This is a genomic window from Ruegeria sp. HKCCA5463 (assembly GCF_013034175.1).
GTDB lineage: Bacteria > Pseudomonadota > Alphaproteobacteria > Rhodobacterales > Rhodobacteraceae > Ruegeria.
Genome location: NZ_WQFL01000006.1, coordinates 288,358 through 343,365 on the forward strand (window position 1 = coordinate 288,358; position 55,008 = coordinate 343,365).

Annotated in this window: 50 protein-coding genes (1 of these 50 only partly in view); 42 read left to right on the plus strand and 8 right to left on the minus strand. The window is 59.3% G+C overall.

Going from position 1 to position 55,008, the window contains the following annotated elements; genetic code table 11:
- On the minus strand, nucleotides 1-159 hold the 5' portion of the coding sequence (locus GOW09_RS14610; protein ID WP_152460362.1) for a cytochrome c. Its footprint begins 291 nt before the window's first position; only the first 159 of its 450 coding nucleotides appear in the window; the start codon lies at nucleotides 157-159; its stop codon lies beyond the left edge, outside the window.
- A 267-nt stretch (nucleotides 160-426) separates the two neighbouring features.
- Here GOW09_RS14610 and GOW09_RS22660 point away from each other — a divergent pair, with 267 nt between their 5' ends.
- The gene (locus tag GOW09_RS22660) at nucleotides 427-1,539 is read left to right on the plus strand and encodes a Hint domain-containing protein (protein WP_253284264.1); all 1,113 of its coding nucleotides are present in this window, start codon (nucleotides 427-429) and stop codon (nucleotides 1,537-1,539) included.
- An 18-nt stretch (nucleotides 1,540-1,557) separates the two neighbouring features.
- Here the strand turns inward: GOW09_RS22660 and GOW09_RS14620 are convergent, their stop codons facing one another.
- A complete protein-coding gene (locus tag GOW09_RS14620; RefSeq protein ID WP_171119353.1) occupies nucleotides 1,558-2,754 on the minus strand; it encodes an NnrS family protein in 1,197 nt (398 codons plus the stop codon).
- A 245-nt stretch (nucleotides 2,755-2,999) separates the two neighbouring features.
- On the opposite strand from GOW09_RS14620, the gene GOW09_RS14625 reads away from it, so the two are divergent.
- From GOW09_RS14625 to GOW09_RS14760, 28 genes are all read left to right on the plus strand, one after another.
- Nucleotides 3,000-4,676, plus strand: coding sequence for a cytochrome D1 domain-containing protein (locus GOW09_RS14625; protein ID WP_171119354.1), 1,677 nt, complete (start codon nucleotides 3,000-3,002; stop codon nucleotides 4,674-4,676).
- 124 nt (nucleotides 4,677-4,800) lie between these two features.
- A complete protein-coding gene (locus GOW09_RS14630) occupies nucleotides 4,801-6,585 on the plus strand; it encodes a NapC/NirT family cytochrome c (RefSeq protein ID WP_171119355.1) in 1,785 nt (594 codons plus the stop codon).
- A 55-nt stretch (nucleotides 6,586-6,640) separates the two neighbouring features.
- Nucleotides 6,641-7,042 (plus strand): plastocyanin/azurin family copper-binding protein, encoded by a 402-nt coding sequence (locus GOW09_RS14635; protein WP_171119356.1) that lies wholly within the window; start codon nucleotides 6,641-6,643, stop codon nucleotides 7,040-7,042.
- 198 nt (nucleotides 7,043-7,240) lie between these two features.
- Complete coding sequence (gene cobA, locus GOW09_RS14640) at nucleotides 7,241-8,002, plus strand: uroporphyrinogen-III C-methyltransferase (protein ID WP_152460367.1); 762 nt, start codon at nucleotides 7,241-7,243, stop codon at nucleotides 8,000-8,002.
- Nucleotides 7,995-8,378, plus strand: a complete 384-nt coding sequence (locus GOW09_RS14645; RefSeq protein ID WP_171119357.1) for a cytochrome c — start codon at nucleotides 7,995-7,997, stop codon at nucleotides 8,376-8,378. Before cobA ends, GOW09_RS14645 begins: the two co-directional genes overlap by 8 nt.
- Nucleotides 8,375-9,520 (plus strand): cytochrome D1 domain-containing protein, encoded by a 1,146-nt coding sequence (locus tag GOW09_RS14650; RefSeq protein ID WP_171119358.1) that lies wholly within the window; start codon nucleotides 8,375-8,377, stop codon nucleotides 9,518-9,520. Before GOW09_RS14645 ends, GOW09_RS14650 begins: the two co-directional genes overlap by 4 nt.
- A 3-nt stretch (nucleotides 9,521-9,523) precedes the next feature.
- Nucleotides 9,524-10,513 (plus strand): AsnC family transcriptional regulator, encoded by a 990-nt coding sequence (locus GOW09_RS14655; RefSeq protein ID WP_171119359.1) that lies wholly within the window; start codon nucleotides 9,524-9,526, stop codon nucleotides 10,511-10,513.
- On the plus strand, nucleotides 10,510-10,959 hold the full coding sequence (locus GOW09_RS14660) for an Lrp/AsnC family transcriptional regulator (RefSeq protein ID WP_152460371.1): 450 nt from the start codon (nucleotides 10,510-10,512) through the stop codon (nucleotides 10,957-10,959). The genes GOW09_RS14655 and GOW09_RS14660 overlap by 4 nt, the downstream gene beginning before the upstream one ends.
- Nucleotides 10,956-11,438 carry an AsnC family transcriptional regulator gene (locus GOW09_RS14665; protein ID WP_152460372.1) on the plus strand — a complete coding sequence of 161 codons (483 nt, stop codon included), beginning with the start codon at nucleotides 10,956-10,958 and terminating at the stop codon, nucleotides 11,436-11,438. The genes GOW09_RS14660 and GOW09_RS14665 overlap by 4 nt, the downstream gene beginning before the upstream one ends.
- A 3-nt stretch (nucleotides 11,439-11,441) precedes the next feature.
- Entirely contained in the window at nucleotides 11,442-12,656 is a 1,215-nt protein-coding gene (gene nirJ / locus GOW09_RS14670) for a heme d1 biosynthesis radical SAM protein NirJ (protein WP_171119360.1), read from the plus strand.
- Entirely contained in the window at nucleotides 12,631-14,184 is a 1,554-nt protein-coding gene (locus GOW09_RS14675; RefSeq protein WP_171119361.1) for a nitrite reductase, read from the plus strand. Before nirJ ends, GOW09_RS14675 begins: the two co-directional genes overlap by 26 nt.
- Complete coding sequence (locus tag GOW09_RS14680) at nucleotides 14,141-14,404, plus strand: hypothetical protein (protein WP_171119362.1); 264 nt, start codon at nucleotides 14,141-14,143, stop codon at nucleotides 14,402-14,404. The genes GOW09_RS14675 and GOW09_RS14680 overlap by 44 nt, the downstream gene beginning before the upstream one ends.
- Nucleotides 14,405-14,493: 89 nt before the next feature.
- Complete coding sequence (locus GOW09_RS14685; RefSeq protein ID WP_174829424.1) at nucleotides 14,494-14,958, plus strand: DUF2946 family protein; 465 nt, start codon at nucleotides 14,494-14,496, stop codon at nucleotides 14,956-14,958.
- A gap of 44 nt (nucleotides 14,959-15,002) precedes the next feature.
- Complete coding sequence (locus tag GOW09_RS14690; RefSeq protein WP_174829433.1) at nucleotides 15,003-17,126, plus strand: NosR/NirI family protein; 2,124 nt, start codon at nucleotides 15,003-15,005, stop codon at nucleotides 17,124-17,126.
- A gap of 14 nt (nucleotides 17,127-17,140) precedes the next feature.
- Nucleotides 17,141-19,048, plus strand: a complete 1,908-nt coding sequence (gene nosZ, locus GOW09_RS14695) for a TAT-dependent nitrous-oxide reductase (RefSeq protein ID WP_152460377.1) — start codon at nucleotides 17,141-17,143, stop codon at nucleotides 19,046-19,048.
- A gap of 3 nt (nucleotides 19,049-19,051) precedes the next feature.
- A complete protein-coding gene (locus tag GOW09_RS14700; RefSeq protein WP_171119364.1) occupies nucleotides 19,052-20,308 on the plus strand; it encodes a nitrous oxide reductase family maturation protein NosD in 1,257 nt (418 codons plus the stop codon).
- On the plus strand, nucleotides 20,298-21,191 hold the full coding sequence (locus GOW09_RS14705; protein ID WP_171119366.1) for an ABC transporter ATP-binding protein: 894 nt from the start codon (nucleotides 20,298-20,300) through the stop codon (nucleotides 21,189-21,191). The genes GOW09_RS14700 and GOW09_RS14705 overlap by 11 nt, the downstream gene beginning before the upstream one ends.
- Nucleotides 21,188-22,009, plus strand: coding sequence for an ABC transporter permease (locus GOW09_RS14710; protein ID WP_171119368.1), 822 nt, complete (start codon nucleotides 21,188-21,190; stop codon nucleotides 22,007-22,009). Before GOW09_RS14705 ends, GOW09_RS14710 begins: the two co-directional genes overlap by 4 nt.
- On the plus strand, nucleotides 22,006-22,521 hold the full coding sequence (locus GOW09_RS14715) for a nitrous oxide reductase accessory protein NosL (RefSeq protein ID WP_171119369.1): 516 nt from the start codon (nucleotides 22,006-22,008) through the stop codon (nucleotides 22,519-22,521). Before GOW09_RS14710 ends, GOW09_RS14715 begins: the two co-directional genes overlap by 4 nt.
- Nucleotides 22,518-23,414 (plus strand): FAD:protein FMN transferase, encoded by an 897-nt coding sequence (locus GOW09_RS14720; protein WP_171119370.1) that lies wholly within the window; start codon nucleotides 22,518-22,520, stop codon nucleotides 23,412-23,414. Before GOW09_RS14715 ends, GOW09_RS14720 begins: the two co-directional genes overlap by 4 nt.
- A gap of 139 nt (nucleotides 23,415-23,553) precedes the next feature.
- Complete coding sequence (gene napF / locus GOW09_RS14725) at nucleotides 23,554-24,060, plus strand: ferredoxin-type protein NapF (protein ID WP_254442745.1); 507 nt, start codon at nucleotides 23,554-23,556, stop codon at nucleotides 24,058-24,060.
- On the plus strand, nucleotides 24,057-24,350 hold the full coding sequence (locus GOW09_RS14730; protein WP_152460384.1) for a chaperone NapD: 294 nt from the start codon (nucleotides 24,057-24,059) through the stop codon (nucleotides 24,348-24,350). Before napF ends, GOW09_RS14730 begins: the two co-directional genes overlap by 4 nt.
- Nucleotides 24,347-26,839, plus strand: coding sequence for a nitrate reductase catalytic subunit NapA (gene napA, locus GOW09_RS14735; RefSeq protein WP_171119372.1), 2,493 nt, complete (start codon nucleotides 24,347-24,349; stop codon nucleotides 26,837-26,839). The genes GOW09_RS14730 and napA overlap by 4 nt, the downstream gene beginning before the upstream one ends.
- Nucleotides 26,840-26,866: 27 nt before the next feature.
- Nucleotides 26,867-27,685 carry a ferredoxin-type protein NapG gene (gene napG, locus GOW09_RS14740; protein ID WP_152460386.1) on the plus strand — a complete coding sequence of 273 codons (819 nt, stop codon included), beginning with the start codon at nucleotides 26,867-26,869 and terminating at the stop codon, nucleotides 27,683-27,685.
- Nucleotides 27,682-28,599, plus strand: a complete 918-nt coding sequence (gene napH, locus GOW09_RS14745; RefSeq protein WP_171119373.1) for a quinol dehydrogenase ferredoxin subunit NapH — start codon at nucleotides 27,682-27,684, stop codon at nucleotides 28,597-28,599. Before napG ends, napH begins: the two co-directional genes overlap by 4 nt.
- A 12-nt stretch (nucleotides 28,600-28,611) precedes the next feature.
- Nucleotides 28,612-29,049: a nitrate reductase cytochrome c-type subunit gene (locus GOW09_RS14750; protein WP_152460388.1), complete on the plus strand. Its 438-nt coding sequence runs from the start codon at nucleotides 28,612-28,614 to the stop codon at nucleotides 29,047-29,049.
- 29 nt (nucleotides 29,050-29,078) lie between these two features.
- Nucleotides 29,079-29,768, plus strand: coding sequence for a NapC/NirT family cytochrome c (locus GOW09_RS14755; protein WP_171119375.1), 690 nt, complete (start codon nucleotides 29,079-29,081; stop codon nucleotides 29,766-29,768).
- Nucleotides 29,769-29,781: 13 nt separating this feature from the next.
- Nucleotides 29,782-30,039: a hypothetical protein gene (locus tag GOW09_RS14760; protein ID WP_171119377.1), complete on the plus strand. Its 258-nt coding sequence runs from the start codon at nucleotides 29,782-29,784 to the stop codon at nucleotides 30,037-30,039.
- 69 nt (nucleotides 30,040-30,108) lie between these two features.
- Here GOW09_RS14760 and GOW09_RS14765 read toward each other — a convergent pair whose 3' ends face one another.
- On the minus strand, nucleotides 30,109-30,891 hold the full coding sequence (locus GOW09_RS14765; protein ID WP_171119379.1) for a DeoR/GlpR family DNA-binding transcription regulator: 783 nt from the start codon (nucleotides 30,889-30,891) through the stop codon (nucleotides 30,109-30,111).
- 150 nt (nucleotides 30,892-31,041) lie between these two features.
- On the opposite strand from GOW09_RS14765, the gene GOW09_RS14770 reads away from it, so the two are divergent.
- From GOW09_RS14770 to GOW09_RS14800, 7 genes are all read left to right on the plus strand, one after another.
- Complete coding sequence (locus tag GOW09_RS14770) at nucleotides 31,042-33,465, plus strand: FAD-dependent oxidoreductase (RefSeq protein WP_171119407.1); 2,424 nt, start codon at nucleotides 31,042-31,044, stop codon at nucleotides 33,463-33,465.
- A gap of 11 nt (nucleotides 33,466-33,476) precedes the next feature.
- Nucleotides 33,477-34,409 (plus strand): choline/ethanolamine kinase family protein, encoded by a 933-nt coding sequence (locus tag GOW09_RS14775; RefSeq protein ID WP_171119380.1) that lies wholly within the window; start codon nucleotides 33,477-33,479, stop codon nucleotides 34,407-34,409.
- A gap of 539 nt (nucleotides 34,410-34,948) precedes the next feature.
- Nucleotides 34,949-38,149, plus strand: coding sequence for an adenylate/guanylate cyclase domain-containing protein (locus GOW09_RS14780; RefSeq protein WP_171119381.1), 3,201 nt, complete (start codon nucleotides 34,949-34,951; stop codon nucleotides 38,147-38,149).
- A gap of 52 nt (nucleotides 38,150-38,201) precedes the next feature.
- Nucleotides 38,202-39,083, plus strand: coding sequence for an encapsulin (locus GOW09_RS14785; RefSeq protein WP_171119382.1), 882 nt, complete (start codon nucleotides 38,202-38,204; stop codon nucleotides 39,081-39,083).
- Between the two features lie 14 nt (nucleotides 39,084-39,097).
- Nucleotides 39,098-39,922: a DUF3237 domain-containing protein gene (locus GOW09_RS14790; RefSeq protein ID WP_171119383.1), complete on the plus strand. Its 825-nt coding sequence runs from the start codon at nucleotides 39,098-39,100 to the stop codon at nucleotides 39,920-39,922.
- On the plus strand, nucleotides 39,915-42,038 hold the full coding sequence (locus GOW09_RS14795; protein WP_171119384.1) for an FAD-dependent oxidoreductase: 2,124 nt from the start codon (nucleotides 39,915-39,917) through the stop codon (nucleotides 42,036-42,038). Before GOW09_RS14790 ends, GOW09_RS14795 begins: the two co-directional genes overlap by 8 nt.
- Before the next feature lie 4 nt (nucleotides 42,039-42,042).
- Entirely contained in the window at nucleotides 42,043-43,113 is a 1,071-nt protein-coding gene (locus tag GOW09_RS14800; protein WP_216600330.1) for a polyprenyl synthetase family protein, read from the plus strand.
- On the opposite strand, the gene GOW09_RS14805 is transcribed toward GOW09_RS14800, so the two are convergent.
- The 4 genes from GOW09_RS14805 to GOW09_RS14820 form a co-directional block, all read right to left on the minus strand.
- Nucleotides 43,104-43,472, minus strand: a complete 369-nt coding sequence (locus GOW09_RS14805; RefSeq protein ID WP_217360280.1) for a hypothetical protein — start codon at nucleotides 43,470-43,472, stop codon at nucleotides 43,104-43,106. The two genes, GOW09_RS14800 and GOW09_RS14805, sit on opposite strands and share 10 nt — an antisense overlap.
- Nucleotides 43,473-43,636: 164 nt before the next feature.
- On the minus strand, nucleotides 43,637-44,416 hold the full coding sequence (locus GOW09_RS14810) for a carnitinyl-CoA dehydratase (RefSeq protein WP_170345511.1): 780 nt from the start codon (nucleotides 44,414-44,416) through the stop codon (nucleotides 43,637-43,639).
- A 3-nt stretch (nucleotides 44,417-44,419) separates the two neighbouring features.
- Nucleotides 44,420-46,435 carry an acetate--CoA ligase family protein gene (locus tag GOW09_RS14815; RefSeq protein ID WP_171119386.1) on the minus strand — a complete coding sequence of 672 codons (2,016 nt, stop codon included), beginning with the start codon at nucleotides 46,433-46,435 and terminating at the stop codon, nucleotides 44,420-44,422.
- 2 nt (nucleotides 46,436-46,437) lie between these two features.
- Nucleotides 46,438-47,598 (minus strand): acyl-CoA dehydrogenase family protein, encoded by a 1,161-nt coding sequence (locus GOW09_RS14820; protein WP_152460401.1) that lies wholly within the window; start codon nucleotides 47,596-47,598, stop codon nucleotides 46,438-46,440.
- Nucleotides 47,599-47,678: 80 nt separating this feature from the next.
- On the opposite strand from GOW09_RS14820, the gene GOW09_RS14825 reads away from it, so the two are divergent.
- Nucleotides 47,679-48,626, plus strand: coding sequence for a GlxA family transcriptional regulator (locus GOW09_RS14825; RefSeq protein WP_171119387.1), 948 nt, complete (start codon nucleotides 47,679-47,681; stop codon nucleotides 48,624-48,626).
- Nucleotides 48,627-48,680: 54 nt separating this feature from the next.
- On the opposite strand, the gene GOW09_RS14830 is transcribed toward GOW09_RS14825, so the two are convergent.
- Nucleotides 48,681-49,283: a helix-turn-helix domain-containing protein gene (locus GOW09_RS14830; protein WP_152460402.1), complete on the minus strand. Its 603-nt coding sequence runs from the start codon at nucleotides 49,281-49,283 to the stop codon at nucleotides 48,681-48,683.
- A 147-nt stretch (nucleotides 49,284-49,430) separates the two neighbouring features.
- Here GOW09_RS14830 and glyA point away from each other — a divergent pair, with 147 nt between their 5' ends.
- From glyA to GOW09_RS14855, 5 genes are all read left to right on the plus strand, one after another.
- Nucleotides 49,431-50,684: a serine hydroxymethyltransferase gene (glyA, locus tag GOW09_RS14835; RefSeq protein ID WP_171119388.1), complete on the plus strand. Its 1,254-nt coding sequence runs from the start codon at nucleotides 49,431-49,433 to the stop codon at nucleotides 50,682-50,684.
- An 11-nt stretch (nucleotides 50,685-50,695) separates the two neighbouring features.
- Nucleotides 50,696-52,078 (plus strand): dihydrolipoyl dehydrogenase, encoded by a 1,383-nt coding sequence (gene lpdA / locus GOW09_RS14840; RefSeq protein ID WP_171119389.1) that lies wholly within the window; start codon nucleotides 50,696-50,698, stop codon nucleotides 52,076-52,078.
- Between the two features lie 14 nt (nucleotides 52,079-52,092).
- Nucleotides 52,093-53,037, plus strand: coding sequence for a lipoyl synthase (lipA, locus tag GOW09_RS14845; RefSeq protein WP_171119390.1), 945 nt, complete (start codon nucleotides 52,093-52,095; stop codon nucleotides 53,035-53,037).
- Between the two features lie 25 nt (nucleotides 53,038-53,062).
- Nucleotides 53,063-54,436, plus strand: a complete 1,374-nt coding sequence (locus tag GOW09_RS14850) for a sodium:alanine symporter family protein (protein WP_171119391.1) — start codon at nucleotides 53,063-53,065, stop codon at nucleotides 54,434-54,436.
- Between the two features lie 78 nt (nucleotides 54,437-54,514).
- Entirely contained in the window at nucleotides 54,515-54,937 is a 423-nt protein-coding gene (locus GOW09_RS14855) for a universal stress protein (protein WP_171119392.1), read from the plus strand.
- Nucleotides 54,938-55,008: the final 71 nt, after the last annotated feature.

Genomic DNA, 55,008 nt, shown 5'->3' on the forward strand with positions numbered 1-55,008 from the left:
CTTGCCCCGGACCACACTGTCATCCAGCTTTGCGGCATTTTCGGAATTGACGATATACCAGTGGGAATGGGCCGAAAGGGCCAGAAAGATGAGAATGAAGAACAGAGACCCGCCATAAAAAATATTGCGGGCCATGCTCTTTGTCATGACGTCTCGCATTGCGCTCTCCTTTGCGCAGATTAGCTAGTGTCTGCAACATGACGGGCGGGACGCGGGAGTGCCTTAACGAAAGTCAAGACTTCTCAAGTATGCTCTGGAACGAGGTCGGATGCCTGACAAACAGCAAGAACCACGAAAAAGCCTGGGGTTCGCCTTGATATCTGAACCAATCGTGAGGAATGTCGCGTCGACATTTTAGTATAGCGGAGTTATCCAAGCGCTTGAGAGAACAAGTGTAAATTCCGTGTCAGAGAGTGATGGGTTAAAATGGCAAACTATTCCTATATCGGTTATACGCCCGGCGTAATCACGGTGAATACGATTGGGCCGGATACGGTTACATTGGATGTCAATTTTGATCCTGACACGGATCGTCGTTTGTTCAGCGTGACAGACGCAGCCGGTGGGTTTATTCAAAACGGCGGCGGACCACCCATTGTCGATACTGGCGATGTTTTCAACGGCGACCGCTTCGACAACGAAGACGGCGATGATCTGACGCAAACCGGCACCATCACCACCCTTGATGGCTCGACCACCTTTCTTAGTGGCCCAATTTACCTGGAAGAATCCTATATTCTGTCCAAACCAGGCGGGGGTACGATTACAGTTTATCGTGTGGAAGTTGACGGAACTTTGGGTGGTTACATTACCTCTGAACCCCTTGTGCCCGGCACGACATACTCGATGAACATCGTGAATGTTACGCCGACCAATGCTCCTGACACAACTGATCCGACCACTATCATTGACGTGCCGTGCTTCGTAGCCGGAACGTTGATAATGACTCCAAATGGTCCGAGGCCCATCGAGGATTTGAAGGTGGGTGACGCGGTCGTCACCGCCGACAACGGACCGCAACACATACGCTGGATCGGCACGCGACATCTGGACCAAGCGGCGCTTCGCGCCCGTCCCAGGCTGAAGCCCATCCGGATCGAGGCCGGTTCACTGGGCGATCACTTGCCCCAGCGTGATCTTTTCGTGTCACCGCAACACCGTATGCTGGTCCGGTCGCCGATTGCCGTCAGAATGTTCGACGCCGAAGAGGTTCTTGTTCCTGCTCACATTCTTGTCGGCGTGCCCGGCATTTCAATCGCTGATGACACCCGTGCTGTGACCTATGTCCATCTTTTGTTCGACCGTCACGAGATCATCTATGCGGAAGGCGCACCTTCCGAAAGCCTGCTCACCGGTGCGCAGGCCTTGTCCAGTGTTCACCCGAACGCACGGGCGGAAATTCTTGAACTGTTCCCTGAATTGGATCAGCGCAATTACGTTCCGCTGGCCGCACGACGGATACCGGAAAAAGGGAAACGCGCTCGTGCCTTGGTCCATCGGCATATCAAGAATGAGCGGCCTCTGATCGCTGAACGATAAGCGCCGCCCGAACAGGCGTCAGGTCTGTTGCACGGCGCGGGGGCCGGTCAGGGCAGGCCACATGGCAAACAGATACAGCCCCATTGCCGCGATCCAAAATCCATCCGCTGTCAGCATCGCCGTCATGTACCCTCCTGTCATGTCGGATCCCAGCCAACGCACAAGCGCTGCAACCGCCATCAAACCATAGGCAATCGCCATGGGCTTTGGCGCGACAAGGGGGCGACCGCTGTGGCCCAAGGCGGCGCGGCTCATTACGGCAAGGGTCATGCCACCAACGCAACCAATGCCCAGAACGTGGAGCGCGCCGATCTCATTTCCCATCCCGATGGCCGCCAACCCCCAGAGAATCAGACCCAGCGCCAGCATCCCGAGACCCAGATGCAGCGCGACCAGGATCGGTTGACGCAAGGCCCAGCCTGTTCTCCAACGCGCCATGCGCATCAGTTGAACACTGCCCATCACCAAAGCAACGGCCCCCGCAACAGGCCCGACATCAAGTGCAAGCACAAGCTGGGGCAGCAACAGCGCCAGAATCATCGTCGCCCTGTCCAGCCTGGCCACGGATACCGGCCACGATGCTTCGGGTTGACCCGCTCTTTTCATGGCATTGCGTGTAAAAGCCGGCGTAATCCGGCCACCCAGGATCGCGATCATCGAACACAAGGTCAAAAGCCCGGCCCGGATACCGGTGTTCAGCGTATCCACCGTGACCCCCATCCATTCCAAATGAACCATAACGTTCGAGGCCAACATCAGAACAAGAAGATACAGAAACACCATATTCTGGGGCTTGGGCCGACGAACCAGTTGACTGGCAATCTTCAGCGCCAGAATGGGAACAAAGCTCAGGTCCACGAGTGCGACGAACAGGGGTGGCAACACTCCGGAAAACCAGACCGCCAGACGCCCGGCCATCCAGATCAATGCGACAAGCGTGATAAAGCGGGCCCGCGCCTCGGGCGCACCGGTCCAGTTCGGCACGGCGGTCAGAAAAAACCCCCCCAAGGCGGCCGTTGCATACCCGAAAATCATCTCATGCGCGTGCCACATCACCGGCGGCATCGCGTAACTCTGTTCCATGTAGGGCATCAGCCCGTCGAGCGACGCCAACCATACGCCCCACGCGACTCCTGCAAACATACCGTAAAGACCCGCCGAAAGAAAAAAGACCCGGAACCCTTCACTGAAAACACGCGCGATTACAGCTGTCATGCCTGCTCTCCATAGCTTTTCCCGCCGTTGAACAATGTGTAGTGCCCGCATGACCCGGCGCCCTTAACCAAAATCAAGACTGGGCTTAAACATGTGTGAGAAACACAAGATTTATTGGCGGTTTTGATCTGTGTTTTCTTTCCAAAGTGCTTTGTCTGCACCCTTGCCGTTGACTTTGGTCAAGGATGACATCCACGTGATGTTTCACTCTCGACACCGCCTCACCACGCATATGGAGAGTGATCATGTCACTTGGAATCAGCTACAACAAACCCGGCCGCGCCTTCGGGGTCGGATTGGCAATGTTGTTGGGCAGCGTCGCTGCTCCGACTTTCGCCGAAGAGCCAACTTTGAGCGAAGAAGCCTTTGAATCGTCTAAACAGCTCTATTTCGAACAATGCGCAGGCTGCCACGGCGTATTGCGCAAAGGTGCCACGGGTAAAAACCTGGAACCGCATTGGAAGAAGACCGCAGCCGACGGCACTGTAACCGAAGGCGGCACCTTGCAACTGGGGCAGGAACGCCTTGAAAAGATTATCGCCTGGGGTACCGAAGGCGGCATGAACAACTTCTCGGACATCATGACCGAGCAGGAAATCAAGGATATGGCGACCTACATCATGATGGAGCCGCCAAAACCACCTGAAATGTCGCTGGAACAGATGATGGCGACGCGTAAGGTCTATGTCGAAGAAGAGGACTATCCGACCGAGCCGCTGCACGGCCGCAACTGGGAAAACTTCTTTGTCGTCATCGAACGTGACGTAGGCAAGGTGGCCGTGATCGACGGCGACACCAAAGAGGTGCTGACCCACATCCCCACCGGCTATGCCGTGCACGTTCTGAAAGCGTCCGAGCACCACAGCCTGACCGAGCCGGAACACCCCGGCCGCTTCTGGTACACAATGGGTCGCGACGGCAAGATGACCAAAATCGACCTTTGGCAGACGCCGGACAAGATGTTGGTATCCGAAGTCAAGATTGCATATGACGCCCGTGACGTCGCCGTTTCCGGCGATGGTAAATACGTCATCGGTGGTGGCTACTGGCCGCCGCACTTTGCTATCGTTGACGCGAAGACCATGGAACCGGTGAAGGTCGTATCGACCCGCGGCGTGAACGTCGACGGTGAGTATGTGGAAGAAGCCCGTGTGGCAGCCATCTACACCACTCCGAATGAACCCACCTGGATCGTTGCCGTGAAAGAGCTGGGACAGTTGTGGCAGGTCGATTACACCGATCTGGACAACCTTCGGATCGACAAGATCGACAGCGCCAAGTTCCTGCATGACGGATTCTTCGATCCGACAGGCCGGTATTTCCAGATCGCCGCAAACGCGTCGAACAAGATGGTGGTTGTCGATACCGAAACCCACAAGCTTGAGGCGATGATCGACACAGCCGCGCTGCCGCACCCTGGTCCGGGCGCCAACTGGGTCGACCCGAACTGTGGCCCTGTGGCGGGCACAACCCACCTTGGTGTCGGTACCGTGACCGTTTGGGGCAACGATCCTGAAAACCGTCCGGATGACGCCTGGAAAGTCTGCTACGAAGTGGAAACCGATGGCCCCGGCCTGTTCGTCCGCACCCACCCGAACTCGGATTACATCTGGGCTGACCAGACCAAGCATCCGGAACCGGAAGTGCAGCAATCCGTGCAGGTCATTTCGAAAGAAACCGGCGAAATCGTGAAGACGATCCAGATCACTGAAGACGAAGGCAGCGCCGCTGTTCACTTCGAATTCAACGCTGACGGTACCGAGGTATGGGTTTCCAAGTGGAACCTGTCGGACTCGAAGGAACCCAATGGTCAGATCGTGATCTTCGACGCCAAAACGCTGGAAGAAATCGGCCGCATCGATGGGCTTTATGCCCCGACCGGCAAGTTCAACGTCTACAACCGGTCGAACCACGTCACCTGACGAGGTCAGGACGACCACAGGAAAGGGCGGGCCCCTCGCCCGCCCTTTCCTTGTTTGAGTCATCAGCCAAACTCACCGGCCTGCCACCAAGGGCCAGACAATACAGCCAAAACGGAGCCCGGATATGACCTCCGAACCGGAAAAGAAAAAACCGATCTGGCGCCGGTATTTCCTATGGGGAATGCCTGTGGCCGGTATCGCCGCGGCCTTTGCCGCCGGCATCATCTTCTGGGGCGGGTTCAACACCGCAATGGAAGCCACGAACACCAAAGAATTCTGCATCTCATGTCACGAGATGCGAGATTTTGTTTACGAAGAATATACCGGCACGATCCATGACGTGAACCGGTCGGGTGTGGGGGCTGTTTGTTCCGACTGCCATGTTCCCAAAGACTGGACACATAAGATGATCCGTAAGATCAAGGCGTCCAAAGAGCTGTATGGCAAGATGGTCGGTACCATCAACACCCGTGAAAAGTTCGAGGCCAAACGTGTACATCTGGCCATGAACGAATGGGAGCGGATGAAGGCCACAGACTCGCGCGAATGCCGCAACTGTCACGATTTCGAATCGATGATGCCCGAATTCCAGAAACCACGCGCCCGTCAGCAGCACCTCAATGCGATGACTGTCGGACAGACCTGTATCGACTGCCACAAGGGGATTGCACACTCGGATGCACGCGACCGGGCGGACGAAGAGTATCTGGAAAAGCTTGAAGCACCGAATCCGGACTTCATCCGGCCCATCCCCCCGGAATATCTGGCCAGTCTCGAAAAGATTGAAGCCAAAGAGGCCGCTGAAGCAGAAGCAGAAAAAGCCGCCAAAAAGGCTCAGCAAGAGGCCGTTCAGGCCCAGATCGCAGCGGCTGTTGACGCTGCTTTGGATGAAGAACGCGCAAAAACCTCCGGTGAAGACGCCGCGGCGCCCTCTGGCGGAGCAAGCGACGTTGGGTCCAACATCGACTGGAACGCAGTGGCCGCGGCGGATCTGAAACTGTTTTACCCTGGTCAGGCCTCGTTTGAATGGGTCCAGAACGGCAAGTTCCATGGTGGCGCGCGCCCCCTGACCAAAGGCGGGGATCAGTGCACCACCTGTCACGCCAAGGAACTGGACACCATCGGCAACAAGATCGTTGCGGGTGGAGATCTGGAACCGACCCCGATTCCGGGCAAACGCGGTGTCATCGACGCAACCGTTCAGGCGGCGCATGACGACGAAAACCTGTACATTCGCCTGCAATGGCCGGACGCGGGTCACAACCCTGCCCCGTTCGTCGATGGCGGCAAGATGGACCCGGACAACCAGATCAAGGTTGCCATGATGATTACCGGCACTGGTATCGAGCTTGGAGATCAGGTGGGATGCTGGGCTTCGTGCCACGCCGACAACACCTATATGCCTTTTGCGCCCGAAGCGGATGCGATCGCGGCAAATGCGGATGTTGCCGGTCGCCTCAATGCCACGGACACCGTTACCAAATACATCAGCGAAAGCCGCACGGATGTTGAGGTCAAGGGTCGCCGTGGCAAGGCCCTGGGAGGCTGGGACAAACTGAAGGCCGAGGAACAGATCGAGCAGTATCTGGCCGACGGCACCTATCTTGACCTGATGCGTGTCTACGCCGACGGAAGCGCCACCAATGGCTATCTGTTGGAGCAGCGCGTGGTCAATGATGGTGAAATCGCCGCATCGGCCGAGCTGTCCGGTGGCATGTGGACCGTGGTGTTTACGCGCGCCCTGAATTCGGGCGCGCCCGGTGATGTGCCATTGGAGGCGGGCAAGACCTATACCGTTGGCTTTGCCATCCACGACGATTTTACCGCCGCACGGTTCCACCACGTGACGCTGAATACCAGCCTGGCGCTGGATGATGACAGCGCGTTCATCAACGTGGTCAAACAATGACGGATCGGGGCCGGGTCAACCGGCCCCGGCCACTTTTGGAAAGGAGACATGGACCATGAAACCCCAACGCCTTCTTCCCGCGCTGCTGCTTCTGGCCGCGCCCGCCTGGGCGGACGAAACCGCCGAAATCTGCGCCGAGGCCGAAGAGCGCTATGTCGAGTTGTTCGGTCAGCCTTCGTCGGCCGTCGAAGACGCCGAAGTGGTGCTGATGTACAAATACAATTTTTGCCCATCCGAATTGACCGTGAAGGCAGGTACAACTGTCCGATGGGTGAATGTCGACAAACGCACCAGCCATTCCGTCCTGTTGAAGGATGGCAGCCAACCTGAAAGTGATCGCCTGTTCCCCGAGGAATCTGTTGAACTGACCTTTCTCACGCCCGGCTCACAGGACTATCTGTGCGGCCCGCATTGGGAGACACAGAACATGATCGGAATGATCACCGTCGAACCCTGAAACAAGGCACAATACAGGCAAGATGAAGGAGCGCGGGCGCAAATCCCGCGCTCCTTAACTTATGTCAAGGAGGTTGGTTTTCGATTGGGCCAATCTTCCCCCATGACACGCCCGGCTCACCCAGCAACGTCTTGCAAACGCAACGGATCTGCATGGGATACCGGGTCTCGAAGACTTTCAGACCAAGCGAGTTTGCACATGAGCGGTAAGGTTTTTCTGATTGGCGCAGGCCCCGGCGACCCCGAGCTGATGACCCTGCGCGCACTGCGGATGCTGCAAGAAGCGGATGTCGTGGTTTATGACCGGCTGGTGTCCGCCGACATTCTGAACTTGCACGCGGAAAGCGCCAGGCTGATCCCTGTCGGCAAGGCCCCCAAATGCCACACCGTTCCGCAGGACCGCATCAACGAAATACTGCTTGAAGAAGCCAGCGCAGGTCACACGGTCGCCCGGCTGAAAGGCGGCGACCCCATGATCTTTGGTCGCGGTTCGGAAGAGGCTGCCTATCTGATGGCCCGCGGTGTCGCTGTCGAATACGCACCGGGCATCACGGCGGCCCAGGGGGCGTCTTGTTCGACGGGTGTGCCGCTGACCCATCGCGGGCTGGCGACCTCGGTTCAATATGTCACCGGACATCGGCAGGCCGACAAAGTGCTGGATCTGGACTGGAAACGTCTTGCCGATCCGGACTCGACACTGGTGGTCTATATGGGCGTCGCCAATATCGGTCAGATCGCCATGGGGTTGATGACCGAGAACCTGCCAGGCTCGACACCGGTTCTGGCGGTGGGCAAGGCCACGACACCTGATGAGCGTCGTCTAGTGTCACGACTTGACCAGTTGGCCACGGATGTGCGTGCAGCCGACCTGAAGGCGCCGACGCTGTTTATCATTGGCAAGGTGGTTTCGCTTTATGCCGAACGGCCTGTAGCCGAGCTTCTGGAGCAGGCCCATGGCTAAGCTGGGAAGACGAGATCAGGGGATTGTCCCAACATGCACCGACAGATCGCCGGGTCGCTCGGGATGGGCGGCGCGAACCTGTCTGACCATTGCGGTTCTGGCCGCGACCTCTGCTTTCGCGGCGGATGTCATCGATCCCGATACCCTGAAAAGACTTGTGCATCAGGATTGCGGTTCCTGTCACGGCCTGTCCCTGAAGGGTGGTCTTGGACCCGATCTGCGCAGTGAGACACTTGAACACTACGACGCGGATGTTTTGACCAGCGTTATCCTTGACGGCATCCCCGACACCGCGATGCCCCCATGGCGGCCCCTGATCAGTGAAGAAGAGGCCGAATGGATCGCCCGTTACCTGCTGGAACAGGAGGCACAATGAAACACTTCATTCTTGGCCTTGCAGCCACATTGATGATGACTACAGCGCAGGCTGAACCGACCGCGACAGGCGACCTTGGCCTGGTCATCGAACGCGCCAAGGGCTCGGTGCTACTTGTGGATCAATCCGACCGTGCAGCTCTGGCCCGGATCGAGGGATTGGGTGATCTGTCGCATGCGTCTTTGGTCTATTCGCCCGATGAACGGTATGCCTATGTGTTTGGCCGCGACGGCGGGCTGACCAAGATCGACATCGTGACCCGCCAGATCGTGAACCGCGTCGTGCAGGCCGGCAACGCCATCGGCGGGGCGATTTCGGACGATGGCAAGCTTGTCGCGGTGTCGAATTATGAACCCGGTGGCGTGCGCGTATTCGATGCGGACACGCTTGAGATGATCGCTGACATCCCGACCGACAGCAAAACCATCGGCCTGGTCGATGCGCCGGGTCGGCGGTTCGTTTTCACGATGTGGGACACTGGGGAAACCTGGATTGCCGATTTCGCAAAAGGCGCACCAGAGATCACCAAGATCCCGGACATGGGCAAGAACCCCTATGACGCGCTGATCACTGCCAATGGCCGTACCTATATCACCGGTCTGTTTGGCGAGGACGGCCTGACCGCGCTGGATCTGTGGGCCGAAACCCCCGAACCGATCCGGGTTCTTCCCGATTACGGGCGTGGTCAGGAAGAAATGCCGGTCTACAAGATGCCTCATCTGGAAGGCTGGGCGCTGACGGGCCGCGAGTTCGTTTTGCCCGCTGTCGGCCATCACGAGGTTCTGTGGATCGACGCCGACACTCTGACCGAAACGGGACGGACCAAAACCCACGGGCAACCGGTCTTTGCCATGGCCCGTCCCGATGGGCGGCAGGTCTGGGTGAATTTCGCCCACCCGCTGAATGACACCATTCAGGTGATCGACAGTGTCAGCAAACAGATCATCCACGAATTCAAACCCGGCCCGGCGGTATTGCACATGGAGTTCACGCCACGCGGGCATGAAGTCTGGATCAGCGTGCGCGATGCCAACAAGGTCATGGTCTACGACACGCACAGTTTTGAAAAACTGCGCGAGATCGACGCGGACAGCCCGTCCGGCATCTTCTTCACCGCCCGTGCGCACAGAACGGGGCTGTAACCGATGCGACATATCACGGACCCGATCGACCGCCGCCTGCTGGACGAATTTCAGCGCGACTTCCCGATCATCGAGAGACCGTTCCAGATGTTGGGTAACGCACTCGGGCTGGACGAAGCCGAAGTCATTCATCGCTTGTCCCGAATGCGCGCCACAGGCCGTATTACAAGGGTTGGCGCCACCATCACGCCCGGCGCGGTGACGGCCAGCACCTTGGCTGCCGTGGCGGCTCCGGAAGATCGGTTGGAGGAGGTCGCCGCCCTGATCGATGCCGAACCCGGGGTGAATCACAATTATCAACGCGAAGACTCTTGGAACCTGTGGTTTGTTGCGACCGGGCCGGACCGCACGCATGTCAACGATACCCTGGCGCGGATCAGTCGATCCACCGGATTGCAGGTGCTAGACCTGCGGCTGGTGCGCCCTTTCAACGTGGATCTTGGTTTTCGCATGACAGGCGGAGCCAAAAACGTACCCACGGCACGAAAGGTCGATGCATCCGTCATGCGCAAGGGCGATCGTTGCCTGCTACAGTCTCTGAGTTCCGGGCTATTTTTGGTCTCAGAACCCTACGCCGCTCTGGCTCGTTCGCTGAAACGGGATGTGACAGACGTGATGGAGCGGGTCGAAGCCCTGCATGCCGCCGGAATAATCTCGCGGCTCGGCGTCATTGTGCGTCACCGGGCGCTTGGCTGGTCGGCCAATGCGATGGTGGTCTGGGACCTGCCGGCAGAACAGATTGAAACCGCGGGTCCGGCTTTGGCCGCCTTCCCGGGGGTGACCCTGTGCTATGAGCGTAATCCGGTTCCCGATGTCTGGCCATATCGCCTGTATTCCATGATCCACGCCCGCACACGCAAAGAAGCTTTGGATGTTCTGGCCGGTGCGATTGCATTGCCCGAATTGGCCGGAGCACGGAACAAGGTCCTGTTCTCAACCCGCTGTTTCAAACAGACCGGCGCGCTGATTCAAGCAAAGGAGGTCGCCGCATGACGCTGGACCAAACGGATCGCGCGATCCTGAATCGTATGCAAGAGGATCTGCCGCTTACTTCGCACCCTTACGCAACCGTCGCCGCAGAGCTTGGCCTGTCCGAGGCGGAATTGCTGTCGCGTCTGAGACGTATGAAAGATGACCGCGTCATTACGCGCTTCGGTCCATTTTTCGACGCCGCGGCCATGGGTGGGGCTTTCTGCCTTTGCGCAATGGCCGTTCCAGACGAAGAATTCGAAACCGTCCTGACCAAAGTCAATGCACATCCCGAGGTGGCACATAACTATGAACGCACGCACCGGCTGAACATGTGGTTCGTGCTGGCCACCGAAACACCCGAGGGGATCGAGGCCACCGCCGATGCCATCGAACGGGAAACGGGAGTCAATGTTCTCCGTTTCCCCAAACTTCAGGAATTTTTCATCGGCTTCAGGGTAGCGGCATGATCGACGCAACAGACAGACAGATTATCGAGTCCCTCCAGGGGGGACTGCCCCTGGTGGCCGCGCCCTATGCGCAGGTCGCTGCCGATCTGGGCCTGACCGAGGCCACCCTGCTGGACCGGCTGGCCGCGCTAAAGGCGCGCGGGGTGATCCGACGGATCGCAGCAGCCCCCAACCATTACAAGCTGGGCATGACATCTAACGGCATGACCGTCTGGGACGTGCAGGATGACCTGATCACCGAACTGGGCGCTCATATCGGGGCACTGCCTTTCGTCACCCATTGCTATGAGCGGCCCCGCGCCCTGCCCGACTGGCCCTACAACCTGTTCGCCATGGTTCATGGCAGCTCGCGCGACGAGGTCGAAGACAAACGCGGCCAGATTGCCGCGATTCTGGGATCGGCCTGCCGCGGCAGCGACATCCTCTATTCCACGCGCATCCTGAAAAAGACCGGACTGCGCCTGAAACAGAAAGGCTGAAACATGTTCCGCCTGACCGAATACATGCATCAGCTGGTCAAGCCGAATCCGGTGCGCAAACGGCGCCCCGGCCCGGTAAAGCCGGTTGTGATCTGGAATCTGACGCGGCGTTGCAACCTGAAGTGCCGCCATTGCTACACCGTCTCGGCGGATGTCGCGTTCCCGGGTGAGCTCAGCCATGAGCAAGCCATGGTAACCCTTGAGGATCTGGGCCAGTTTCGCGTCCCGGCCCTGATCCTCTCGGGTGGGGAACCGCTGGATCGGTTCGATTTCTTCGACATTGCAAAACGCGCCCGTGATCTGGTGCCAATGCTGGCCTTGTCGACCAACGGGACCCGGATCTATGACGAAACCGCCGATATGATAGCGGATGTGGGCTTCAACTATGTCGGCATCTCGCTGGACGGGATCGGAGCGACGAATGACTGGTTTCGCGGCGTCGAGGGCGCTTTTGCGGACGCACTGCGCGGCGTGCGAGAGTGTAAAAAGCGCGGCATCAAGGTTGGCCTGCGGTTCTGCCTGACCGAAGGCACGCAACATCACTTGCCTGACTTGCTGAGCCTTTGTGATGATGAAGGTGTCGACAAGTTCTACCTGTCGCATCTTGTCTATGCGGGGCGCGGCGACAAGAACCGGGGCGAAGATGCCGCGCATCAGCGCACGCGCAAGGGCCTGGATCTGTTGCTGGAACGCGCCTGGGAAGCCGCATCGGGCGGTCGTCCGCTGGATATCGTGACCGGGAACAATGATGCTGATGCCGGATATTTCCTGAACTGGATTCGCACGCATTTCGACGCCGAAAAGGCTGCACATGTGCGCGCGCACCTGGCTGCGTGGGGTGGAAACTCAAGTGGCTTGGGCGTTGCCAATATCGACAATCTCGGCCGGGTCCATCCAGACACTTACTGGTCCGATTACACGGTGGGCAACGTAAAGACCAAATCGTTTTCCGAACTCTGGACCAGCGATGATCCGATGCTTGCCATGCTCCGCACCCGCCCACGCCCGCTGAAGGGGCGCTGCGGAGCCTGCGAACTCAAGGACGTGTGCGGCGGCAATACCCGCATCCGCGCCCTGCAATTGACCGGTGATCCCTGGGCCGAGGATCCGGCCTGTTACCTGTCCAACCAGGAAATCGGTGTGGATGATGCAGGGGAACGCCTTCAGGTCACACCGTTTCGGGGGAAAAGCCATGATCCGGCGCATCAGTTCTTTTAAGACACTCACATTCGGTACTTTGTGCTCGGTGTTGCTGGCGGGCACCGCCTGGGCGGATGCCCAATCGGATTACGCCGAACATTGCGCCTCATGCCATGGTGAGAACCGTCTGGGCGGGGTTGGCCCCGCGCTGATCCCTGAAACGCTCAAACGCATGCGGGGTCCCCGGGTTGCTGCGGTAATCGCGGAAGGGCGCGCGGCGACACAGATGCCGGCCTTCTCGCACGAGCTGGATGCCCTGCAAATCGAAGAGCTGGCGGGTTGGTTGAAATCGCCGTTGGAATCCGACCCCGAATGGGGCGAGGCCCAGATATTGGCCAGCCGGACGCTGGACGAGGAATATGTACCGGTGGATGCGCCTGTCTGGGACAGCGACCCGATGAACATCACCTTGGTGGTGGAAACCGGCGATCACCATGTCAGCGTTCTGGACGGTGACACGTTCGAGGTTCTGGACCGGTTCGAAACCCCCTTCGCCGTGCATGGCGGCCCCAAGTTCAGCCCGGATGGGCGGTATGTCTTCATCATGTCGCGCGACGGGTGGGTCCAGAAGTACGACATTTGGGCGCTGAAACAGGTGGGCCGTGTGCGTGCCGGCTTGAACAGCCGCAACATCGCCATGTCGGGCGATGGCAAATGGGTGGCCGTGGCGAATTACCTGCCCAACAGCCTGACGGTGTTGTCCAGCGAAGACCTTTCCGTCGCAAAGGTCATCGAGGTCAAAAGCAAGAAGGGCCTGCCCAGCCGCGTCTCTGCGGTCTACCAGGCCCCTCCGCGGGAAAGCTTTGTTTTGGCACTGAAGGATGTGCCCGAGATTTGGGAAGTATTCTACGGCGCCAATCCCCCGCGATCCGGGCTTGGTCATGATTTCCGCATCGAAGGTCAGTTCAAGAACCCTGATCCTTTCCCTGTGCGCAAGATCACCACGGCTGACTATCTGGACGATTTCTTTTTCGACCAGAGTTACGAATATGTCATGGGGGCGTCCCGCGATGGCAAGGGCGGGCAAGTGATTGATCTGGTGATCGGGCACAAGGTAGCCGATCTGGATTTGCCCGGAATGCCGCATCTGGGCTCGGGGATCACATGGAAACACGGCGATACGACCGTGATGGCCACGCCGCACCTGACAGACGGCGCCGTGTCGGTGATCGACATGCAAAGCTGGGAAACCGTCAAACGGATCAAGACCGAAGGCCCCGGTTTCTTCATGCGCAGCCATGAGAATTCGCCTTATGTCTGGGCAGACGTTTTCTTTGGCCCCAACAAGGACGCGATGCACGTCATCGACAAGCAAAGCCTTGAAATCGTGAAAACACTGCGCCCTTCGCCGGGCAAGACCGTGGCCCATGTCGAGTTCACCAGAGATGGCAGCCACGCACTGGTTTCGATCTGGGAAGATGACGGCGCGGTGATCGTCTATGACGCGCAGACGCTGGAAGAAATCCGCCGCCTGCCGATGCGCAAACCTTCGGGGAAATACAATGTCTGGAACAAGATCACCTTCTCGGAAGGAACCAGCCACTGAGGGGAAATGGCCGGTTTGGAAACTGGCCATTCTGCTGTATCCGGCCACGGCGTTGACCGTTGCCATCAACCTGTTTTTGCTCGGGCTTATCCTGCACAGCGTCGGGTTCGGCGCAATTGAACCGGTGCCGGCGATCATCTGGTCGATTCCGCTGGGCATTCCTGCGGCATGGCTGGCCGGTCGGTGGCTGCGCGGATTGATGGACGAGGCCGACGGGTAGGTGCAAATTTTCAGGCACCTGACCTAAGTCAAGTCTTCGCCTGGAAGAATCCCCTAAGTTTTTGAAAAGAACGCCGAGCTGGATTCTCAATGCCTACCGTCCGCCCCCCGCATAGCCTGTTTGATCGCGTGTCCCGCGCGGTGTGCGGTTTGGTGGGTGTTTTCCTGTTGCTTTTGCAGATGCTTGGCCCGGTGCTGGCGAGTCCCGGGGACAGCATGTGGATCGAGATCTGCTCGGAGGCAGGGGCGGTCTGGGTTGAAGTGGACCTTGAGGAAGGTACTGATGACCCGACCGCGCCTTGCCCGAAATGCGCCGATTGCGCGCTGTGCGCGGTGACAACGGCAGCCCCGCTGCCGGATCTGCCGCTGCTGATGCAATCCGAAAATGTACGGATAGTACCCGCTGCAATCGGGGATCTGTGCATTTTGTACAACTCAAGGCGACTGTGGCCCGAAACCCGAGGGCCCCCGTTCGCGACCCAAGAAGAATTTGAACGCGCCCTGCGCGCGTCCGTGGCGTCCACCCTAGCAATCGGAGGTGCGCCGTGGTCGTAAGTCGCGCAATCCATTTCCTGCTGGCTTTCACTCTGTCCTGCCTGATGGCGATCAGCGCCCATGCCGACAGCCTGGCCAGTTTCCTGCCCGACATCGAACCTGCCGATCTGGCCCCCGGCGCCGATGCCTTTGGCCCGGTGCGCGATGACGTCAAGGTCGCCCCCGTCCTGAAAGGCGGCGAGACCATTGCCTGGGCATTCCTGACCTCGGACTTTGTTGGCACGACGGGTTATTCCGGCAAACCGATCCACGTCGTTGCAGCCATCGACAACGACGCTGTGTTGACCGGAGTGCAACTGGTCAAGCACTCGGAACCCATCGTGCTGATCGGCATCCCCAATTCCCGCATGGTTGAATTGACCGAAGGCTATGCGGGCCTGGACCTGAAGGTTGAAGCCGAAACCGGGGGTGAGGGGCACGACCTCGACATCATCTCGGGCGCGACGGTCACGATCATGGTGATCGACGACAGCCTTGTGCGTGGCGGTATCAAGGTGGCGCGTGCATTGGGTCTGGGCGGCCTGTCGCCGTTGCAGGCCGACGGGCCAAAGCGCGAAGTCGATATGGCGCAGAATGCGGTCTATGACTGGTCGACCCTTTCGGGTGACGGCTCGATCCGGCGGCTGACGCTGGATGTCGGGCAGGTCAATGCCGCCTTCGAGGCCACCGGAGACCAGCGCGCGATCAAGCGCCCGGAACCGGGCGAACCGGATCACACTTTCATCGACATGCATATGGCGCTTGTCTCGGTTCCGTCGATCGGCAAGTCACTGCTGGGCGACGCCGAGTACCAGAACCTCGTGAACTGGTTGGACGAGGGCGAACAGGCCATTCTGGTGCTGGGGCGCGGTGCCTACAGCTTCAAGGGGTCAGGCTATGTGCGCGGCGGGATTTTCGATCGGATCCAGTTGATCCAGGGCGACAACTCGGTCCGTTTTTTCGACAAACAGCAAGTACGCCTTGGCAAGGTTGCAGCCCCGGATGCACCCAGTTTCACGGAGCTGGACATCTTCAAGATCCCCGCCGATGCCGAGTTCGAACCGACCGAGCCGTTCCGCCTGCAACTGCTGGTACAGCGTGCCGTGGGTGCTGTTGAGAAAACCTTTCTGACATTCGATCTGGGCTACAAACTGCCCGACCGTTACCTGCTGCCCGTCGCAGCCCCAAAGATTGTCGACGATGCGACCGGCGAAGCCGCCGCCAAGGCTGCCCTGTGGCAGCGCATCTGGAAGGATCGCACCGTCGAAATCGCCGTTCTTGGCGTCATGCTGCTGGTCCTGACCGCGACGTTCTTCTTCCAGTTCCACGCGACGATGAATGCGCGGGTCTTCTACTGGTTCCGCATCGGCTACCTGACAATGACCCTGTTTTTCATCGGCTGGTACGCCAACGCGCAGCTGAGCGTGGTGAACCTGATGGCACTGGCGGGCAGCCTGCGCACAGGATTCTCGTGGGATGCGTTCCTGCTGGACCCGCTGGTGTTCATCCAATGGTTCGCCGTCGCCGCCGCGCTGTTGTTCTGGGGTCGCGGGGCCTATTGCGGATGGCTGTGCCCGTTCGGCGCGTTGCAGGAGTTGACCAACAAGATCGCGCGCGCCCTGAAAGTACCGCAATGGACGCTGCCCTGGGGTCTGAACGAACGCCTGTGGCCGGCGAAATACATGATCTTTCTGGGTCTTTTCGGGCTCAGCTTCATCTCGATCCCGTTGGCCGAGAAATATGCCGAGGTCGAGCCGTTCAAAACGGCGATCATTCTGAAATTCATGCGCGATTGGCCTTTCGTAGTCTTTGCGCTGGTCCTGCTGGGGATCGGGCTGTTCATCGAACGGTTCTATTGCCGCTATCTCTGCCCGCTGGGCGGAGCACTGGCGATCCCTGCCCGTATTCGCATGTTCGACTGGCTGCGCCGCTACAAGGATTGCGGCACGCCCTGTCAGACCTGCGCCAATGAATGCCCCGTTCAGGCGATCCACCCCACCGGTGAGATCAATCCGAACGAGTGCGTCACCTGCCTGCATTGTCAGGTGCTCTACCAGTCCGAGGACAAATGTCCCGTCGTTATCCGCCAACTGAAACGGCGGGCCAAGACAGGATCGGTCCAGATGAAGACCCCGCTCGGACAACCACCGGCGAACCATCCGAACGCCAAACCGCAATCCGTTTCCTAAAAGGAGGAACGAACATGTCGGAACATGACAACAAACTAACCGTCACACGCCGTGGGATGCTGGGTGCAACAGCAACCGGTGCCGTGCTGGCCGGGACCGGTCTGGGCTCGACCCTGATGACCGCGAAACAGGCGAGCGCTGCGGCCAATGCCAATCTCGAACCGGGCGAACTGGACGAGTATTACGGTTTCTGGTCCTCGGGTCAAACCGGCGAGCTGCGCATTCTGGGCTTTCCGTCCATGCGCGAGCTGATGCGGGTGCCGGTGTTCAACCGCTGCTCGGCCACGGGCTGGGGTCAGACCAACGAGTCACTGAAGATCATGACCGAAGGGTTGCTGCCTGAAACCAAGGAGTTTCTCGCCAAGCGTGGCATGAAGACCTATGACAACGGCGACCTTCACCACCCGCACATGTCGTTCACCGACGGCACCTATGACGGCCGCTATCTGTTCATGAACGACAAGGCCAACACCCGCGTCGCGCGTGTCCGCTGTGACGTGATGAAATGCGACAAGATCACCGAGATCCCGAACGCCAAGGCGATCCACGGTCTGCGTCCGCAGAAATTCCCGCGCACCGGCTATGTCTTTGCCAATGGTGAAGATGAAACACCGCTGGTCAACGATGGCAGCGTGCTGGACGATCCGTCGCAATACGTGAACATCTTCACCGCGCTGGACGGCGACACCATGGAAGTGGCGTGGCAGGTGATCGTGTCGGGCAACCTCGACAACACCGATTGCGACTATCAGGGCAAATACGCCTTCTCGACCTCGTACAACTCAGAAATGGGCATGAACCTGGCCGAGATGACCGAGAACGAGCTGGACCACGTCGTCGTCTTCAACATCGCCGAGATCGAAAAAGGCATCGAAGCCGGCGATTATCAGGAGCTGAAAGGCGTAAAGGTTCTGGACGGGCGCAAGGGTCAGAACAAGAAATACACCCGTTACATTCCGATCCCGAACTCTCCGCACGGCATCAACACCGCGCCAGACGGCAAGCACGTCTGCATCAACGGCAAGCTGTCGCCGACCGTCTCGATCATGGACGTCACCAAGCTGGACGCCCTGTTCGAAAGCGATGCCGACCCGCGCTCGTGCATCGTGGGTGAGCCGCAGCTGGGCCTTGGCCCGCTTCACACCGCCTATGACGGTCAGGGCAACGCCTTCACCACGCTGTTCCTGGACAGCCAGATCGTGAAGTGGAACATCGACAAGGCCATCCGCGCCTACAACGGCGAGGACGTGGACCCGATCATCTCGAAGGTCGACGTGCACTATCAGCCGGGTCACAACTCCACCTCCATGGGTGAAACCAAGGAAGCCGATGGCAAGTGGCTGATTTCGATGAACAAGTTCTCGAAAGACCGCTTCCTGAACGTGGGTCCTCTGAAACCCGAGAACGAACAGCTGATCGACATTTCGTCGGACGAGATGAAAGTGGTGCATGACGGCCCGACCTTTGCCGAGCCGCACGACTCGATCATCGTTCGCAGCGACATCGTGAACCCGGTCAACGTCTGGGATCGCAACGATGTTACCTGGGAAGACGCCCGCAAACAGGCCGAAGCCGATGGCATCGATCTGGAAGAAGGTGCGGAAGAACCGATCCGGGACGGCAACAAGGTGCGGGTCTACATGACCTCGCAGGCGCCGACCTTCAGCCTTGAGAAGTTCACCGTCAAACAGGGCGACGAGGTCACAGTTTACATCACCAACCTCGATGACGTGGACGACGTGACCCACGGCTTCTGCCTGGGCAACTACGGCATCGCGATGGAAGTCGCACCGATGGCAACCGCTTCGGTCACCTTCACCGCCGACCGTCCGGGCGTGCACTGGTTCTATTGCCAGTGGTTCTGCCATGCGCTGCACATGGAAATGCGCGGCCGGATGCTGGTCGAACCGCAAGGAGCCTGACCCATGCGCTGGCCCCTGCTCATACCGCTCCTGCTCGGCTCGCCCCTTTGGGCGGCGGATTGGGATGTGCCCAACCGGGCGGGGGCCATCAATGAAATACTGGCTCAGGCGGCGGACGGAGATACCCTCCGCCTGAGCCCCGGTGTTTATGCCGAACATCTGATTCTGGACCGGCCCGTCACCATCGACGGGCTGGGACAGGCCACCATTGACGGGCAAGGCACCGGCAGCGTCATCACCGTGACCGGCCCGGGCGTGACCGTGCGCGGCCTGACAGTGATCGGCTCGGGTTCAAGCCATGACGGGATCGACAGTGGCATCCAGCTGACTAAGACGGCCCGCGCGCCGGTGGTCGAAGACAATGTGCTGCTGGGCAATCTTTACGGCATCGACATTCATGGTGCCAAGGACAGCATCGTGCGTGGCAACCGGATCGAAGGACGTCAGGACCAGCGGATGAATGACCGTGGCAATGGCGTTTATGTCTGGAATGCACCCGGTGCGCGAGTTGAGGACAATGATATCCGCTATGGGCGCGACGGAATCTTTGTGAACTCGTCCAAGAAGAATACCTTTACCGGCAACCTGTTCCGCGATCTGCGCTTTGCCGTGCATTACATGTATGCCGATAATTCGGTGGTCAGCGACAATGTCTCGATCGGCAACGATCTGGGCTATGCGGTGATGTTCACGACCAATGTGAAGGTCACAGACAACGTCTCGATCGGTGACCGTGAACATGGCGTGATGCTGAACTATGCCAACAAGAGTCAGATCACCGGTAACGTGGTGATCGGTGCCAAGGAAAAGTGCACCTTCCTTTATAACTCCAACAAGAACGAATTCACCGACAACTGGTTCCAGGGATGCGGCATCGGCATCCACTTCACCGCCGGCAGCGAACGCAACCGCATCGTTGGCAATTCCTTCATCGGGAACCGGACACAGGTGAAATACGTCTCGACCAAATGGGTCGAGTGGTCCGAAGACGGGCGCGGCAACTACTGGTCCGATTTTGCCGCCTATGATGTGGATGGCAACGGCATTGCCGATGCCCCCTATCGCCCGAATGACTCGATGGACCATGTGCTGTGGACCCAACCCGCAGCCAAACTGCTACTCGGCTCTCCTGCCGTGCAGCTGGTGCGCTGGTCGCAATCCGCCTTTCCGGCACTGTTGCCCGGTGGCGTGATGGACAGCAATCCATTGATGCAACCCCTTGAACCCCCAGCTATGGAAAAGGTGCCTCATGACGGATAAGGCCCTGATTATTGACCATGTCAGCAAGGACCGTGGCAAAACCCGCGTTCTTGACGATATAACCCTGTCACTTGCCCCCGGTCAGCGCGTTGCGCTGCTGGGCCATAACGGCGCTGGCAAGTCGACCCTGATCAAATCCATCCTTGGCCTGACGCCGATCCAAGGCGGAGCCATCCGGATCGGAGACGCCACCCCCGGCAGCGCCAAGGCGCGGCGGGAAACGGCCTATCTGCCCGAGGCGGTATCCTTCCACCCGGCCCTGACCGGGCGCGAGCAACTGACCCTGTTTGCAAAATTGTCCGGCACCAGGGCGGATGTGGCCGGTCTGCTGGAGCGCGTAGGTCTGAGCGATGCCCTGGACCGCCGGATCGGCACCTATTCCAAAGGAATGCGGCAACGTCTGGGTCTGGCACAGGTTCTGCTGGGCCAGCCGAAAGTGGCTTTGCTGGATGAACCCACCAGTGGGTTGGACCCGATTTCGCGCCAGGACCTCTATGCCATCATCGACGAGCTGGCCGCGCAGGGCACCGCCGTGCTGATCGCCAGCCATGCCTTGACCGAGGTCGAGGCCCGCACCGACCGCATCGCAATCATGCGCAAAGGCCGGATGGTCGCCGATGACACGCTCAACAACCTGTCGGCCCTTGCAGGCCTACCGATCCGTCTGAAAGTACGTGCAAGCGCCAACGCCGACGTGCTGGCCGCCGAATTGGGCGGCAGCCGGATCAACGGCGCTTCGGTCGAGCTGCTGTGTTCCCCCGCCGACAAGATGGAGGCCCTGCGCCGGATCGCCGGATTGGGCGATGCCGTGGCGGATGTGGAAATGACCCCGCCCAAGCTGGAAGACCTCTATCGACATTATGCACAGGAGGAGAGGCCATGACCCGCTTCCTCGCCATTACTCGTACCGAAATGCTGATCCTTCGCCGCAATCGCTGGCTGCTGGTGGCGACGCTGATCATGGTGCTGTTCGCGCTGGCCCTGACCTTTGCAGGCAGCGCACCAACCGGCACACTGGGTGTCGATATGCTGACCGTTTCAGTTGCCTCGATGACCACCCTGTCGGTCTATCTCGCACCGCTATTGGCGCTGATGATTTCGTTCGACGCCATCGCCGGCGACGTGGACCGGGGCAGCCTGTCACTGCTGCTGTCCTACCCCGCCGGGCGCGGAGAAATCCTGTTGGGCAAGTTCACCGCCCATCTTGCAGCGCTGGCCTTTGCCATGACGGTCGGTTTCGGTACCGCCGGCGCGGTGGCGGCCTTCTTTGGCGGTGCCGGGCCGGAAAGCCTGATGGCGTTGGTCCGTCTCATCCTCACATCCATCCTTCTGGGCGCCGTGTTTCTGGCGCTGGGATACCTGCTGTCTGCCCTGGCTAAGGGGGCTACGGCGGCGGCAGGTCTGTCGGCCGGGCTCTGGCTGGTTTTTGTCGTCCTCTATGATCTGGGCCTGTTGGGGGCCGTCGTCATGGACAAGGGCGGCACCTTTACCCAATCCGTCTTTCCATGGGTGATGGTGGCCAACCCGGCCGACGCATTCCGTCTGTGGAACATCGCCGCAACGGAAGGCGTGGCCATGGCATCCGGCATGACCGGGGCGGCACAGGCCTTGCCCATCTGGGCCGCGCCTGCATCGCTGCTGATCTGGCCGGTGATCGGCTTTGCCCTGGCGCGGCTTGCATTCCGGAGGGTCGAGCCATGAAACCCCTCGTCCTGATTGCCTTGATCGCGTTGGCGGCCTGCAAGGAAGACCTGGCCGAGGCCCCCGATCCGGTGGATCTGACCCCGGACGCGCTGAGCTATTTCTGCCAGATGAACATCGCCGAACATGGCGGCCCCAAGGGGCAGATCCATCTGGAAGGATATCCCGCACCGCTGTTCTTTGCGCAGGTGCGCGACATGGTGGCATACCTCAAAAGCCCTGAACGTGATGCCGACATCACAGCCGTCTATGTCAGCGACATGGGTATTGCGCCAAGTTGGCGGCAGCCGGGTATCTCGAACTGGATCGCCGCGGATGGCGCGACCTTTGTTGTCGGCGCCAATGTGGCAGGTGGCATGGGCGCCCGCGAAGTGGTGCCTTTTGCCGATCCTGCCGATGCTCAGGCATTCATTGAGATCTACGGCGGAACGGCACTGGGCCTGCCGGACATTCCGGACACCGAAGTGCTTGGCCCTGTCGATCTTGAACTGTCGTTGGAGACCCCCGTATGACCGCCTTGTCGCGCCGCCGATTTCTGATCATCTCAGCCGCTTGTGCTGCGGCCACACAACTTTCGGCCTCGGACGCGCGCTGGCACGGGACCGCGCTGGGTGCCACCGCCAGCCTGCGCCTGGTGGGCCTGACGGACGCCGAAGCTGCACCCATCATGGCCGCCATGGAGACCGAGATTGCCCGGCTGGAAGACATCTTCAGCCTGTATCGTCCGCAATCGCAGCTCAGCCGGTTGAATCGCGATGGTGTGCTGACGGCGCCCGCTCCTGAATTGTTGAACGTGCTAAGCCTCAGCACAGCGCTGCATCAGGCATCGGGTGGCGCATTTGATCCGAGCATTCAACCCGTGTGGACGGCATTGGCTGCGGGTGCGCGCCCGGATGATCTGGTTGAAGTTCAGCAGGCGATAGGCTGGGAAAAGGTAATTTATGACGCCTCGGCCATTCGCCTTCCGGTGCCCGGAAAATCGGCGCTGACGTTGAACGGTATAGCGCAGGGCGCGATCACCGACCGGATCGCCGACCTGCTGAGTGCTCATGGTCTGCGTGATGTTCTGGTCAATATGGGAGAGGTTGCCGCCCTGGGTGCGCGTGGTGACGGTGCGCCATGGAAAGTGGGATTGGCGGCGCCGGACCAAACGGTTCTGAAGCGGATTGAATTGAACGATCGGGCAGTGGCGACATCTTCAACGCTGGCGACTCAGATCAGCCAGGGAGTCGGACACATCATTACCTTGGATGGGCCTTCAAGCCGCGACAGGACCGTTTCGGTTTCTGCCCCGAAAGCGGCAATTGCGGATGGGTTGTCCACTGCACTTTGCGCGGCATCCGCCGGCAGAGCCAAAGAGATCCTGGAGTTCTTCCCCGACGCCCGTATCGAATTGAACGTTTAATGAAGAATTACAAATCTCAGACCGAACAAAAAAAATAAAAAAAAGTATGATATAGGTCAATTCGTGCGCTGCTTAAGGCAGCTAGGAAGTAAGGACGCGAACCTATCAATCCAATTTCGAGTCGCCAGCTATGAGCCAGATGACCAGCAGACGCGCTTTTCTAAGCGCGCGTGTCCTGCGGGAGGACCCAGATGCGATCCGTCCGCCGGGTGCAGTTGCAACTGGCTTCAGCGATCTATGCACGCGTTGCGATGACTGCGCCGCGGCTTGTCCTGAAGACATCATCACATTCGACGATGCCGGTTTCCCCGTTCTGGACCTGTCCGCAGGCGGTTGCAGCTTGTGTGGTGACTGCGCTGACATTTGTCCGACCCCGGCGTTGCTGTCGGAACGTGTTGCCGAATGGCCATGGCGCGCACGAATCGATGACACAAGCTGCCTGTCGACGAACGGCGTAAGCTGCCGCCTGTGTCAGGACAATTGCGAACAGGATGCCATCCGCTTTCGCCTGCAACTGGGCGGACGCGCGGAACCAGCGCTTGAAACAGAAACCTGCATCGGCTGCGGAAGTTGTTCCGCCGCCTGCCCCACTGGGGCGATCGTGATGCACCGCCCCGCCCCACTACACCCGGAGGTGAACCAATGAATATTTGTGGCTGTCTGGTCCACATCGCCCCCGATTACACCGATGCCGCACGCGCGGCGATGGCCGAAACCCAGGGCGTCGAGCTTCATGCCGAAGCCGAGGACGGCCGTTTCGTAGTTGTTGTCGAGGATACGGCCGACAGGCTGGCCTCGGACACCATCATGGATCTGCACCAGATCCCCGGAGTGATCTCACTGTCACTGACTTATCACCATTTCGAAGATCTCGCGGAGACGGCTCCGCGTCCTGATGCTCCAAGCCAACCGTCCAGCAGGAGGCCCATGCAATGACCATCTCTGAATCCCGTCGTACATTTCTGAAAGCGTCCGCAGCGGCAGCAACTGCCTCGGCTGCGGGCATTCCCATGGCCGCAGGTCAGGCCAACGCCCAGGTCGGCGCGCCCGATATTCGCTGGGACAAGGCTGCTTGCCGGTTCTGCGGTACAGGCTGTTCGGTTCTGGTGGGCACCAAGGAGGGTCGAGTGGTGGCCACGCAAGGTGACCCCGACGCACCGGTGAACAGGGGCTTGAACTGTATCAAGGGCTATTTCCTGTCCAAGATCATGTACGGCAAAGACCGCCTGACCACACCGCTTTTGCGCAAGACCAACGGCCAGTATGACAAGAATGGCGAGTTCGAACCGGTCAGCTGGGATGAAGCCTTTGATGTGATGGCCGCCAAATGGAAAGAGGCCCTTGCCAAGAAAGGCCCGACCAGCGTGGGGATGTTCGGTTCGGGGCAGTGGACGGTCTGGGAAGGCTATGCCGCCGCCAAGATGATGAAGGCCGGGTTCCGGTCGAACAACATTGATCCCAATGCGCGTCACTGCATGGCCTCGGCCGTGGTTGGGTTCATGCGCACTTTCGGCATTGATGAGCCGATGGGGTGCTATGACGACCTTGAGCACGCCGATACTTTCGTGCTGTGGGGATCGAACATGGCCGAGATGCACCCGATCCTGTGGTCGCGCCTGACCGACACCCGCCTGACGAAGCCGGGTTGCGAAGTGCATGTGCTTTCGACTTTCGAGCACCGCTCGTTCGAGCTGGCCGATAATGGCATGGTCTTTGCACCGCAAACCGATCTGGCGATCCTGAACTATATCGCGAACTACATCATCCAGAATGGCGCGGTGAACGAAGAGTTCGTCAAGAACCACGTCAACATCACCAAAACCGCCACCGATATCGGTTACGGCCTGCGGGACAACAACCCCCTGCAACAAGAGGCTGAAAACCCGAACTCGGGCAAGTTGGAGCCGATCAGCTTCGAGGAATATGCCGAAGCCGTTTCGAAATACACGCTGGAATACACCTCGGAACTGTCCGGTGTTCCGGCTGACAAGCTGGAGCGTCTGGCCAAGCAATATGCCGACCCCAACCGCAAGGTGATGAGCCTGTGGACCATGGGCTTCAACCAACATACCCGCGGGTCCTGGGTGAACTCGCTGATGTACAACGTGCACCTGCTGGTGGGCAAGATTTCGGAACCCGGCAACTCGCCCTTCTCGCTGACCGGTCAGCCGTCGGCCTGCGGTACCGCGCGCGAGGTAGGCACCTTTGCGCACCGCCTGCCCGCCGACATGGTGGTGATGAACGACAAGCACCGCGAGATCTGCGAAACCGCATGGAACGTGCCCGCCGGCACCATTCCTGACAAGCCGGGTTTCCACGCCGTGCTGCAACACCGCAAGCTGAAGGATGGCGACCTGAATGCTTATTGGGTTCAGTGCACCAACAACATGCAGGCTGCGCCGAATATCAACGAGGAAGGCTATCCCGGCTATCGCAACCCGGAAAACTTCATCACAGTTTCAGACCCCTACCCGACGGTCACTGCGGTTTCCGCTGACCTGATCCTGCCCACCGCCATGTGGGTCGAGAAGGAAGGCGCCTATGGCAACGCCGAGCGCCGCACCCAGTTCTGGCGGCAACAGGTCAAGGCCCCGGGCGAGGCCAAATCGGACCTGTGGCAGGTGATGGAGTTCTCGAAGCGCTTCACCGTCGAAGAGGTTTGGGGCGAAGAATTGCTGGCCACCATGCCCGAGCATCGTGGCAAGACCATGTATGACGTCCTGTTTGCAAATGGCAGCGTCGACAAGTTCCCGCTGTCGGAAACCGCCGAAGGCTTTGACAACGACGAATCCGAGCATTTCGGCTTTTACGTGCAGAAAGGTCTGTTCGAAGAGTACGCCAACTTCGGGCGCGGCCATGCGCATGATCTGGCACCATTCGAAACCTATCACCAGGCCCGCGGTCTGCGCTGGCCGGTCGTGGATGGCAAGGAAACGCTCTATCGTTTCCGCGAAGGCTATGACCCCTACGTGTCCGAGGGTGCCGGCGTGGAATTCTATGGCCACAAGGATGGCAAGGCCAAGATCATCTTCGCGCCATACGAGCCCGCAGCAGAGGAGCCGGATGCAGAATTCGATCTGTGGCTGTGCACCGGTCGCGTGCTGGAACACTGGCATTCAGGGTCGATGACACGCCGGGTGCCGGAACTGCACCGCGCCTATCCCGCTGCCGTGGTCTACATGCATCCGCAGGACGCAAAGGATCGGGGTTTGCGCCGGGGTCAGGAGATTGTTCTGTCGACCCGCCGCGGCGAGGTTACCAGCCGTGTTGAAACCCGGGGTCGGAACAAGGTGCCACGCGGTTTGGTCTTTATGCCGTGGTTCGATGAGCACCAGCTGACCAACAAGCTGACGCTGGACGCAACCTGCCCGCTGTCGAAAGAGACCGACTTCAAGAAGTGCGCCTGCAAGGTTGAGCGCGCGTAACCAGCAAGGATCATACGGGGCGTTCCCATGTCTCTTGTCGATAAACCCCTTTCGCCGCAGCGGCGCCGGTTCCTGCAGGACTCGGCGCGGGCGGCGGGCGGCTGCGTGGTCGCCGGATCGTTGCTGGCCTATCTGGCCCGCGACGCCCGCGCCCTGCCCGCCGATGCATTGCGCCCGCCCGGCGCATTGCCCGAGAAGGAGTTCCTGTCGGCCTGCATCCGTTGCGGTTTATGCGTGCGGGACTGCCCGTACGATACCCTGAAACTGGCCGAGCTCGGCTCGGATGCGGTGGCGACGGGAACGCCATTCTTCACCGCCCGGGATGTTCCCTGCGAAATGTGCGACGACATTCCGTGTGTCGCCGCGTGTCCAACAGGGGCGCTGGATCCCGGGCTGGAGAATATCGACGATGCCGAGATGGGTGTTGCCGTTCTGGTCGATCAGGAAAACTGCCTGAACTTCCTCGGTCTGCGCTGCGACGTCTGCTATCGCGTCTGCCCCGTCATTGACGAGGCGATCACTTTGGAGACGGCGCACAATACCCGGTCGGGTCATCATGCCTTGTTCATTCCAACCGTTCATGCCGAACGCTGTACCGGCTGCGGCATGTGCGAGAAAAGCTGTGTTCTGCCCGAGGCCGCCATCAAGGTTCTGCCGGCCCGGCTGGCGCGCGGCAGCTCGGCAGAGCATTACCGTAAGGGGTGGGAGGAAAAGGCCGCCAAAGGCGCGCCGGTGGTCGAGGGGATCATCGATCTGCCGGATCGTTTGCCCGGACCGGGAACCGACAATCTTGCCGCGCCCGGCGGTTTTGCCCCTGAATATGATCTGCCGGGGGTGGGGCAATGAGTACTCGCACGCACATGCCCGTCGGTCAGGAGGCCGTTGAAGGCAAAGGGTGGATCGGGGCGCATCGCTTTTTGCTGGTGCGCCGCGCAAGCCAGCTGTTCTTTCTGGTTCTGTTTCTGCTGGGCCCGTGGTTCGGCATCTGGATTGTCGAGGGCACTTTGGCGGGGTCACTGACGCTGGGCGTGTTGCCTTTGACTGATCCGTTCATCCTGTTGCAAAGCTTGGTTGCAGGTCATTGGCCCGAAATGACCGCGCTGATCGGTGGGCTGATCGTTCTGATGGTCTATGCCCTGATTGGTGGCCGTGTCTATTGTTCCTGGGTCTGCCCCATAAACCCGGTGACGGACGCGGCCAACTGGGTGCACCGCAAACTGGACCTGCCGAAAGGCTGGCAACCAAAACGCGGCACCCGGCTGTGGATTCCGGCAACCGTGCTGCTGGTCTCGGGCCTGAGTGGTGTGATCGCGTGGGAGCTGGTCAACCCGATCACCATGCTGCATCGCGGGCTGGTATTCGGCATGGGCTTTGTCTGGGCCATGATCGCGGCCATCTTCGTGTTTGACGTTTTCGTCTCACGCCATGGCTGGTGCGGCCATCTGTGCCCCGTGGGCGCGTTCTACGGGCTGATCGGGTCGAAAAGCCTGCTGCGGGTCAGTGCAGCCAATCGCACGGCCTGTGATGACTGTATGGATTGTTATGCGGTCTGTCCTGAAAATCAGGTGATCTCACCCGCGCTGAAAGGCAAGCCGGGAAGCTCGCCCCTGATCCTGTCACCTGACTGCACAAACTGCGGACGCTGCATCGATGTCTGCGCAGTCGACGTCTTCAACTTTACTCACCGGTTCGACGACCATGTCGTTCAACCTTCCGATCCAGTTGCCGCGCCTGAGCCGCGCGCTGCCAGACCTATCTAGGGGAGTGCCAAGATGAAAAGATCAATCGTTACAGGCGGAATTGCCCTTCTACCCGTAGTGTTGCTGAGCGGATGGGCCTTTGCCCAGTCCGCTCAAGTCGAAACCCTGCGGGGCGCGGACGTAGACGAGCCGATCCCTTTGGATCAGATTCACAAAAATGTCGAAGGACGGATGCAACGTAATTATCGCCAGCAGCCACCGCTGATTCCGCATTCGATCGAGCAATATCAGATTGATGTGCGCACCAATCAGTGCCTGTCCTGCCATGACTGGTCCAAGGCAGGTGAGCGTAACGCACCGACCCTTTCAATGACACACTATCTGGATCGCGAAGGCCGCGAATTGGACCGCGTCGCCGGGACCCGTTATTTCTGCAACCAATGTCACGTTCCGCAGGCGGACGCACCGCCGCTTGTTGAAAACGTGTTCCAGCCCTCGACCGGCAACTGATCCAAAACAAGACTGAAAGGAGCACCGACATGGCAGACTCCCCCGAAAAACGCGGCTTTCTGGGTCGCCTTTGGAACGCGATCTGGACGCCGGCGGTAGTGTTCAGCTCGGGCTTTCTGATCCTTGCCGGATTTCTGGCCGGTATCCTGTTCTGGGGCGGATTTCACTGGACTCTGGAACTGACCAACACCGAAGAGTTCTGCGTCTCGTGTCACACGATGGAAACGAACCTGGGTGAGTATCGCGAGACGATCCACTACAACAACCACTCCGGCGTGCGTGCGATCTGCTCAGACTGCCACGTTCCGGATGAGTGGAACCACAAGATCAAAGCCAAGATCATGGCCGTGAAGGACGTCTATCATGAACTGGTGGGCACCATCAGCACACCCGAGAAATACGAGGATCACCGCCTGGCGATGGCCTCGGCCGTCTGGAAGAAAATGAAAGCGTCTGACAGCCGCGAGTGCCGCAACTGTCACAACTTTGACTACATGGACTTCACCATTCAGGAAACACGCGCCGCGTCGGAACACCAACGCGCCATCGACAATGGTATGACCTGTATCGATTGCCACCAGGGTATCGCCCACAGCCTGCCACCCAACTATTTGGAAACATACGAAAAGGTGACTGCTGCATTGGAAGATGAAGTTGTGCAGGAGCACGCTGCCGCGGGTGACGACATCCGCGATTTCCTGAACAACAGCTCGAATTGATGTGGGGGCAGAGATGTTAGAGTTACTTGGAACCATCGGTGGCAACGTCCTGAGCTTGCCCGGCATACTCGGTCTGGCGTTGGGCATGATGACCCGCAAGCTGTGGCTGGGCGCGGCATTGGGCGGCGCAGTCGGTGTATTCGAGACGCTGGTTTTCGCAGGCTTCCGGTTTGCGCATGTAGAGCCACTGGAACTGATCATCGCTATTGTGGTTGGCGTCTGTGCAGGAAGCGTCGGCACTGCCATTCGCATCAAGGGCGCAACAGCCTGAAACACGGCCGGTTTCACCGTTTCGGTGGAACCGGCTAGTTACATCGGACCGAGCAGTGTCGTCACCAAGTCAATGACTGTTTTCATGTGATTTCACGCCCGCGATCACCAATTCCGCATCTCCGGGCAAGGATCGAAAGGCTGCGGGCAATTTGCGATCGGTGATGAGCACATCCTTTTCCGCCAACCCGGGCAGGCGCAAAGCCGGGCTGGTCTGGGCCTCGTTGAATTTTGTTGAATCAACCGCCATGAAGGTCTGGTCAGCAATATCAGACATCGCGCGGGCCATATCAGCCTCGCATTGATCATAGACCATGAAGCCCTTGCTGGGATGCACCAGTGACGCCGACAAAATGGCCGTCCGGGCCGAGAACCCTGCAATGACGTCATAGGCGGCGCGGTCGAAAGCGGCGCCGTCGTGGTTGCGCAACTGCGTTCCCGCCATGAAGACCCTGTTGCCCTCTTCCATCGACAACGTGGCGGCGATGAAGGCCGAGTTTGTCACCACCGTGAGGTTTTTGCGCGTGCGAAGTGCCTGAGCAATGAAGCCCGAGGTCGAACCCGTGTCGATGGCAATGGCCGAACCGTCCGGTATCCGCCCCGCAACGGCGTCGGCAATCGCGACTTTGGCGGCACGGTTCTGCGCCATGCGGGCCAGAAACGGAGGATCCAGCACATTTTGAGTGCTGACCAATGCACCATGCACCTTGGACAGGCTGCCCTTGGCGACCATCGGCTTCACGATTCGCCTTACGGTCTGGTCCGACACTTTGAGAATGCGCGCCAATTCCATGACCGAAATTCGCCCATGCAGGTTTACCGTGCTGAGAATGTCTTGCTCGTATTTCGACATGAAGCGCCGCGATATTTGTTGATTTCATCAGGTTACTTGCAAGGTTGACGCTGTTCAAGCGACTTACTTCAACACTTTTCAAACATTTTTGTTGCTTTTTGTTGTTTTGCGCCTTTTGATGACGACATGTCATTTGAAATGGGTGGACGCATGACAACGCATTCGGTCAGACATCTCATCATTGGCGGGGGCATCATCGGATGCTCCATCGCGTATCACCTCGCACGGTCAGGTGAGACGGATGTTGTTCTTCTGGAAAGGGCGTCCCTGACCGAGGGGGCCACCTGGCATGCGGCGGGGCTTGTCGGGCAGTTGCGGTCATCGCGCAACACGACGCGGATGCTTAAACGGTCCGTGGCGCTGTATGATCGTCTGGCCGAAGAAACCGGGATGGAATTCGACTGGAAGAAAGTCGGAAGCCTGCGCCTGGCGGCAAGCAAAGAGCGGCTTCTGGAAGCAAAACGCCTGGCGACAATGGCCCGCAGCTTTGATCTGGAGATGGAAATAATCTCGGCCGCCGAAGCCAAGGCGCTTTTCCCCTATGTCGACGCGAAAGGGTTAGAGGGCGCGGCTTTTATCCCGTCGGACGGTCATGTCGATCCCGCAGGCTTGTGTCAGGCAATCGCATCCGGCGCCCGGATGCACGGTGCCCGGATCCGCCAATCCGTAGAGGTCACCGATTTTGAGATCCATAACGATCGCATCACCAAAGTGATGACATCGGAAGGGGACTATGAAGCGGACACCGTCGTTCTGGCCGCCGGAATGTGGAGCCGCGAACTGGCCGCGAAACTCGGGGTCGTTGTCCCAGCCTGCGCTGTCGAGCATCAATACATCGTAACTGAACCCCTGCCCGACCCCGATCTTGTAAAACGCTTGCCAACCCTGCGGGATCCCGAGCGGCTGGTGTATTACAAACCGGATGCAGGCGGGAGGCTTGTGATCGGCGGGTATGAGGACAACACGCTGCCATTCGGCGACAAGGGTATTCCGGGCGCGTTTGTCCGGCAGCTTTTGCCGGACAACCTGGAGCGGTTTGCCCCCCTTGCCGAACTGGCAGGTCAGGTTACGCCGGTCGTCAACACGGTTGGAATCCGGCAGGTGATCAACGGCCCCATCCCTTATTCCGCGGATGGCGATTTTGTCATGGGATGGGCGCCTGAACTGCGAAACCTGATGCTGGCGACCGGATTTCTGTACGGCATCGCGGCAGGTGGTGGCGCAGGAGAGATGATCGCGGAGTGGATTGTAGAAGGCCGCCCGAGCCTTGATCTGTGGCCTCTGGACGTGCGCCGGTTCAGCCCGCATCACGCCACGCGCGCCTTCATGTATCCTCGCGCGGTCGAGCATTACGCGCATCACTACAAGATGCGATATCCGGGGCAGGAGGCGGAAACGGCCAGAAACCTGCGCCTGTCGCCCCTGCATGAGCGGCTGAAACAACATGGCGCGGTGTTCGGGTCAAAAAATGGCTGGGAGCGACCGCTCTGGTTCGCTCCGGCCGGTGTAGAGCCGGTGGATCAGTTGGATTTCCTGTCGCCGGGTTGGAAAACCTATGCCGAACAGGAACATAAGGCCGCGCGCGACGGGGTCGTTCTGATCGATCAAACCAGTTTCTCAAAGTTCGAACTGATCGGCCCCGGCGCACTGGAAGCCCTTCAAAACCTTGCCGTTTCAAATATGGACAAGCCGGATGGCACGGTGATCTACACCCAATTGTGCAATGATCGCGGGGGCGTTGAAGCCGATATCACCGTCACCCGATTGGGGCGGGACCATTTTTACATCGTCACCGGGTCCGGATTCGGCGTGCATGACGCGGATTGGATCCGACGTCACCTGCCCCGCGATGGGCGCGCGCAGCTGATCGAAATGACGTCGGCACGCGCCGTCATCAACATTTGCGGCCCCAAGGCACGGGATGTGATGCAGGCCATCGCGGAAGAAGACGTCTCGAACCATGCGTTTCCCTTTGCAACGGCCCGAGAGATCACCTTGGGAACGGCAAAGGTTCGCGCAATCCGCATAGGTTACGTCGGAGAGCTGGGATGGGAGCTGCATATCCCGACCGAGTTCGCCCTGCATGTCTATGACTTGCTTTGGCAGGCCGGTCAGAGCCATGGCATCCGCGACATCGGCTACCGCACGATCGAGTCCTTGCGGCTGGAAAAAGGCTATCTTTACTGGAGCGCCGACATCACCCCCGACTATTCGCCAATCGAGGCGGGCCTTGGCGCGCGGGTCCATCTGAAATCCAAACAGGGCTTCATCGGGCGCCCGGTGCTGGAGGCGCAGAAAGCGACCGGCCCCGAGCGGCAGCTCTGCACGTTCATCGCCGATGAGCGGCTGCCGATCACCGGAGGGGAGACCATATTGCATTCCGGCAAAACAGTCTCGCTGGCATGCAGCGGTGGCTATGGGTTTACCGTCGGCAAGACCATCCTCTACGGTTATCTGCCTGCGGGACTGACTGGTGGGTCAGATTTCGAAGTGGAGGTGTTCGGCGAACGCCACGCTATCCGCCGCGTGGACGGGCCGCTTTACGACCCGGCAAACAGCCGGTTGAAAGCCTGAGGGAGAGAGCGATGCAGAATGAACCAACAAATGAGATTATTCAGGCCCTTCGCAACGTGGCGGGGTTCGAAACCCTTGCCGAGGCGGACATTCACACCCAGCGGCTGGGCGGGTTGACCAATCTGGTCTATCGCGTCGAAGGCGGGCCAAGGACGGTGATCGTGCGCATCCCCGGTGAAGGCACCGAAGCCTATATCGACCGCGCAGTTGAAATCCACAACGCACGGGTGGCGGCGAAAACCGGGGTCGGCCCCGAAGTTCTGTGGGCAGACGCGGCATCCGGCGTGATGATCAGTGATTGCGTACCCGACATCGTCACGATGACACCCGAGATGTTTGCGACGCGTCCCGGGTCTGCCGCCCGTGCGGGTAAGGCGCTGAGGCAGCTTCATGATGCCCCCGAGCCGTTCAAGTTTCGGTTCGAGCTGTTTTCGATGATCAACGACTACATGAAGGTGCTTGCGGACAAAAACGCTACCCTGCCAGAGGGTTACGCGGACGTCGTGGCCGAGGCGGCCCCGATCCGCGAGGTGCTGCGGGACAAACCCGGGACATTGGTCCCGAGCCACTGCGACCCTCTGTGCGAGAATTTTCTGGATGACGGCCAGCGCATGTGGATCGTGGATTACGAGTATTCAGGCATGAACGATGCCCTTTGGGATCTGGGTGATCTGTCGGTCGAAGCCGGGCTGAACGACGAACAGGAACAGGAAATGTTGACCGCCTATTTCGGAAACCCGCCGAGCGAGGCTCAGATCGGGCGCATGGTGATCTATAAAGCCATGTGCGACCTGCTGTGGACGCTGTGGGGATTGATCCAGCATGCGGATGAAAACCCCGCCGAAGACTTCTGGGCCTATGCCACCAACCGGTTCGAGCGGTGCAAGTCCCTGATGCTGGCTCCGTCCTTTGCGGCCCATGTGAAAGCCGTGGCCGAGGAATAGGGTTTCATCCACGGCCGGATCCGCCTTGGATACCGGATGATTCCTGACTTTTCTCAGATCTTTGAGCCGCTTTCCCTGATACCTGTATCCCAATGAAGAACGGGCGGGCAAAACACGGGATGCGCCCGGAGCGTAAGTGTATCTGTTCGAAGCACATTTGCGCGCTTCGGCTCTTTGCTGGCGCCGGGGTTGAGTCTGCTTTTCTGCCCGGCACCTCATGTCGGCCACGGCACTTTAGTACCTCTGTCAGCCTTGACGTGACGTCAGCGGCAGACCGGCATATCCGGTCGTTCTGTCGCCCCAAAACCTTGCCAATTAAGTCAACTTGAGACTTGAACCTTATGATTTTTCAGGAAAAGCGCGTGACGTCGTGGTAATTTAGACGTATGTCGACCAATCAATGTAACAAGTTAACAGTGCTGCCAGTTCCTGCTATGGATTCAGTATGAATTCCTCTCTAATTTTGGATTATACATATTCATTATGTATATGTATTAAGGGGAAAACAGGGGGACAGTTATGGAAGGAGTCGCAAGACAATGACGCGAGTCCTTGAGGCATCACCGCGCATTTCAAAAGTCCTTCATCTGGCAGATCTGAATGACTATGCCACTCTGTTTCAGAGAGAGGGTGTGGACGACGACATTCTGGACGAGTTGACTGATCCGGAACTGCGTGATCTCGGGTTGACGGTTGGTGAAAGGAAGCGCTTTCGTAAGGCGCAGGCCAGGCTGAAATCGCAGGAAACGTCGAAGCGGCCCGAAGTCCAGTCCAAGGCCGAGCGCCGGCAACTGACTTTGGTTTTCTGCGATCTTGTGGGGTCGACACGGCTGGCTCAGCGATATGATCCGGAAGACCTGATGCAGATCATGAACCTGTATCTGGATACGGCGATCGGCACCCTGAAACAACACGGCTGCCATCTGGCCTATCGGCAGGGCGATGGCATCATGGTGTATTTCGGTTACCCGAAGGCCATGGAAGATGATGCCGAACGGGCCGTACGAGCCGTATTGGAGACCATCGAGGCCGTTCAGAACCTTGAAAACGAGTTTGGAGAAAAGCTCGACCTACGGGCAGGCATTGCGACCGGAATGGTTGTCGTGGGCGTTGTTTCTTCGAAAAGCCTGGGGTCCCAGGACTTTCTGGTGGGTGAAACGGCGAATCTTGCATCCCGCCTGCAGGGGCTGGCCGAACCGGGTGAAGTGATCGTTTCTTCAGAGACCTGGAGGCTGACCCAGGGTGCCTTTGAATTCGAGCCACGCGGCAGCCACGAGCTGAAAGGCTTTGACAATCAGCGCAAAGTGTATCGCGTGGTGTCGGAAATCATGTCCACCAGCCGGTTCGACGCGCGGGTGGGTCAATCTGCGGTCGATCTTGTCGCCCGGCATGACGATCTTTCCACCCTGACCCGGCTTTGGAACGAAGCGCAGGAAGGCTCGGGCCGGCTGGCGCTTGTCGGGGGGGCTGCGGGAATCGGCAAGTCGAGGCTGATCAAGTCACTGTCTGAAACAATCGGGGTCAAACCCTTTACATTGCAGTGCATCCCGCACCTGACCAGTCTTCCGCTGCACCCGATTGTCGGAGAATTGAGGCGCGTTTCGGGCGACAAATCAAATGAAAGTATCCGGGCGGCGATTTCGGACTTCGTGCAATCGGCCTCACGGCTGAGTGACGCGGACTTACCCGTTCTTCTGGATCTGGCAGGCATCGAGACCGGCGCCCCGTCAGAATCCGACCCGTTGAAGAAGGCGCGCAAATCCCTTGACGTGATGCTGCGCAGTCTGGGCAGCCTGTGTGACAGGCGCGGCACGTTGTTGTTGGTGGTCGAAGACGTTCATTGGGCCGATGCGACCACGTTGGATGTACTGGATGCTCTTGCATCCGCCTTGAGCAACTTTCCGGTACTGGTGGTTCTGTCGCACCGACCTGAATACGAACCTCCGGAACATTTGGAAAGCCGAGCCGCGCGCATTGATCTGTCTCCGCTTGGCACTACCGAGGCATCCGAACTGGTCCGGCGCGTGGCCGAGCCGTACAGCCTGCCTGTTATCCTGATCAGGCAGATCATCGAGAAGGCGGATGGCGTGCCGCTGTATATCGAAGAAATGACAAAGGCGGTTCTGGACCAGCTGCCCCAGGATGCCCCGATCAACGCCGAGGTTCTGGATGCGCTGAGCGTCCCGGCCACCCTTCAGGACTCGCTGATGTCGCGTCTTGACCGGATGGAACATGCCAAACCAGTCGCCCAGCTCGGATCGGTCATCGGGCGCAGTTTCACCGCTCAGATGATCCACGCGGTGGCGCATGAAGACATGGATGTGGAAAGCGCCCTCATGCAGCTTATGGCGGCTGGCGTCGTGCTGATCACCAGCGATTCAGGGTCGGCCACATACACGTTCAACCACGCGCTGGTTCAGGATACGGCCTATAATTCCTTGCTGCGGGAAGACCGGCAGAAGGTTCATCTGAAAATCGCCCAAGCACTGCTGGACGGTCACAAGGCATTCGGAACCCCGGCCCCCGATACCGTCGCGCATCACTGCGATCTTGGCGGATTGAAGGATGAAGCCGTCGCCAATTGGGTCACGGCAGGTGAAGTGGCGTTGTCCCGACTGGCGAACCTGCCCGCGATCTCCGCTTTCCGGGCCGCCCTGCGCAACATCGGAACCATGAAGGCCAACGCGGATCGCGACGGTTTCGAGCTTCGGGTTCAGATGAACATTCTGCCCGCCTATATGGCGATCTACGGATGGTCGTCCGATCAGGTCGGCGAAACTGCCGCCCGGGCGATGGAACTGGCCCAGTCTTTGGGCGACGGCGAGACGCTTTTTGCCGCAACCTTCTGCCGTTGGACCCATTTCTTTGTTGCCGGTCAGATGAACCGAGCGATGGAAATGGGGCAGGCGCTGGACATGATGGCCAGCATGTCCGAAGACCCCGTCGCCAATGTGCTGGCGGCGCGGGCGCTGAGCTTTACGCATTACTTCCGCGGGGAATTTGCGGAATGCGAACAACAGCTGGAGCGCGCATTCGCCCTGATCACACCCGAGCTGGATATGGCCATGATGCCCATGACCCAGTCTTCCACGGCCGCGTCATTGCTGGCCATTCAGGGATGCCTGCTGTGGCAGCAAGGAAAGTTCGAAAAAGCCGAGGCCGCGCGTCTGGAATCCATCGAGGTCAGCAGGGCGCTGAACCACGCACCCAACCTTGTCTACGTCATGGGCGCTTGCAGCATGTTCCTGCCCTATGCGGGGGAATGGGACCGCCTTGATGTGACGATGAAAGAAGCCAGAAAAGTCGCGGATGAGGAAGGGTTTCTTTACCTTCACGCGATGCAGGACATCTATATGGGTCTCGCGCAGGCCGGGAAAGGCGATATCGCAGGCGTTCCGGAACGCATCGAGGCATGCATGAACCTGATCTCCAAATCTGGTGGAAACTTTACTTTTCCACAGAATCAGATTGTTCTGTCTGAGTTGATGATTGATCACGGAGATGTTGATCAGGCTTTGGACCGGCTCGAAGCCGTCTGCATTCCCGGCTGGGAACGCGGCGAGACGTTGAACAAACCTGAATACCACCGTGTGCGAGCAAAGGCTTTTGCCGCAAAAGGGGACTTGGACGCTGCAATCAGCGAGGCGGAACAAGCGCTTTCGCTTGCCCGGGATTGCCGTGGAGTTGTTCAGGAGCAGCGGGCCCGCGATCTGCTGGACAGATTGAAAGAAGCAAAATGAACAAGATTGACTGCCCCGCCGAATTGGGCAGCAGCACCGAGAGGGATTTACAATGACCGATGCATTGGATTGGAACGAAGACCAGTGGAGCGCCGTGAACAAGGCCGTTCATGACGAGGCACTGCGCGCCCGGGTGGCCGCCAGTTTCCTGCCCCTGTACGGACCGCTGCCCGCTGACACGCAGTCCGTTCCGCTGAACAAGCTGGATCTGGTCGACAACTCATCTGGTGCATCCAAGCAGCGGCTTGACGTGAACGATTATGACACGCTGCGCCTTACCACCGTATCGGTGAACGTGTACCTGAAAGGCGCACAGGTGGCTGATCCGGAACTGACGGCTGCTCAGATCATGTTCCGCCGAGCGGCCGCCGTTGTGGCACGGGTAGAGGATGACATCATTTTCAACGGTCAACCCGGCACCGGACAGGCCCCCAAACACGCTGGCGGCGCGCCCGACTCATTGCCGCAGATCTATACGATCAGCGGCGGTGGCAAATATCCGGGATTGCTTGAAGCAGGCGAAGGCAAAACCAATTCCGCGACCAAAAAGAACTATACCGGAACCGAGGTTTTCGAGGCCGTCGTCGAGGGCATCAGCAAGCTGGAAACGCATGGCTATCTGGGCCCCTATGCCTGTGTGATGGGCAATGGTCTGTTCCGTGCGGTCACGACTCCGCTGCCGAATTCGATGGTGCTGCCACGTGACAGCATTCTCCCGTTCCTGGACGGGCCGTTGCTGCGTTCCAGCACCCTGCCCCCGGACAAGGCAGTGCTTGTGTCCCTGCTGGGTGCACCGGTTGAAATCGTCGTGCCCTCGGATATCGCCGTGAAGTATCTGCAAACCTCTGCCGAGGGCGAGCACGTCTTCCGCGTGCAGCAGAAGTTCCATCTCAGGATCAAAGAAGCTGAGGCCGTCCGCACGATAACCTGTTGACCGGAGATCGGGTCGTGCGCGAGTTTACAGATCGGGGCGTGACGCTGCGTTGGTCCGAGGCGATCAACGCAGACGGTCTCAGTCGGGTGTTGGTGGAAGCCGGCCCATCCGTGTCGTCGCATGACACGCTACGTCTGATCTGTTCGGAAGATGGCGGCCCCGAGCGTGCCATTCGCGGGTGGCCCTTGTTGCGGGACCCGCAAACAGGGTTTCAACAATTCGCAGCCATTCTTCCGTCGGTCAAACAGGAAAAAACCTTGTCCTGGCGTCCGGTGCTGACGTCGGGAGGGCGCGAGTTTGACCCCGGGCCCGAAAAAGAAATTGAACCTGCCGCACCGGAACCGGCAAAAACCGCAGTGGCGCCGCCGGTACTGGAACATGTCGCCAAATTTGTGGTGCCGTTCGAAAGCAGCTTTCACCCCTCGGGCGAGACGCCGGACGGGATTTGGCTGCATTTCGCCATCAAAGAAGGGGGCACCGTCGAAGGCCCGCATCTGAAAGGGGTGATCGAACCGATCGGAGGAGACTGGATGCGCGTTCGGCCGGATGGTGTGGGGCTGCTTCATGCAAAGGCACTTATAAGACCGTCCATCGGACAAGCTCCGATCCTGTTCGAAGATACGGGTGTGTGTGACTTCGGCCCGGACGGATATGCGGCATTGTCCAAGGGCAATCTGCCCGCTTCGGCTCCGGTACGGCTTGCACCGCGTTACCTGACCTCGAATCCGCATTTCAGCTGGATGAATCGGGTGCAGGGTTTTGGCATTGGCGAAGCCAGCCTGTCAGACATAACCCTGCGCTTTGACGTCTATTCCGCGAAAGGAATTTCCGATGCCTGACAAGGTTGTCATTCTTGGGGGAGGCGTGGCTGGCATGAGCGCCGCGCACGAACTGATTGAACGCGGGTTCGAGGTAGAAGTCCACGAACGCCAGCTGATCCCCGGCGGCAAGGCCCGCAGCATTCCCGTGATGAAGGGTGAAGGGGATCATGGCTCGAAAGCCAAACACATAAAGGCGCTGGAAAAATGGGCCGAGATGGATGGGGCCAATTATCCGCCCGGCGTGAAACGCCCCTGGCTGCCCGGTGAACATGGGTTCAGGTTCTTTCCGAACTTTTATCGGCATATCACCGACACGATGGCCCGCACGCCGTATTACGACAAGGGCACATGCTTTGACAATCTGGTCCCGACCACGCAAGTTCTGGTCAGCCAGTTCGACAAGCCCGGCATCATTGTCCCGGAACGGTTCCCCCGCACGCTCAAGGATGTTGCGGATGCCTTCAAGACCATTGCCTTCGCGCTTTCGCCGAGGGACCAGATTGCGTATGAGGATGTCGAACATTTTGTTGCCTGCATGTGGCGGATCGCGACGTCCTGCAAGGAACGCCGGTTTGACGAATATGAACGGATCGGTTGGTGGGATTTCATCGGCGCGCAGGACCGTTCGGAAGCCTATCAGAAGTTCCTTGCCATCGGCCTGACCCGTTCATTGGTGGCCGCCAAGGCCACGACGGCAAGCACGAAGACAGTGGGGGACATTGCGGTTCAGCTTCAGCTGGGTATCGCCACGCCCGAACCCCACTGCAACAGGCTGCTGAACGGGCCCACCAATCTTGTCTGGATTCAACCGTGGCTGGATTACCTGACAAGCAAGGGGGTCGTGTACAATTTTGACTCCAAAGTCACCGGAATCGAGTGCCGGAACGGCAAGATCGTCGGCGCAACGGTCGAACAGGATGGCGAAGAAAAGCAGGTCACGGGGGATTGGTTCATCAGCGCCATGCCGATTGAACGCATGGCACCGCTTGTGACCCCGGAAATGATGGCGGTTGACCCCGCACTTGCCAAATTGCCTTTGCTGGCCGATGACGTGCAATGGATGAACGGCATTCAGTTCTATCTGACCAAGGATGTCGAGCTGACCCACGGCCACGTCATTTTCATCGACAGCCCATGGGCTTTGACGGCTGTGTCGCAAAAACAGTTCTGGCCGGGGATCAACTTCGATAACTGGGCCGAAGGAAAGACCAAAGGCCTGCTGTCAATCGATATCTCCGAATGGGACAAGCCGGGGTTGAACGGAAAAACCGCGCGCGATTGCAGCCGGGAAGAGATCGCAAAAGAGGTTTGGGAACAGCTCAAGCGCAGCATCAACATGGATGGCCAAACCATTCTGCGGGACGAGGATATGCATTACTGGTTCCTCGATCCTGATATCGTTCAAGACCCGAACGACCCCAAGCGTCAAAGCAATGTCGAACCCTTGTTGGTCAACCGTATCAACAGCTGGCGCTTGCGCCCGGATGCGGCCACGCTCATCCCGAACTTCTTCCTTGCATCGGATTACGTCCGCACTTTTACCGACCTTGCCACGATGGAAGGGGCGAACGAGGCCGCGCGTCGGGCCGTCAACGCCATTCTTCAACGCAGTGGATCGGATGCCGAGCCCTGCCAGATCTGGGACCTGCACGAGCCCGACATCCTGAAACCGCTGCGCGCCTATGATTACGCCCGCTATCAGGCTGGCCTTCCGTGGGACAATCGGTTCGCGGTTGCGGTCGAAGCCGCGCTGAAAATGGGTCAGGACACGGCAGGAGTTGATCGTGGCGGTGATGGCCCTCTTGCCGCCATAGGGGAACCGGCGGCGGAATATTCAAAACCCGGCGGCATCACCGAGGAGCCAGCCGTTGCCGAAGCGCTTCGAATGATCTGCCCCCCGAAAGAGCTGTTCGACCTCATCGCAAATTACGAGCCCACCGCGGATCTGCCGATCCCGGGGGATGAGCTGGCGGAAGATGTCGCGTATGATCTGGGTCGGGACAGTGGTCAATCAGGTGCCTTGTCCAGGGCGTTGCCAATTTCGGATGCACCGCTTTCTGCGTTTGGCGGCGGTCCGGAACGATCCGGCGCGCGGGAAGACAAAAGTCGCGTGATCATCACCCAGAAGGGCTGAGCCTGTGAAATCCGGAACCGCGCATTTGGATCCTGCGGCAAAACAGGATTTTCTGAAAACCCTGACCTTTTACGGGGATCAGGCGCGCGAAACGCTTTTGGGCCTGTTGCCGACGGGTGAGCCTCAGGCTTATCTGTATGGCCCGATGCGCGATTACATCGAAACCTCGGGCAAGGGCTTGAGGCCCGCCCTGCTGTTGGCGACATGCGAAGCCTTCGGCGGAAACAGCGAGAATGCGAGGGTCTCGGCCGCGGTTCTAGAGCTGCTGCACAACGCTTTTCTGATCCACGACGACATCGAAGATCAAAGCGATTTCCGGCGCGGGCGCGAATGTATGCACAAGCGGCTTGGGGTTCCCCTTGCGATCAATACCGGCGACGGGATGCAATCGCTTGCCCTGCGTCTGCTGCGTCAGAACTTGGGGCCGTTGGGCCCGGAAACCGGTATGCGCGTGGTGGATGAGTTCGACCATCTGTTGCAGCAATCCATCGAAGGTCAGGCGCTGGAGCTTGGCTGGATCCGCGACAACCGTTTGAACGTCGATGCATCAGATTATCTGAGGATGTGTCTGAAAAAGACCTGCTGGTACAGTTTCATTCACCCGATGCGCATCGGGGCCCTGATTGCGCGGCCACATGATGTCGCGTCCGGCGCGCTGAATCTGGATGATTTCAACGCCTTCGGCTTTTTCCTGGGTGCGGCGTTTCAGATTCAGGACGACGTCTTGAATCTCGTCGGCTCACAGGACAGTTACGGCAAGGAAATCGGCGGCGACATCTATGAAGGCAAACGCACGCTGATGCTGGGCCAGCTTGGCCTGAAGGCGGAAGAGCCTGAACAGGCACGGTTGGCCGAGATGTTGTCAAACCCGCGCGATGCCCGGTCAACGCAAGATGTCGCCTGGGTGCTGGAGCGCATGAGCCATTACGGCAGCATCCGCTATGCGCAGGACGCAGCGAATGATCTGCTGGCCGCGGCCCGGAATGAGTTCGCGCGGGTGTTCGCGGGCACAGAAGACCCGCCGCGCGCGTTTCTGGGACAGTTCATGGACTATCTGGTGACCCGTCAAGTCTGAGCGCCCGCCACCTCGAAAATCACCACAACCGAGGTCTGGTCCGTTCCGGTACAGGCGATCCGACCGTGATATTCACCGGGTTCGGAGAGGTCGGGTATAGTCACCGCAACAGCAACATCCGTTGCTTCCCCCGGTTCAAGCTGGATTTGTGGCGGGATCACACTGATGCGGTTGGCCGGCAGAATGTCGCCGTTCGGATTGGTCAGATCGCCCGGTTCGAACTGCATCTGAACAGGGGCCGCGCCTTCCGGTGCTTCAAAGGACAGCAGAATGGTGGCGGTGCTGCCGGGATGGCAGGATTTGCGACACCTGAACGGACCGTCCAGATGTTGCCGCGGGCCCCGCTCTGTTTCGAGCACGCGGCGCGCAATATCGGAAATCGGTTGATTGTCAGGCTGCGGAGCAATCGGGCTGACCGCCCGAGATGCACTAACATATGGTTTTCGTTCGAAATACGGCATGCCTAACTGTGCACGTGCGGCACGGATCAGTAAATGCCAAATTCACGTTCTGTGATCAGAGTTCACTTTCCTTTCCAGACCGGATCCCTTTTTTCGGCGAAAGCGCGCGCGCCTTCCAGTTGATCTTCGCTGGCATAGAGAACGTCCACGGTTCTGAGCTGACGCTTGGTGATGCGATTCATGGCATCCTGAAACTTGGCATCTTCGGCATCGCGTACGATTTCCTTGATCGCGGCATAAACCAGGGGCGGTCCCGAGGCCAACAGCCGGGCCAGCTCCCAGGCGCGGTCCATCAGTTGATCCGCGGCGACGATCTCGTTCACCAGACCCCAGCGATTGGCTTCCTCTGCGTCGAACCAACGGCCGGTAAGCAGCAACTCCATCGCGATGTGGTAAGGGATGCGCTTGGGCAGTTTGACGCTGGCCGCATCCGCGACAGTCCCCGAGCGGATTTCCGGCAGGGCGAACGTGGCATGATCGGCGGCAAGGATCATGTCGGCTGAAAGGGCCAGCTCCAGCCCGCCGCCACAGGCAATACCGTTGACGGCCGCGATCACGGGTTTGTTCAGGTCGCGCAGCTCTTGCAGGCCGCCGAACCCTCCGACGCCATAGTCCCCGTCTACCGCATCCCCGTCGGCCGCTGCTTTCAGGTCCCAGCCCGGACAAAAAAACTTCTCTCCGCCGCCCGTCAAAATGGCTACGCGCAGTTCTGGATCGTCGCGAAACGCGGCGAATACCTCACCCATCCTGCGGCTGGTGACAAGATCGATGGCGTTGGCCTTGGGCCGGTCCAGCGTCACCTCAAGGATCGCTCCGTCGCGGCGGGTTTTGATCGGGTCCATATCTCAGGCCTTTCTTATCAGTGCATCCACGGCAACGGCCTTGTCCGGCGTGCACAGGAGCGGGTTAATCTCGACCTCGCCAAGCGTGTCGGCATTTTGCATGACATAGGCCTGAACGGCCTCGACTGCGGCGATGATTGCATCCATATCAGCCGCCCGTTGGCCGCGATAGCCTGCCAAAAGCGGGGCAATTTTCAATTTGCCAAGCGCGGCACGGATATCCTCGGGCGTGCTTGGCACCAGCACCGACGCCGTGTCGCGCAGGATTTCGGTCAGCACGCCCCCCGCCCCCAATGTCAGGACAAACCCATGCGCCGGGTCACGGACGACACCGACCAGCAATTCAGCAACGGTTCCGGTGATCATCTCTTCGATCAGGATGCTATCTGTGCCAATTTCGGCTGCGACATCGGCCACGTCCTCGGCCTTGATGCCCAGCCGAACAGCGCCGTGTTCGGATTTATGCGCAAGCCCAACACCTTTCACGGCAAAGGGGGCTTCCATGTCCTGCACGGCCGAGTGGGCCTCTGCCGGGCCGCAAACCGTGCGGCTTTGCGGAACGTGCAGGCCGCATTCGGCCAGCGCCCCTTTCGATTCGCCTTCGGTCAGGGTTTGGGTCGCCTCAGCCTTTCCAGGCAACCAGACAGGATGTGCGGACGGTGGCGAAATCTGACCCGCGGCGCGCGTGGCCGCCAGCGCTTCGCGCAATCCCATGAATGGAACGACACCACCGGCCATCAGGTCTTGGGCGACGTCTTCAGGCAGAAGTTCAGGCAGCGTCGCAACAATCGCAAACCGGGCGCCGGTTTCAGCACGCACTTTCAACGCAGCTCGGGTCGCGCAACTCCAGTCGGTCGGATTCGTCGTCGGATAGTCGACGATCGAGAACGTCAGGTCGATGTCGTCACCCGTCATGCCCGACCAGGCCTGCGCCATCGCCTCTTCGTCGCGCCAGATATACGTGTGATAATCCAACGGGTTGTTCAACGCGACCATAGGGCCAAGCGCGTCACGCAAGCGCGCCCTTTTGTCATCGCTCAACTGCGGGAAACTCAGGCCCGTGCCAACCGCCATATCCGCGATCAGGCTCGCCTCACCCCCTGAACAACTGATCGAAGCGATGCGGCCACCCGGCAGCGGCCCATAGCAGTGCAACAGTTTCAGCGTCTCAAGAAAGTCCGGCAACGCGGACAGACGCGGAATGCCCAGCCGGTCCAGAAGGGCCTGCGCGCCCGCATCGCTGCCTGCAAGAGACGCAGTGTGCGAGACCGTCGCGGCCTGTGCCTGTTCCGACGCACCCACTTTCAAGGCGACCAGCGGGATGCCCTTTGAATAGGCCTTGGCGGCCAGCGCCTCCCATTCCCGGATGTCCTTGAACCCTTCGATATGCAGACCCACGGCGGTTACACGCGGATCATCGATCAAGGCCCAGGCGATTTCGGCCTGGCTGGTCTGGGCCATGTTTCCGCAGGCCATCATGTAGGCAATCGGCAACCCACGTTTCTGCATGGTCAGGTTGATCGAGATGTTCGAGCTTTGCGTCAGGATCGCCACGCCCTTGCCCACAGGGGTGGCCCCGTGCTGGTCCGGCCACAACAGCGCCCCATCCAGCGCGTTGATGAAGCCATAGCAGTTCGGGCCAAGAATGGGCATGTCACCGGCTGCGGCAATCAGTTGATCCTGCAAGTCCCCGCCGGTGTCATCTTCGGCAACGGCCTCGGAAAAGCCCGATGCAAAGCACACCGCCCCACCTGCGCCCATACTGGACAGGACACGAACGGCCTCGATGGTGGCGTGGCGGTTGATACCGATGAAAACCGCATCCGGGGCTGCGGGCAGGTCCTCGATGTGGCCGAAAACCCTGTGACCCGCAATTTCCGACGCTTTGGGATGCACCGGCCAGATTTGACCGGCATAGCCCATGCGTTCGGATTGCAGAACAACCTGCTGACACCACGCGCCGCCACCGATGACAGCGATGGTTTTCGGGCGCAGCAGCCGGGTCAGGTCTTTGTTCATGGTCAGGCGCCCAAGGGACGTAGAAGATCGCGGCTGATGATGTGGCGCTGAATTTCGCTGGTGCCGTCCCAGATGCGCTCGACCCGGGCATCGCGCCAGAACCGTTCGATCGGGAAATCGTCCATCAAACCCATCCCCCCGAAGATTTGCAGTGTGGTATCCGTCACCCGCGCCAGCGTTTCCGAGGCATAGAGCTTGGCCGAGGCAATCTCGCGGTTCGATGGCAGGTTTTGATCCAGACGCCACGCGGCCGCGAGTGTCAGCCAATCGGCGGCATCGATCTCGGTGATCATGTCGGCGATCTGGAAGCCGACGCCCTGAAACTTGCCGATGGGCTGGCCGAACTGTTTGCGCTCGGCCGCATAGTTCAGCGCATAGTCAAAGCAGCGCCGCGCGCGACCGACCGAGAACGCCGCAACCGTCAGGCGGGTTGCGTAAAGCCATTCGTTCATCACGGCAAAACCGCCATCAACCTCGCCCAGGACCTGTGCGTCAGGCAGACGGCAGTTGTCGAAATACAAGATATAGTTCTTGTAGCCCTTGTGGCTGACCGAGTTGTAGCCCTCGCGCACTTCAAACCCCGGAGTACCGCGATCCACCAGGAAAGTGGTGATGCGTTTCTTCGGGCCCTTGGGAGTTTCGTCCACGCCGGTCGCGATGAAAACGATGAAGAAATCCGCATGTTCCGCGCCCGAGATGAAATGTTTCGATCCGTTGACAACCCAGTCGCCGCCATCGCGCACCGCCTGGCATTTCATACCACGCACATCCGAACCCGCATCCGGTTCGGTCATCGCCAGAGCGTCCATCTTGTCGCCACGTACGGCAGGCAAAAGATACCGTTCGCGCTGCTCGTCGTTGCAGGCCATAAGGATGTTCTGCGGGCGCCCAAAGAAATGCGTCAGCGCCATTGACCCGCGGCCAAGCTCGCGCTCGACCAAGGTGAAATCCAGATGAGACAGACCTGCGCCGCCGACTTCCTCGGGGAAGTTGCAGGCATAAAAGCCCAGATCGATACATTTCTGCTTGATCTGCTCACCCAGCTCAGGAGGCACGGTTCCCGAGCGCTCGACCGCGTCTTCATGCGGGTAGATTTCGTTTTCAACAAAGCTTCGGACCGTCGAGACGATCATGTCCTGTTCTTCTGTCAGACCAAACTGCATGGCGCGTGTTCCCTGGATCGGTGGTTGACCAACCAAACGCCATCGCTCATGGTCGCGACATGCAGAGTTGATATCAAATCATGCCAAATTCGAAAATTTTGACGCGACACTACAACATCCTGCTCTTCAACGGGTTTTCGAACCATTGCCTTGCAAACATGGTCGAACCGCTCAGGGCTGCGAACAACCTGTCGAGGCAGGTTTTGTATTCATGGCGTTTCTGTTCCATGGACGGAGACCCCGTGCAAAGTTCCAGTGGCCTTGTCGTTACACCGAATGGTTCAATCTCTGACCAGCAAGGCGACGTTCTGGTGGTCATGCCGTCTTATGGATATCGCAAGCTGGACACGCGATCGACCACACGCATCGTGCTGGCTGCGGCCCGAAAACACCGGCAAGTGGCAGGGTTGGATACCGGCAGCTGGCTGCTGGCCCGGGCCGGTTTGCTGGATGAGCACCGGGCAACCATTCACTGGGACGAACTTTCCCGGTTCGAAGAAAGCTTTCCGGCCGTGGATGCGGTGCAGGAACGTTTTGTCATCGATGGCAACAGGCTGACCTGTTCCGGGGCCATGGCCGCGTTCGATCTGGCCTCGGCCCTTATCCGCAGGGATCACGGCCCTCTTCTGTCCATGGAAGTCGGGCATCTTCTGATGAGCCGAAATGGGCAGGATCATTACCCTTTGCCTCTGAAGTCCGAAGACACTTTGGTCAATCGCGCACTGGCCGTCATGCAGGCGAACCTTGAAACACCTCTTTCGATCAGGGAACTGGCCCGCAAGATCGGGTGTTCGCAAAAGCGGATCGAAATGCGCGTTCAGGCGGAGCTCAAGACCACGCCGCAGGCGCTGTACCGCCGAATGAGACTGAACCTTGCACGCAATCTGGCAGAAGATACCGAGCAGTCCATCGCCGAAATCGCCGGTCGATGCGGATATGAAAACGCCAGCGCTATGACGCGGGCATTCAAGGCAGAATTCGGCCAGACACCGACGGCGTTTCGCCACCGAAGCCTGTCTGACGGCTGAAACGGGTGCGCATGGCGATGCCCGCTTTTCTGGAAAACCACAGAACCCTGGGGGCTATTCCAGCGAAACCCACAGCACCTTGGCGTCTTCTTCGCTGGTCGAAATACACCCATGCCCCATTCCGCTGTCATAATAAAGCGAGTCACCGGCCTTCATTGGCAAAGGGCGGTAATGTTCAGAAACGAAGATGAGTTCACCGCTGAGCACATACATGAATTCTTCTCCGGAATGTCGGATCCACGTCTCGAACTCCGACAGGTCGCGCGCCTTGATTGTCGCGATATAGGGCAGCATTCGCTTGCTGGTCAGTTCGGGGCAAAGCAGTTCATGCAGGTAAGTGGGCGTATCCTTGAATTCTCCCTCCCCCTTCGGAGTGAAATCACGGCGGCCTGAAATGCCGGATTGACCCGACTGAAGAAACAACTGCGGGGTGCTCATATCCAGGGCCTGTGTCAGACGCCGTACAATGTCAAAGCTTGGCTTCGTCTGGTTGTTTTCGATCTTGGACAGCGTCGAGCGCCCGATACCCGCAGCGCGGCCGGCTTCTTCCAGAGTCCACCCTTTCGCGCGCCGCGCATCGCGGATGGAGCGGCCCAGAGCCTCTCCTTCATCCTGAAATTCCTGTCCGGAAACATCATTTCGGCTTTCGTCGCCCATTGAATTCCCCCTGTTTTATCAAAGGTTACATGCCTCCCAATATATACGCAACTTCTTGAATAAGAGATTTTTGTTGCCTAAGGCGCGCTATTTCCCCTATAGGAAACAAAGTTTCGTACTGAGGATTCGGGGCAAAAGGAGGAGACTATGTTCAAAACGTCGCTGATTGAGGCAGATCCCGTCATTGCTGCGTCCATTTCGCGCGAGGGTGAACGCCAGGCGGAACAGATCGAGTTGATCGCCTCGGAGAACATTGTCTCGAAGGCCGTGATCGAAGCGCAGGGTTCGGTCTTGACCAACAAATACGCCGAAGGCTATCCGGGCCGCCGCTATTATGGCGGCTGCGAATATGTTGACGAGGTCGAAGTCGAGGCGATCGAACGCCTCAAGAAGCTGTTTGGCTGTGAATATGCCAACGTTCAGCCCCATTCCGGCGCACAAGCCAACGGGGCCGTCAAGCTAGCGCTGCTGAACCCGGGCGATACCATTCTTGGCATGTCGCTGGACGCAGGTGGCCATCTGACCCACGGTGCGAAACCGGCGCAGTCCGGTAAATGGTTCCGGCCCGTGCAGTACGGCCTGACCGATGCAGGGCTGATCGATTATGATCAGGTCGCCGAATTGGCGCGGGCGGAAAAGCCCAGGCTGATCATCGCAGGTGCGTCCGCCTACTCACAAAAGATCGACTTTGCCAGATTCCGTGAAATCGCGGACGAGGTTGGCGCATGGCTGCTGGCCGATATGGCTCATATTGCCGGATTGGTGGCGACCGGCCTGCACCCCTCGCCTGTAGGACACGCACATGTCGTGACCTCGACCACGCACAAGACGCTGCGCGGCCCTCGTGGCGGCATCATCCTGACCAATGACGAGGCGCTGGCGAAAAAGATCAACTCGGCCGTATTCCCAGGCCTGCAGGGTGGCCCGCTGATGCACGTCATCGCAGGCAAGGCGGTGGCCTTTGGCGAGGCACTGAAACCCGAATTCAAGGAATACATGCAGCGCGTCGTTGACAGCGCATCGGCCTTGGCCAGCGTCATGATGGCGCGCGGATGTGACATCGTTTCTGGCGGCACCCAGAACCACCTGATGCTGGTCGATCTGCGCCCGATCGGCGTAACCGGCAAGGACGCCGAGGCGGCGCTCGAACGGGCCGGCTTTACCTGCAACAAGAACAGCGTTCCCGGAGATCCGGAAAAACCCACCATCACCAGCGGCATCCGTCTGGGCACCGCCGCCGGGTGCAGCCGTGGCTTTGGCCCGGAAGAGTTCAGGCAGATCGGCCATCTGATCGGTGATGTTCTGGAGGCGCTCGCGAAGTCTCCTGACGGTGACGAAACCGTCGAAAAGGAAACCCGCAAACAGGTTCGCGCTCTTTGCGCAAGCTACCCGATCTACTGAGAGTGCGCGAAATGAATACCTATGACCTCATCGTTATCGGGGGCGGACCGGGCGGCTATGTTGCCGCGATCCGCGCGGCTCAGCTGGGGCTGAATGTGGCCTGTGTCGAAGGGCGCGGCGCACTGGGCGGTACCTGTCTGAACGTGGGGTGCATTCCCTCCAAAGCGTTGCTGACCTCCTCGGCCAAATATGCCGAGCTTGCACATCTCTCCTCCCATGGCATTGCGGTCGAGGGGGCCAGCATCGACGTCAGTGCGATGATGGGGCGCAAGGACAAGATCGTCGGAGATCTGACCAAAGGCATCGCGTTCCTGTTCAAGAAGAACGGCGTCGATCTGATTGAAGGCTGGGCCAGCATCGCGGCCACTGGTCAGGTCAAGGTTGGCGACAGCGTATACGAAGCAAAGAACATCCTGATCGCGACAGGATCCGAGCCGACCTCACTGCCGGGGATCGAGATTGATGAGCAGGATGTGCTCAGTTCCACCGGCGCAATTGCGTTGCAGAGCGTTCCGGATCATCTGGTGGTGATCGGTGCGGGTGTCATCGGACTGGAGCTGGGTCAGGTCTGGGCACGATTGGGTGCCAAGGTCACTGTGGTCGAATATCTGGATCGCATTTTGCCCGGCATCGATGGCGAGATCGCCAAGCTGGCGCAGCGGACGCTGTCCAAGCGCGGTTTGAAGTTCCAACTGGGCCGAGCCCTCAAATCGGTTGAGAAAACCGCGGCTGGCCTGACCCTGACCGTGGACCGCGTCGGCAAGGACAAGCAAGAGGCGATCGAGGCCGACAAGGTTCTGATCGCTGTGGGCCGTCGCCCAGTGACGCGCGGGCTTGGGCTGGAAGAGCTGGGCGTGGCCGTGAACCCGCGCGGCTTCATCGAAGTCGACAGCACATTCCAGACGTCGGTGCCCGGTATCTATGCCATTGGTGACTGTGTTCCTGGCCCGATGCTGGCCCACAAGGCCGAAGAGGACGGCGTTGCCTGTGTCGAGATGCTGGCCGGCGAAGCCGGTCATGTCGATTACAACACCGTGCCGGGTGTGGTCTACACCGATCCCGAAGTGGCCTCGGTTGGTCAGACCGAAGAGGCCCTGAAAGACGCGGGCGTCGAATATGCTGTCGGCAAGTTTTCCTTCATGGCCAATTCGCGGGCGCGCTCGACGGGTGAAACAGATGGCGCGGTCAAGGTTCTGGCCGGTTCCGACGGCAAGATCCTCGGAGCTCATATCTGTGGTGCGCATGGCGGCGATCTGATCGCCGAGTTGGTTCTGGCCATGACCAAAAGCGCGACCGTCGCCGAGGTTGCGGCAACCTGCCATGCGCACCCGGCGATGGGCGAGGCGGTCAAGGAAGCCTGCCTCGATGCCATGGGCCGCGCAATCCACGCGTAAGTGAGGACAGCCAGATGACCATCCAGCTTCGACCACGTCACCCGGAAAAGGCCAAGAAGGCCGACAGTGTCATCCCACGCAAACCGAAATGGATTCGCAAGAAGAAGATCGAAAGCGCCGCGTATTACGAAACCCGGCGTCTGATGCGGGATCACGATCTGGCAACGGTCTGCGAAGAAGCGGCCTGCCCCAATATCGGCGAATGCTGGTCCAAGCGCCACGCCACCATGATGATCATGGGCGAGATCTGCACGCGGGGCTGTTCGTTCTGCAACGTGGCCACCGGCCGCCCCGATGCGCTGGACGCGTTCGAACCCGGCAGGGTTGCGGCGGCCGTCAAGAAACTGGGCCTGCGCCACGTGGTGATCACGTCGGTTGATCGCGATGATCTGGCCGACGGCGGGGCCGAGCATATCGCCCAGACAATCCGCGCCGTACGCCATCAGAACCCCGGCACCACTGTCGAGGTTCTGACCCCCGACTTCCTGGGCAAGGGCGACGCCGCAAAAATCGTCTTTGACGCAGCGCCGGACGTGTTCAACCACAACCTGGAAACCGTCCCGCACCTGTATCCGACGGTTCGCCCCGGCGCGCGCTATTATGCCTCGCTTCGGCTGTTGGACGATGCCAAACGCTCGAACCCCGAGATTTTCACCAAGTCGGGTCTGATGGTCGGGCTGGGTGAAACTCTGAACGACGTGCGTCAGGTGATGGATGATCTGCGCGCGGCCAATGTCGATTTTCTGACAGTCGGGCAGTATCTGCAACCGACACCGAAACATCATCCGATTGACCGGTTCTGGTCACCCGAGGAGTTCGCCCAACTGGAACAGATCGCCCGTTCCAAGGGCTTTTTGCACGTGTCAGCCACGCCGCTGACCCGTTCATCGTTCCATGCCGACGAAGATTTCACTGCTCTCAAGCAGGCCCGCCAGCGGGCCATCGCGACCGGGGCATAAACCAAACGCAAATGGGAGGGAAACCATGGAAGCGTTAAATTCAATCGTAGGGGCCATCAATGGCGTCGTATGGGGGCCGATGATGCTGGTCCTTATCCTCGGCGTTGGCTTCTTCCTGCAGGTCGGGCTGAAATTTATGCCGATCTTGCGCATTGGCACGGGCTTCAGCCTGTTGTTCAAAGGCCGTGAAGGTCAGGGCGAAGGGCAGATCAGCCCGTTCAACGCACTGATGACTTCGCTGTCGGCGACCATCGGTACAGGTAACATCGCCGGTGTGGCCACTGCTGTCTTCCTGGGCGGTCCAGGCGCCTTGTTCTGGATGTGGATGACCGCCCTGGTGGGCATGGCCACCAAATATGCCGAAGCCGTCTGTGCCGTAAAATATCGCGAGAAAGACGAACTGGGCAACTATGTCGGCGGCCCGATGTACTACATCAAGAACGGTCTTGGTGCGAAATGGGCCTGGCTGGGCGTGGCTTTTGCATTGTTCGGCGCGGTTGCTGCCTTCGGCATCGGCAACGGTGTGCAAGCCAACGGTGTTGCTCAGGTGCTGGAAGCCAATTTTGGCCTGAACACCTCTGTCACTGGCGTTGTTCTGATGGTTCTGACCGCAGCCGTTATCCTGGGTGGTATCACCCGCATCGGTGCGGTTGCTGGTAAGCTGGTCCCCTTCATGGCCGTTGCCTATATTATCGCGGGCCTGCTGGTTCTTCTCATCAACATCGGCAACATCGGACATGCGCTGTCGCTGGTCTTTACCTATGCGTTCACCCCGTCCGCCGCCGAAGGTGGTTTCGCGGGTGCAGCCGTCTGGGCCGCCATCCGCTTCGGTGTGGCACGTGGTGTGTTTTCGAACGAGGCCGGTCTGGGTTCGGCCCCGATCGCGCACGCCGCTGCCGAAACCAAGGGTCCGGTCAACCAGGGCCTGATCGCGATGCTGGGTACGTTCATCGATACCATCATCGTCTGCTCGATCACCGGTCTGGCCATCATCGCGTCGGGTGCATGGACATCGGGTGAATCCGGTGCGGCGCTGACCAGCCACGCGTTCGAACTGTCGCTGCCGGGTATCGGCGGGTATCTGATCGCCATCGCGCTGTCGATCTTTGCCTTCACCACCATCCTCGGCTGGTCGTTCTACGGCGAGAAATGTGTCGAGTTCCTGCTGGGCGTGAAATCCCTGATGCCCTACCGCGTTCTGTGGATCGTGATGATCTACTTCGGCGCAACCGCGGATCTGGGCTTCATCTGGCTGCTGGCCGATACGTTGAACGCCATGATGGCCATCCCGAACCTGATCGCCCTGGCGCTGCTGAGCCCGATCGTCTTCAAACTGACGAAAGAGTTCTTCGCCTCGGGCGGCAAGTCCGAAGAGCCGGGCGGTACACCTGCCGAATAAGCTCGGCCCGACCAAAACGGGGGGCCATCCCGGCCCCCCGCCTTTGAAACCGAATTCAATATCTCGAGGAGAGACGTGATGGCCACGAAAATCCTGCTGCCCATTGATCACACCGACGACCGCTCGTGGAAACTGGCCTTGCCGACCGCCTTGGAACAGGCAAAATTCTACGGTGCCGAACTGCATGCGGTTGCCGTCATCCCCGAGATCATCCAGCTGCCAAACCTGCCCGCCAACTATGGTGCCGGCGCAAAGGACCACGTGCGGGGTGCGGTTCAGGCGATTCTGGATCATGCCAAGGCTTCCGACGTGCCGGTCCATGTCGAAGAAGGCAGTGTTTACCGCGAAGTCCTGAAGCTTGCCTACAAGGAAGGCTTTGATCTGATCGTCATGGCATCGACCAAGGGCGATTTCCCGAACTACGAGATTGGCCCGAACCTGGCCCGTGTCGTGCGTAATGCGCATTGCACCGTCATGGTCGTCCGCGACCAGTCCCGCTGATTGAAAGGTTGAAGAAATGACCACACCGAAGCGCACGCCGTTGTATGACCATCACGTCGAGCTTGGCGGCA

What these genes read in the sequence shown, in the direction of transcription:
- GOW09_RS22660 (WP_253284264.1), top strand. Translation starts at nt 427, where the DNA reads ATGGCAAACTATTCCTATATCGGTTATACGCCCGGCGTAATCACGGTG.
- GOW09_RS14620 (WP_171119353.1), bottom strand. Translation starts at nt 2,754, where the DNA reads ATGACAGCTGTAATCGCGCGTGTTTTCAGTGAAGGGTTCCGGGTCTTT.
- GOW09_RS14625 (WP_171119354.1), top strand. Translation starts at nt 3,000, where the DNA reads ATGTCACTTGGAATCAGCTACAACAAACCCGGCCGCGCCTTCGGGGTC.
- GOW09_RS14630 (WP_171119355.1), top strand. Translation starts at nt 4,801, where the DNA reads ATGACCTCCGAACCGGAAAAGAAAAAACCGATCTGGCGCCGGTATTTC.
- GOW09_RS14635 (WP_171119356.1), top strand. Translation starts at nt 6,641, where the DNA reads ATGAAACCCCAACGCCTTCTTCCCGCGCTGCTGCTTCTGGCCGCGCCC.
- cobA (WP_152460367.1), top strand. Translation starts at nt 7,241, where the DNA reads ATGAGCGGTAAGGTTTTTCTGATTGGCGCAGGCCCCGGCGACCCCGAG.
- GOW09_RS14645 (WP_171119357.1), top strand. Translation starts at nt 7,995, where the DNA reads ATGGCTAAGCTGGGAAGACGAGATCAGGGGATTGTCCCAACATGCACC.
- GOW09_RS14650 (WP_171119358.1), top strand. Translation starts at nt 8,375, where the DNA reads ATGAAACACTTCATTCTTGGCCTTGCAGCCACATTGATGATGACTACA.
- GOW09_RS14655 (WP_171119359.1), top strand. Translation starts at nt 9,524, where the DNA reads ATGCGACATATCACGGACCCGATCGACCGCCGCCTGCTGGACGAATTT.
- GOW09_RS14660 (WP_152460371.1), top strand. Translation starts at nt 10,510, where the DNA reads ATGACGCTGGACCAAACGGATCGCGCGATCCTGAATCGTATGCAAGAG.
- GOW09_RS14665 (WP_152460372.1), top strand. Translation starts at nt 10,956, where the DNA reads ATGATCGACGCAACAGACAGACAGATTATCGAGTCCCTCCAGGGGGGA.
- nirJ (WP_171119360.1), top strand. Translation starts at nt 11,442, where the DNA reads ATGTTCCGCCTGACCGAATACATGCATCAGCTGGTCAAGCCGAATCCG.
- GOW09_RS14675 (WP_171119361.1), top strand. Translation starts at nt 12,631, where the DNA reads ATGATCCGGCGCATCAGTTCTTTTAAGACACTCACATTCGGTACTTTG.
- GOW09_RS14680 (WP_171119362.1), top strand. Translation starts at nt 14,141, where the DNA reads ATGTCTGGAACAAGATCACCTTCTCGGAAGGAACCAGCCACTGAGGGG.
- GOW09_RS14685 (WP_174829424.1), top strand. Translation starts at nt 14,494, where the DNA reads ATGCCTACCGTCCGCCCCCCGCATAGCCTGTTTGATCGCGTGTCCCGC.
- GOW09_RS14690 (WP_174829433.1), top strand. Translation starts at nt 15,003, where the DNA reads ATGGCGATCAGCGCCCATGCCGACAGCCTGGCCAGTTTCCTGCCCGAC.
- nosZ (WP_152460377.1), top strand. Translation starts at nt 17,141, where the DNA reads ATGTCGGAACATGACAACAAACTAACCGTCACACGCCGTGGGATGCTG.
- GOW09_RS14700 (WP_171119364.1), top strand. Translation starts at nt 19,052, where the DNA reads ATGCGCTGGCCCCTGCTCATACCGCTCCTGCTCGGCTCGCCCCTTTGG.
- GOW09_RS14705 (WP_171119366.1), top strand. Translation starts at nt 20,298, where the DNA reads ATGACGGATAAGGCCCTGATTATTGACCATGTCAGCAAGGACCGTGGC.
- GOW09_RS14710 (WP_171119368.1), top strand. Translation starts at nt 21,188, where the DNA reads ATGACCCGCTTCCTCGCCATTACTCGTACCGAAATGCTGATCCTTCGC.
- GOW09_RS14715 (WP_171119369.1), top strand. Translation starts at nt 22,006, where the DNA reads ATGAAACCCCTCGTCCTGATTGCCTTGATCGCGTTGGCGGCCTGCAAG.
- GOW09_RS14720 (WP_171119370.1), top strand. Translation starts at nt 22,518, where the DNA reads ATGACCGCCTTGTCGCGCCGCCGATTTCTGATCATCTCAGCCGCTTGT.
- napF (WP_254442745.1), top strand. Translation starts at nt 23,554, where the DNA reads ATGACCAGCAGACGCGCTTTTCTAAGCGCGCGTGTCCTGCGGGAGGAC.
- GOW09_RS14730 (WP_152460384.1), top strand. Translation starts at nt 24,057, where the DNA reads ATGAATATTTGTGGCTGTCTGGTCCACATCGCCCCCGATTACACCGAT.
- napA (WP_171119372.1), top strand. Translation starts at nt 24,347, where the DNA reads ATGACCATCTCTGAATCCCGTCGTACATTTCTGAAAGCGTCCGCAGCG.
- napG (WP_152460386.1), top strand. Translation starts at nt 26,867, where the DNA reads ATGTCTCTTGTCGATAAACCCCTTTCGCCGCAGCGGCGCCGGTTCCTG.
- napH (WP_171119373.1), top strand. Translation starts at nt 27,682, where the DNA reads ATGAGTACTCGCACGCACATGCCCGTCGGTCAGGAGGCCGTTGAAGGC.
- GOW09_RS14750 (WP_152460388.1), top strand. Translation starts at nt 28,612, where the DNA reads ATGAAAAGATCAATCGTTACAGGCGGAATTGCCCTTCTACCCGTAGTG.
- GOW09_RS14755 (WP_171119375.1), top strand. Translation starts at nt 29,079, where the DNA reads ATGGCAGACTCCCCCGAAAAACGCGGCTTTCTGGGTCGCCTTTGGAAC.
- GOW09_RS14760 (WP_171119377.1), top strand. Translation starts at nt 29,782, where the DNA reads ATGTTAGAGTTACTTGGAACCATCGGTGGCAACGTCCTGAGCTTGCCC.
- GOW09_RS14765 (WP_171119379.1), bottom strand. Translation starts at nt 30,891, where the DNA reads ATGTCGAAATACGAGCAAGACATTCTCAGCACGGTAAACCTGCATGGG.
- GOW09_RS14770 (WP_171119407.1), top strand. Translation starts at nt 31,042, where the DNA reads ATGACAACGCATTCGGTCAGACATCTCATCATTGGCGGGGGCATCATC.
- GOW09_RS14775 (WP_171119380.1), top strand. Translation starts at nt 33,477, where the DNA reads ATGCAGAATGAACCAACAAATGAGATTATTCAGGCCCTTCGCAACGTG.
- GOW09_RS14780 (WP_171119381.1), top strand. Translation starts at nt 34,949, where the DNA reads ATGACGCGAGTCCTTGAGGCATCACCGCGCATTTCAAAAGTCCTTCAT.
- GOW09_RS14785 (WP_171119382.1), top strand. Translation starts at nt 38,202, where the DNA reads ATGACCGATGCATTGGATTGGAACGAAGACCAGTGGAGCGCCGTGAAC.
- GOW09_RS14795 (WP_171119384.1), top strand. Translation starts at nt 39,915, where the DNA reads ATGCCTGACAAGGTTGTCATTCTTGGGGGAGGCGTGGCTGGCATGAGC.
- GOW09_RS14810 (WP_170345511.1), bottom strand. Translation starts at nt 44,416, where the DNA reads ATGGACCCGATCAAAACCCGCCGCGACGGAGCGATCCTTGAGGTGACG.
- GOW09_RS14815 (WP_171119386.1), bottom strand. Translation starts at nt 46,435, where the DNA reads ATGAACAAAGACCTGACCCGGCTGCTGCGCCCGAAAACCATCGCTGTC.
- GOW09_RS14820 (WP_152460401.1), bottom strand. Translation starts at nt 47,598, where the DNA reads ATGCAGTTTGGTCTGACAGAAGAACAGGACATGATCGTCTCGACGGTC.
- GOW09_RS14825 (WP_171119387.1), top strand. Translation starts at nt 47,679, where the DNA reads ATGCCAAATTCGAAAATTTTGACGCGACACTACAACATCCTGCTCTTC.
- GOW09_RS14830 (WP_152460402.1), bottom strand. Translation starts at nt 49,283, where the DNA reads ATGGGCGACGAAAGCCGAAATGATGTTTCCGGACAGGAATTTCAGGAT.
- glyA (WP_171119388.1), top strand. Translation starts at nt 49,431, where the DNA reads ATGTTCAAAACGTCGCTGATTGAGGCAGATCCCGTCATTGCTGCGTCC.
- lpdA (WP_171119389.1), top strand. Translation starts at nt 50,696, where the DNA reads ATGAATACCTATGACCTCATCGTTATCGGGGGCGGACCGGGCGGCTAT.
- lipA (WP_171119390.1), top strand. Translation starts at nt 52,093, where the DNA reads ATGACCATCCAGCTTCGACCACGTCACCCGGAAAAGGCCAAGAAGGCC.
- GOW09_RS14850 (WP_171119391.1), top strand. Translation starts at nt 53,063, where the DNA reads ATGGAAGCGTTAAATTCAATCGTAGGGGCCATCAATGGCGTCGTATGG.
- GOW09_RS14855 (WP_171119392.1), top strand. Translation starts at nt 54,515, where the DNA reads ATGGCCACGAAAATCCTGCTGCCCATTGATCACACCGACGACCGCTCG.